General features: G+C 43.9%; 48 protein-coding genes, 1 pseudogene and 1 riboswitch. Of the genes and pseudogenes, 12 read left to right on the plus strand and 37 right to left on the minus strand.

Annotated elements, in window-relative coordinates; translation table 11 throughout:
- Positions 1-1,155: 1,155 nt before the first annotated feature.
- The 14 genes and pseudogenes from EIZ58_RS35270 to EIZ58_RS30865 all read right to left on the minus strand — a co-directional run bounded on the left by EIZ58_RS35270 (position 1,156) and on the right by EIZ58_RS30865 (position 23,563).
- Positions 1,156-1,314 carry an Rrf2 family transcriptional regulator gene (locus tag EIZ58_RS35270; RefSeq protein WP_134704904.1) on the minus strand — a complete coding sequence of 53 codons (159 nt, stop codon included), beginning with the start codon at positions 1,312-1,314 and terminating at the stop codon, positions 1,156-1,158.
- Between the two features lie 204 nt (positions 1,315-1,518).
- Positions 1,519-4,419, minus strand: coding sequence for a glycoside hydrolase family 32 protein (locus EIZ58_RS30810; RefSeq protein WP_370297857.1), 2,901 nt, complete (start codon positions 4,417-4,419; stop codon positions 1,519-1,521).
- Positions 4,420-4,488: 69 nt separating this feature from the next.
- Positions 4,489-5,115: pseudogene (locus EIZ58_RS35275) on the minus strand (glycoside hydrolase family 32 protein); the annotation flags it as partial.
- Between the two features lie 57 nt (positions 5,116-5,172).
- Entirely contained in the window at positions 5,173-6,147 is a 975-nt protein-coding gene (locus tag EIZ58_RS30815; RefSeq protein ID WP_134704845.1) for an ABC transporter permease, read from the minus strand.
- A 1-nt stretch (position 6,148) separates the two neighbouring features.
- Positions 6,149-7,693 (minus strand): sugar ABC transporter ATP-binding protein, encoded by a 1,545-nt coding sequence (locus EIZ58_RS30820; RefSeq protein ID WP_134704847.1) that lies wholly within the window; start codon positions 7,691-7,693, stop codon positions 6,149-6,151.
- Between the two features lie 28 nt (positions 7,694-7,721).
- Positions 7,722-8,690 (minus strand): substrate-binding domain-containing protein, encoded by a 969-nt coding sequence (locus EIZ58_RS30825; RefSeq protein ID WP_134704849.1) that lies wholly within the window; start codon positions 8,688-8,690, stop codon positions 7,722-7,724.
- Positions 8,691-8,944: 254 nt separating this feature from the next.
- Entirely contained in the window at positions 8,945-9,742 is a 798-nt protein-coding gene (locus tag EIZ58_RS30830) for a DeoR/GlpR family DNA-binding transcription regulator (RefSeq protein ID WP_134704851.1), read from the minus strand.
- A 109-nt stretch (positions 9,743-9,851) separates the two neighbouring features.
- A complete protein-coding gene (locus tag EIZ58_RS30835; protein ID WP_134704853.1) occupies positions 9,852-12,200 on the minus strand; it encodes a GH32 C-terminal domain-containing protein in 2,349 nt (782 codons plus the stop codon).
- Positions 12,197-13,039, minus strand: coding sequence for a BglG family transcription antiterminator LicT (licT, locus tag EIZ58_RS30840; RefSeq protein ID WP_134704855.1), 843 nt, complete (start codon positions 13,037-13,039; stop codon positions 12,197-12,199). Before licT ends, EIZ58_RS30835 begins: the two co-directional genes overlap by 4 nt.
- On the minus strand, positions 13,014-14,417 hold the full coding sequence (locus EIZ58_RS30845; RefSeq protein WP_134704905.1) for a sucrose-specific PTS transporter subunit IIBC: 1,404 nt from the start codon (positions 14,415-14,417) through the stop codon (positions 13,014-13,016). The genes licT and EIZ58_RS30845 overlap by 26 nt, the downstream gene beginning before the upstream one ends.
- A gap of 91 nt (positions 14,418-14,508) precedes the next feature.
- Positions 14,509-15,810, minus strand: coding sequence for a glycoside hydrolase family 68 protein (locus EIZ58_RS30850; RefSeq protein WP_134704857.1), 1,302 nt, complete (start codon positions 15,808-15,810; stop codon positions 14,509-14,511).
- Positions 15,811-15,876: 66 nt separating this feature from the next.
- Positions 15,877-17,241 carry a glycoside hydrolase family 68 protein gene (locus EIZ58_RS30855; RefSeq protein WP_240689468.1) on the minus strand — a complete coding sequence of 455 codons (1,365 nt, stop codon included), beginning with the start codon at positions 17,239-17,241 and terminating at the stop codon, positions 15,877-15,879.
- Positions 17,242-17,247: 6 nt separating this feature from the next.
- On the minus strand, positions 17,248-18,576 hold the full coding sequence (locus EIZ58_RS30860; RefSeq protein ID WP_134704861.1) for a glycoside hydrolase family 68 protein: 1,329 nt from the start codon (positions 18,574-18,576) through the stop codon (positions 17,248-17,250).
- Between the two features lie 418 nt (positions 18,577-18,994).
- Positions 18,995-23,563 (minus strand): bacterial Ig-like domain-containing protein, encoded by a 4,569-nt coding sequence (locus tag EIZ58_RS30865; protein WP_240689469.1) that lies wholly within the window; start codon positions 23,561-23,563, stop codon positions 18,995-18,997.
- A gap of 1,071 nt (positions 23,564-24,634) precedes the next feature.
- Here EIZ58_RS30865 and EIZ58_RS30870 point away from each other — a divergent pair.
- Positions 24,635-25,384 (plus strand): lipase family protein, encoded by a 750-nt coding sequence (locus tag EIZ58_RS30870; protein ID WP_134704863.1) that lies wholly within the window; start codon positions 24,635-24,637, stop codon positions 25,382-25,384.
- A 21-nt stretch (positions 25,385-25,405) separates the two neighbouring features.
- Here the strand turns inward: EIZ58_RS30870 and EIZ58_RS30875 are convergent, their stop codons facing one another.
- The gene (locus EIZ58_RS30875) at positions 25,406-25,960 is read right to left on the minus strand and encodes a GNAT family N-acetyltransferase (RefSeq protein WP_134704865.1); all 555 of its coding nucleotides are present in this window, start codon (positions 25,958-25,960) and stop codon (positions 25,406-25,408) included.
- Between the two features lie 153 nt (positions 25,961-26,113).
- Here EIZ58_RS30875 and EIZ58_RS33980 point away from each other — a divergent pair, with 153 nt between their 5' ends.
- Positions 26,114-26,263 carry a hypothetical protein gene (locus tag EIZ58_RS33980; protein ID WP_167578064.1) on the plus strand — a complete coding sequence of 50 codons (150 nt, stop codon included), beginning with the start codon at positions 26,114-26,116 and terminating at the stop codon, positions 26,261-26,263.
- A gap of 68 nt (positions 26,264-26,331) precedes the next feature.
- Here the strand turns inward: EIZ58_RS33980 and EIZ58_RS30880 are convergent, their stop codons facing one another.
- Genes EIZ58_RS30880 through EIZ58_RS30900 form a run of 5 tightly spaced genes read right to left on the minus strand, consistent with a single transcriptional unit; the run spans position 26,332 to position 31,644 of the window.
- Positions 26,332-27,447, minus strand: a complete 1,116-nt coding sequence (locus EIZ58_RS30880; protein WP_134704867.1) for a GerAB/ArcD/ProY family transporter — start codon at positions 27,445-27,447, stop codon at positions 26,332-26,334.
- Between the two features lie 32 nt (positions 27,448-27,479).
- Entirely contained in the window at positions 27,480-28,577 is a 1,098-nt protein-coding gene (locus EIZ58_RS30885; protein WP_134704869.1) for a GerAB/ArcD/ProY family transporter, read from the minus strand.
- A gap of 29 nt (positions 28,578-28,606) precedes the next feature.
- On the minus strand, positions 28,607-28,840 hold the full coding sequence (locus EIZ58_RS30890; RefSeq protein WP_134704871.1) for a hypothetical protein: 234 nt from the start codon (positions 28,838-28,840) through the stop codon (positions 28,607-28,609).
- 6 nt (positions 28,841-28,846) lie between these two features.
- Complete coding sequence (locus EIZ58_RS30895) at positions 28,847-30,052, minus strand: Ger(x)C family spore germination protein (RefSeq protein WP_240689470.1); 1,206 nt, start codon at positions 30,050-30,052, stop codon at positions 28,847-28,849.
- Positions 30,049-31,644 carry a spore germination protein gene (locus EIZ58_RS30900; protein ID WP_134704873.1) on the minus strand — a complete coding sequence of 532 codons (1,596 nt, stop codon included), beginning with the start codon at positions 31,642-31,644 and terminating at the stop codon, positions 30,049-30,051. The genes EIZ58_RS30895 and EIZ58_RS30900 overlap by 4 nt, the downstream gene beginning before the upstream one ends.
- A gap of 400 nt (positions 31,645-32,044) precedes the next feature.
- Here EIZ58_RS30900 and EIZ58_RS33985 point away from each other — a divergent pair, with 400 nt between their 5' ends.
- Both EIZ58_RS33985 and EIZ58_RS30905 read left to right on the plus strand, forming a co-directional pair.
- Positions 32,045-32,194: a hypothetical protein gene (locus EIZ58_RS33985; protein WP_167578065.1), complete on the plus strand. Its 150-nt coding sequence runs from the start codon at positions 32,045-32,047 to the stop codon at positions 32,192-32,194.
- A 436-nt stretch (positions 32,195-32,630) separates the two neighbouring features.
- Complete coding sequence (locus EIZ58_RS30905) at positions 32,631-33,647, plus strand: DUF3231 family protein (RefSeq protein ID WP_134704875.1); 1,017 nt, start codon at positions 32,631-32,633, stop codon at positions 33,645-33,647.
- A gap of 62 nt (positions 33,648-33,709) precedes the next feature.
- Here the strand turns inward: EIZ58_RS30905 and EIZ58_RS30910 are convergent, their stop codons facing one another.
- Positions 33,710-34,681 carry a M28 family metallopeptidase gene (locus tag EIZ58_RS30910; RefSeq protein ID WP_134704877.1) on the minus strand — a complete coding sequence of 324 codons (972 nt, stop codon included), beginning with the start codon at positions 34,679-34,681 and terminating at the stop codon, positions 33,710-33,712.
- A gap of 122 nt (positions 34,682-34,803) precedes the next feature.
- On the opposite strand from EIZ58_RS30910, the gene EIZ58_RS35280 reads away from it, so the two are divergent.
- Entirely contained in the window at positions 34,804-35,061 is a 258-nt protein-coding gene (locus EIZ58_RS35280) for a sunset domain-containing protein (protein WP_205672430.1), read from the plus strand.
- A 238-nt stretch (positions 35,062-35,299) separates the two neighbouring features.
- Positions 35,300-35,845, plus strand: a complete 546-nt coding sequence (locus tag EIZ58_RS30920; protein WP_134704879.1) for a hypothetical protein — start codon at positions 35,300-35,302, stop codon at positions 35,843-35,845.
- Between the two features lie 146 nt (positions 35,846-35,991).
- Here EIZ58_RS30920 and EIZ58_RS33990 read toward each other — a convergent pair whose 3' ends face one another.
- From EIZ58_RS33990 to EIZ58_RS30945, 6 genes are read right to left on the minus strand one after another with little or no spacing between them, the layout of a single operon-like run.
- Positions 35,992-36,228 carry a hypothetical protein gene (locus EIZ58_RS33990; protein WP_167578066.1) on the minus strand — a complete coding sequence of 79 codons (237 nt, stop codon included), beginning with the start codon at positions 36,226-36,228 and terminating at the stop codon, positions 35,992-35,994.
- A 28-nt stretch (positions 36,229-36,256) separates the two neighbouring features.
- On the minus strand, positions 36,257-37,492 hold the full coding sequence (locus EIZ58_RS30925; RefSeq protein ID WP_167578067.1) for an MFS transporter: 1,236 nt from the start codon (positions 37,490-37,492) through the stop codon (positions 36,257-36,259).
- 2 nt (positions 37,493-37,494) lie between these two features.
- Positions 37,495-38,226: an IucA/IucC family C-terminal-domain containing protein gene (locus tag EIZ58_RS30930; RefSeq protein WP_134704908.1), complete on the minus strand. Its 732-nt coding sequence runs from the start codon at positions 38,224-38,226 to the stop codon at positions 37,495-37,497.
- A complete protein-coding gene (locus EIZ58_RS30935; RefSeq protein ID WP_134704883.1) occupies positions 38,201-39,028 on the minus strand; it encodes an ABC transporter ATP-binding protein in 828 nt (275 codons plus the stop codon). The genes EIZ58_RS30930 and EIZ58_RS30935 overlap by 26 nt, the downstream gene beginning before the upstream one ends.
- 23 nt (positions 39,029-39,051) lie before the next feature.
- Complete coding sequence (locus EIZ58_RS30940) at positions 39,052-40,110, minus strand: FecCD family ABC transporter permease (RefSeq protein ID WP_134704885.1); 1,059 nt, start codon at positions 40,108-40,110, stop codon at positions 39,052-39,054.
- A complete protein-coding gene (locus EIZ58_RS30945) occupies positions 40,107-41,117 on the minus strand; it encodes a FecCD family ABC transporter permease (protein WP_134704887.1) in 1,011 nt (336 codons plus the stop codon). Before EIZ58_RS30945 ends, EIZ58_RS30940 begins: the two co-directional genes overlap by 4 nt.
- Before the next feature lie 140 nt (positions 41,118-41,257).
- Here EIZ58_RS30945 and EIZ58_RS30950 point away from each other — a divergent pair, with 140 nt between their 5' ends.
- On the plus strand, positions 41,258-42,256 hold the full coding sequence (locus tag EIZ58_RS30950; RefSeq protein ID WP_134704909.1) for an ABC transporter substrate-binding protein: 999 nt from the start codon (positions 41,258-41,260) through the stop codon (positions 42,254-42,256).
- A 94-nt stretch (positions 42,257-42,350) separates the two neighbouring features.
- Here EIZ58_RS30950 and EIZ58_RS30955 read toward each other — a convergent pair whose 3' ends face one another.
- The 4 genes from EIZ58_RS30955 to EIZ58_RS30970 form a co-directional block, all read right to left on the minus strand.
- Entirely contained in the window at positions 42,351-42,920 is a 570-nt protein-coding gene (locus tag EIZ58_RS30955; RefSeq protein ID WP_134704889.1) for a Uma2 family endonuclease, read from the minus strand.
- 94 nt (positions 42,921-43,014) lie between these two features.
- Positions 43,015-43,485, minus strand: a complete 471-nt coding sequence (locus tag EIZ58_RS30960) for a CBO0543 family protein (RefSeq protein WP_134704891.1) — start codon at positions 43,483-43,485, stop codon at positions 43,015-43,017.
- A 5-nt stretch (positions 43,486-43,490) separates the two neighbouring features.
- Positions 43,491-43,940, minus strand: coding sequence for a CBO0543 family protein (locus tag EIZ58_RS30965; protein WP_134704893.1), 450 nt, complete (start codon positions 43,938-43,940; stop codon positions 43,491-43,493).
- Between the two features lie 208 nt (positions 43,941-44,148).
- On the minus strand, positions 44,149-45,450 hold the full coding sequence (locus EIZ58_RS30970; RefSeq protein ID WP_167578068.1) for a DUF5050 domain-containing protein: 1,302 nt from the start codon (positions 45,448-45,450) through the stop codon (positions 44,149-44,151).
- A 336-nt stretch (positions 45,451-45,786) separates the two neighbouring features.
- Here EIZ58_RS30970 and EIZ58_RS30975 point away from each other — a divergent pair, with 336 nt between their 5' ends.
- Positions 45,787-46,959 (plus strand): M14 family zinc carboxypeptidase, encoded by a 1,173-nt coding sequence (locus tag EIZ58_RS30975; protein WP_240689472.1) that lies wholly within the window; start codon positions 45,787-45,789, stop codon positions 46,957-46,959.
- A gap of 236 nt (positions 46,960-47,195) precedes the next feature.
- On the opposite strand, the gene EIZ58_RS30980 is transcribed toward EIZ58_RS30975, so the two are convergent.
- From EIZ58_RS30980 to EIZ58_RS30990, 3 genes are all read right to left on the minus strand, one after another.
- Complete coding sequence (locus EIZ58_RS30980) at positions 47,196-48,077, minus strand: DNA-primase RepB domain-containing protein (RefSeq protein ID WP_134704897.1); 882 nt, start codon at positions 48,075-48,077, stop codon at positions 47,196-47,198.
- A gap of 231 nt (positions 48,078-48,308) precedes the next feature.
- Positions 48,309-50,138: a PAS domain S-box protein gene (locus tag EIZ58_RS30985; RefSeq protein ID WP_134704898.1), complete on the minus strand. Its 1,830-nt coding sequence runs from the start codon at positions 50,136-50,138 to the stop codon at positions 48,309-48,311.
- Positions 50,139-50,266: 128 nt separating this feature from the next.
- Positions 50,267-51,520: an ATP-binding protein gene (locus EIZ58_RS30990; RefSeq protein ID WP_134704899.1), complete on the minus strand. Its 1,254-nt coding sequence runs from the start codon at positions 51,518-51,520 to the stop codon at positions 50,267-50,269.
- 252 nt (positions 51,521-51,772) lie between these two features.
- Here EIZ58_RS30990 and EIZ58_RS30995 point away from each other — a divergent pair, with 252 nt between their 5' ends.
- The 3 genes from EIZ58_RS30995 to EIZ58_RS33995 all read left to right on the plus strand — a co-directional run bounded on the left by EIZ58_RS30995 (position 51,773) and on the right by EIZ58_RS33995 (position 53,561).
- A complete protein-coding gene (locus EIZ58_RS30995; RefSeq protein ID WP_167578069.1) occupies positions 51,773-52,885 on the plus strand; it encodes a sensor domain-containing diguanylate cyclase in 1,113 nt (370 codons plus the stop codon).
- A 124-nt stretch (positions 52,886-53,009) separates the two neighbouring features.
- Positions 53,010-53,195 (plus strand): acyltransferase, encoded by a 186-nt coding sequence (locus tag EIZ58_RS31000; RefSeq protein WP_134704901.1) that lies wholly within the window; start codon positions 53,010-53,012, stop codon positions 53,193-53,195.
- Positions 53,196-53,264: 69 nt separating this feature from the next.
- A riboswitch (cyclic di-GMP riboswitch) is annotated at positions 53,265-53,352 on the plus strand.
- A 47-nt stretch (positions 53,353-53,399) separates the two neighbouring features.
- Complete coding sequence (locus EIZ58_RS33995) at positions 53,400-53,561, plus strand: hypothetical protein (protein ID WP_167578070.1); 162 nt, start codon at positions 53,400-53,402, stop codon at positions 53,559-53,561.
- A 299-nt stretch (positions 53,562-53,860) separates the two neighbouring features.
- Here EIZ58_RS33995 and EIZ58_RS34000 read toward each other — a convergent pair whose 3' ends face one another.
- Positions 53,861-54,013, minus strand: coding sequence for a hypothetical protein (locus EIZ58_RS34000; protein ID WP_167578071.1), 153 nt, complete (start codon positions 54,011-54,013; stop codon positions 53,861-53,863).
- Positions 54,014-54,684: 671 nt separating this feature from the next.
- Between EIZ58_RS34000 and EIZ58_RS34005 the strand changes: the two genes are divergently transcribed.
- Entirely contained in the window at positions 54,685-54,861 is a 177-nt protein-coding gene (locus EIZ58_RS34005) for a hypothetical protein (protein WP_167578072.1), read from the plus strand.
- Between the two features lie 230 nt (positions 54,862-55,091).
- On the opposite strand, the gene EIZ58_RS31005 is transcribed toward EIZ58_RS34005, so the two are convergent.
- Complete coding sequence (locus EIZ58_RS31005; RefSeq protein ID WP_167578074.1) at positions 55,092-56,336, minus strand: ATP-binding protein; 1,245 nt, start codon at positions 56,334-56,336, stop codon at positions 55,092-55,094.
- 205 nt (positions 56,337-56,541) lie between these two features.
- A complete protein-coding gene (locus tag EIZ58_RS31010) occupies positions 56,542-56,742 on the minus strand; it encodes a hypothetical protein (protein WP_134704903.1) in 201 nt (66 codons plus the stop codon).
- Positions 56,743-56,872 lie beyond the last annotated feature (130 nt).

Consider the following 56,872-nt stretch of genomic DNA (forward strand, 5'->3'; position numbering starts at 1 on the left):
TCTACTCGCGTTGGCATAAGATACTTAAAAGGCGTGGAGAACATGTTGATTGACTTCCTTTCCCTTTACATTATTTATAGGTTTATACTCCCGTTATTTGAATTCTCTTAATGGTCTGTTTTTTCCTCCCTATGGAAATCAATATCCTTCGTTTTGTGTGGGTCACAACGAAGCGTTGAAAAAGTAAAGCCAGTTAGCCCATCTTAATTGAAACCATTACGGGTTCGAGAGCAATTCATTGAGTTTTGTGACCAAACCTCCGAGATTATCTGGAATGGTTCCAGGTACGTGAGCAAACAGTACCTACTCGTGAGCATCCGTCACTTTTCCGTGAGCAAATCAGGAATTTCGTGACCATCCGACCACGGGCAAGGGGAATTGGGGCTGAAAACAGGGATAGATGAAAAATAAAAGCCTAATTACTTAGAAAATNTAGCACCGCGGACAAAGGGGATTTTCATTGGAGACGGTGGCCAGGAGGGCAAGCCCTCCTGGCCTGGGGGGGATACCCCCTCAGGTAGGGGACTGTCCCTCGTCACACAGTAAAGTGCGGAGCACTTTACTGTTGAGCGATTATTATTGCGACCTTTCCTTTCAATCCTAATTCTATCTATGCTGTCTCCTTTTTTATCGAATATTGATATAGAATAGTTTTTGCCGCAAGCTTGCATCCGACTGACTCAATTCCCGATAGCGGATAATAGCCAAACCAAGCATACCCCCTACCGGGTATTTTCAAGGACATTAATCAGTATAAGTTCACTCATGGTAGACATGTAATAAAAATCAGGATGAATAGATGGAAATTGTACACCTATTGATTAAAATTGAATGTGATCTCGTCTTCTAGGTGGAAAAACTCCACCTATTAGCTCGGAAAGCCCTATTCATAAGCTATTTTCATGCTTTAGTTGTCTTTTCTCCACCTATTTTACTTTTTACTCCTCTATTTTTTTTCGATAAGTGGACTTTCTCCACCTAACAATCGACCTCTATGATTCCACCATCTTTTTCTCGCAAAAGATATTTGATTACATGGCTTTTTTCAACTAAGTCTTTTATTGTGTAACTGACTAAAATTGACTGAAATTCTTCCTCAGCTTTTGAGATGATGAGAGAAATAAATAATTCTGAACCCGTTGTCGCAGGAACAGTTCAATGAGGTGTTGGTGTAGTACCGCTGAGCGCTCTATATACAGCTCCTACCGTGATCTGAAAGGGATCTTTTTTTAAAGCATAACCCCCATAACGCCCTCCCTGACTAACTACAAGATCCGTTTTAGAAAAATATAATCTACTGGGATGGAAATAAATTTAAGAGATAACTAAACCAGTCATCGAGCAATTCTCCAGCCAAATGGAAATGGTCTGGTAAAAGAATTAGAAAAAACTCGCGACCACATCGACATCTGTTTCATCGGTTGCTCTTCAAAACCATGCAAAGCATCCCAAATCTTGTTACAAAAAATCCCCTAGTTATTAAAACTAAGGGATATCCTGATTGATAGTTTCTTTATTTTATTGTTTTTTAGAACGATATTTAATATTATTGAACACAGTCGTTGAGTGCCATACATTCAATCCGGCATAGCCGTCTTTAAATGTATGATCTGCTGCTTCAATGACAAGCTTGTCACCAAGATAAACTTTGATATTTTCACCTTCTGTAACCACTTTCAGATGGTAATCCGTGTTTGCTTTTAATTGCAGTTTTCCGTCGGCATCGTAAACGGCAAGATCGTTGCCTCTTCCATCGGCAAACTTAATTAATTTTACTTTATTGTTGAGAATATCTACATTTGCAGCATAGGAATTTTTCCCATCTGCATCTGAACGGAATACTAATGCGCCCGCTCCGATTGGATTTCCAACTGTATCTTTTGATGGGGCGCTTGGGTGTGAATCGGTATCAAGCACTTTAATATTCGCTTCATACGAAAAATCACTGCCCTTTTCATTTGAAAGAATGAACCCATCCTCTTGGCTTTGGCCTTGCTTCCCAGCAATCGTATCGGTCCAAAGACCATTAACTATTGTCCACCCTGACATTTTTTTATGGACAGGGCTCTTTCCCCAAATGGATTTCAATGGGTAAATATTCAGCGATTTTAATGTGATATTTCCGCCCTTACTGTAAAGTTCCATCATGTTACTTGACGGCAACGAGAATAGTTGATCCGTAATAACGCTTACCCCATCGTTTCCAAATACCTCCAATGAGGAACGATCTAAGAAAATATGCATTTTTACTATTCCATCACCTGATGTCAGAGGAGCCGTGTGCTTTCCTTTAACATTTGGCCCAAAATTAAAGCTCCCAGAATGGTTCCTGTCTACAAATAGTTTCTGGTTAAGTACATCATAACCAATAGTTGTATTCTCGGTTTCACCCTTACGAACTTTAAATCCAAACTCTGTTGCTGTTGTGTGGGAAACATCAAATTCTGCAATCATTTCATACGTATCTCCGACTATTCCTGATAATAGGTTACTGTTTCCGGAAATGACCTCATCCTTAAACGATGTACGTTCATTGTTATTGCGGATGGATCTTAAAGAAATGGGTGTTTGTTTTAAGCGCAATCCCTCTTTTGTTTTGGTTAGCTCTAATTTCCTTGGCAGGGACATCGAGCTTCTCCAAGTTGTAGTAGGTGTATGGTTTGCATACTGCCAATTACTCATCCACCCAAGCCAGTATTTCTCTCCATTTTCCCCTTCAATCCCACTCCACTCTACCCCTGCATAAAAATCTGAACCATAGTCAGACCATAAGACTTTATCAGGCGAGTGATCACTGGTGAATTTTTTTCCATCAAAATGGCCGACAAAGTATTGCATCCCTGATCCGCCAGCTGTTGCACCGTCACCTATACTTACTTGTAAAACCCATTTTTTGTGGTTTGGATCTCCATCAACAGGCAATTGAAATAAGGCAGGGCATTCCCAAACCCCATTGTTGCTGCCGTAAGTGGAGGCTGTCCAATTACCTGTAACGGTAACCCAGTCCGTTAAATTTCCGCGATCTCTTTGTTCTGGTTCTTTAAGCTCCTGTGCTACCTTGTCTACTTCAGAAGGAATTTCTCCTGTATTGAAAACGTTTACTTTATCAAGATTAATATGGCCCCAGCCACCCGTAGCGTTATCGACTACCTTAATATAGACTACTTCTCCCAAAAACTTGGACGCGTCCCACACATAACGGCGATATTGTTCATTTGCAAATTTTGTATTTGACTGGCGAATTAATTCTTTGTCATCAGTTGCTCTTACTAAGGAGACATAAAGGTTTGTACTATCATTTCCTCCGCCAATCAATAGATTGATCTCACCGGAACCGCTTAGCTTAAAGGAAGAAGAATGCATTTCTCCTGTCGCATCGTCTCCTTTATGCTTATCGGAAAATCCCCAATAATGGTATGTTCCTTGTTGATCAAAGGAACCGCCCCAATATTGTGTCGTGTCGGTCACATGATCGTTTGTAAAGGCATCCCCCCTTACCACTTCCCAGCCAGTCAAATCTCCTGTTTCAAAATCGTGATTTTCAATTTCCTTTGCGTCCGTTACCATGTATTTGCCCTTCTTGACATTTTGGAACAAAACAGACGAGTTCCCAACATGGAGTCCAAATAACCCCTTAGAAAAAGTCGCATCATGGACTTCAAAAATAAGATGATCGTCTAAATATACGTTGATCTCGTCGCCGACTGCCGTTACTTTAAGTCGATACATGTGATTGGTTTCGATCTCGGTATTTTTCTCCTCAATCAAAGTTGCCATTCCATTTTCATGCTTGGCCAACTTGATTGTATCCGTTGAGGCATCAATGCTGGCAACATATCCATTCTCTCCATTCTCATCTGCGCGGAATACGAGTGAACCTGAGCCTTTTTCGCCCTCTTCACCTGAAATCGTGATTTCAGCCTCATAGCTGAATTGGTCTCCCTGATCTCCACTCATATGGTAGGCATCATCCTGGAAGTTGCCCTGTTTACCACCATTTGTATCGTTCCATGTACCATTTACTGATTTCCATCCTGACAGGTTGGTGATAAAGTTCGTTTTATTGTTAAATTCCACATTGCGAAACACAGCAGTTGAATTCCATGCAGCTAATCCAAACTGTCCATTTTCAAATGATATGTCTGTTACTTCAACAACCTTTTGATCATTCAGGTAGACTTCTAATTGACTTGTATCTGCCTCCACTTTTACACGATAGGTTTCGGAAGTTTCAATAGGTATTGATTTTGAAGCAAGATCAATCACTTTCCCCTGATCCATTTTACTTAATGTAACGACATCTTTTTCGGCATCTACTTTGGCCATATACGCATGAGATGCATCTTTATCCGAACGGAAAACCAGCCCTCCTGCACCTTCTCGGCCGTTCTTTTCAACAAGAGTGATATCCCCTTCCATTGTAAAGGATCCGCCTCTTTGAGGTGACAGGGTATAGGAGTATGCACCTGTTTGTCCGTTTGCTTGAATACCGCCGTCTGGGCCAAATTCACTTGCATATTCCCAATTTTTCAAATCTGGGGAAGTATAAAACATGATTTTATCTTTTGCAGCTAAAGACATGACCCATTGATGTGTTTCATCATGCCAAAATACTTTTGGGTCCCGCCAATCAGGAATCGGGGGATTTGGCATAACCGGATTCCCCTTATATTTTGTCCATGTTCTTCCTTTATCGTTGCTGTATGCAAGACTTTGAACTTGTCCCTTCTCGCCGGAATGAGTAAAGATGGCTACCATGGACTCTTTACCAAATCCTGCTGTATTGTTCCAATCAATCACCGCACTTCCTGAAAAAATATCCCCGTTTTCATCAGGAGATAAGGCAATCGGAAGATGCTCCCAATGTACTAAATCAGTACTGACAGCATGTCCCCAATGCATCGGCCCCCACGTTGTTCCATAAGGATAATGCTGGTAAAAAAGATGATATTCCCCATCATAATAAACCATTCCATTTGGATCATTCATCCAGTTTGTTTCAGGGGAAAAATGAAATTGGTTACGATATTCTTCTTGGTAATATCCCGGATCCGCCGCAAATGCCGGAACCACTAATGATAAACTTAGGGTACATGCAGCCCCTGCTGTCAACAGCTTTTTCACTGTTTTTTTCAATCGCTTCACTCCTTCTATTTTTGAGAATTCGTTTTCCTATTTAGAACGTAACCGGTCTAATAGAACGGCAAGAATAATGACTCCCCCTTTGATGACAAGCTGCCAATAATAATTCACATCCATTAAGGTAAGGCCGTTGCTGAGCACTCCCATGATCAGCGCCCCGATAATCGTACCCTGAATGGTACCAATCCCTCCGGCAAAGCTTGTGCCGCCAAGGATAACGGCAGCGATCGCATCCAATTCGAATCCGACACCGGCCGTAGGCTGACCGGAATACAATCGGCCAGCGAGAACCACTCCAGCAAGCCCAGCCAATAAGCCGCTTATGATATAGACCTTGATTAAGGTCGCTCCGACCTTGATCCCGGTAAGACTGGCTGCTTCTTCATTTCCTCCGATTGCATAGACATGCCTGCCAAACATGGTATATTTCAAAATAAAGAAGGCTATCGCGTAAACCAGTGCCATGATAAAAACAGGGGTAGGAATAGCCAGCACCGTGCCGGAACCGAAGAATTTAAACAGCGGATCCGTTAGTACAATCGGATACCCCGCACTTAATACATAAGCGATTCCCCGGATGTACGTAAAGCTTCCCAACGTAACGATAAAGGCCGGAAGCTTAGCCTTAGCCGTTAAGTAGCCGTTGATAAACCCAGCCAGGATCCCTGCCATCACTCCGACCGACATGGCAGGGATCGCATGGACCCCTTGCTGGGAGAGCATCACGGAGATAACCCCTGATAAGGCAACAGTAGACCCTACAGATAAGTCGATGCCCCCAGTCAGGATAACAAACGTCATCCCGGCCGCTAAGATCGAAATGATCGAAATTTGTTTCAATACGTTCAGAAGATTGTTAACCTCCAAGAAATTGGGTGTAAGTACCGAGAGGACGACACACATCAGCAAAAGGATCATCATCGTGCTATATCGGTTCCATAATTCCTTGAGGTTCGCCTTTTCCTTCAGATGTTTTACCTGTAAGGCATATCCTTCTATTTTCATGCTATCCCCCCGTCGCATAATACATGATCCTTTCCTGACTGGCTTCGTCCCTTGGTAAGTCTGCCCTTAACTTTCCTTCGTGCATGACGAGAACCCGGTCACAGACGCTCAATATTTCTGGAAGCTCGGAAGAAATCATGAGAATCGCCATTCCTGCTTTGGCTAGCTCATCAATGATTTTATAAATTTCCGCTTTTGCGCCTATGTCCACTCCTCGGGTCGGCTCATCCAAAAGCAAGATCTTGGGTTGTATCAGCAGCCATTTGGCCAGAACAACCTTTTGCTGATTCCCGCCGCTCAGGTTCACTACCTTCTGTTCAGGCGAGGAAACCTTAATCCCCATTTTTTTAATATAGTCTTCTGCATCCTGATGGATAGCGCTCCAATTCAAAACGCCTGACTTTTGATACTTTTGCAGCATCGTCATCGCAATGTTCTCTTTGACGGACAAGTGAAGAAACAAGCCTTGCTCTTTTCTGCTTTCGGGTACAAGGGAAATTCCGTTTTTAATCGCATCCCGATGAGAAGATATGTCCACTTTCTCTCCGTGTATCCACACCTCGCCGGATTTTTGGCGTGAGGACCCGAAAATGGTGCGCACCAGCTCCGTTCTTCCTGCACCCACTAAGCCGGCAAGCCCGACTACTTCGCCGGGATATACCTGCAACGTTACGCCTTTCACGGTCTTATGGTCGGATAATTCCTTGACTTCCAGTGCAGGAACGTTTCTTTTTAAAGATAAATTCATATTCGGCTTTCTTTGAAAGATATCTTTCGGTTCACGCCCCACCATTAATTTGACCAGATGATCCGGGTTGGTTTGGTCAATCGGCAAGCTGCTAACCCACTTTCCATCTCGAAATACCGTGCAGCGATCGGAAATCTTAAAAATTTCATCCATCCTGTGCGAAATATACACGATGGCAACCCCTTGTTTCTTCAACTCCTCAATCAGAATAAACAGCTTATCGATCTCTTTATCCGTAAGCGTAGCTGTCGGTTCATCCATGATTAAGATTTCCGCCTTAAAGGACAAGGCACGGGCGATTTCAACCATTTGCTGCTCGGCTACGCTTAAAGAAGAGACGAGCGTTTTCGAACGCAAATGGGAGCCGATAGATTCCAGAACTTCTGATGCATTCTCATGCACTTCCCGCCACTTGACCATGCCGAGCCTGTTACGGGGTAATGCCGTACCCATGTAAATGTTTTCAGCAATCGTCAAATTAGGGGAAAGCTTCAATTCCTGATGGACGACACTGATCCCATTCATTTTCGCTTCTAAGGGGCTTTTCCACACTACAGGCTTATTCTTGTATTCGATCGTTCCGGCATCCGGCTTATACACACCGGATAATATTTTCATTAGCGTTGATTTGCCCGCGCCATTTTCCCCCATCAAGGCATGAACTTCCCCTTGATAAAGTTCAAGCTGCACCTGATCGAGGGCCTTCACTCCTGGAAACTCTTTGCTTATCCCCGCCATTTTAAGAATAGGAGTATTTTTAGGCTGCGGATCTTTCCTGCTTAAAGGATAATGCACCATACTCCCCCCTTTTCCCTTCATGACATTTTTACCAGCCTTTATAGCTGTCTACCGAATCTTGCGTCACAAGCTCTACAGGAACTTTATTTTCAGGATCCACTTTCTCACCGTTGATGATCTTCAGGCCAATGTCAACCGCCTGCTTTACAATCATGTCCGGATGTTGAGCTGAGGTCGCCACAAAACTCTTGTTCTTTTTGAGCTCTTCTATGGCTTCCGGAGCGCCGTCAACTCCCAGGATAAAGAATTCTTTATCTCGGTTTGCCTGTTCTGCGGCGATTTGCACGCCAAGCGCTTCTGGATCATTAATCGCAAATACGGCGTCGATCTTCCCTGATGGATTCGCTTGTAAAATATTTTCCATGACCGTTAAGGCTTTTTCTCTGTTTCCTTCCCCGTTTTGCTTCGCTACCACCTTAACCTCCGAGCCTTTAATGGCATCTTCGAAACCTTTGATGCGATCCGTTACGGCAGTCACGGGCGGACCGTCGATGATCACAATGTTCCCCTTATTTTGCAAACGCTCCAAAAGGTATTCACCAGCCAGTTTTCCTGCTAAATAATTATCAGAAGATACGGTAGCATCCACTCCGCCCTCAGCTCCTACGTCAACGGCAATCACGGGAATTCCGGCCGCTTTCGCCTGGGCTACAGCAGCTGCAATACCTTTGGAGTCAACGGCATTCAAAAGGATCATATCCACCTTCTTCGTGATAAAATCCTCCACTTGAGCCATTTGCTTCGCTAAATCATAGTCAGCGCTTACAACAATGACTTCTCCTCCCAGTTCTTTTGCAGCTGCTTCAGCTCCCTTGGCCATCGAGACAAAGAACGGATTGCTAAGCGTACCCACGGTTAAGCCAATTTTTATCTTCTTTTCTTTAGAATCGGGTTCGGATGTTCCAGCCGTAGGGCTTCCTCCATTGCTGCAAGCTGTTGTTGTAAGCATCAGTAAAGCTATAAAAAGTGCAACTGCCATATGTAATGCTTTTTTCATTTTTGTTCCTCCCTTATTTGTTTGTTTGTCTTTTTGACCGCCCTTCCGAATTCCTTTTGGCTACCACCTTCCCCGTTTGTGCGTGTTTGCATGATTTGATCAAAAATAACCATAATTCATCACAACTTCTACTTACCATTGATTAATTATGATTATTTTTGATTATATATGACCATTCAGAAAATAACAACAATTTTTTTGTATAAATCTCCCATGTTTTTTCGCCAAAAAAAAACCACATGAAAGATCATCTCTCATGTGGTGATATCCGCAAGATACACATCGACCCCTGCTTCCTCCAGTTTTCTCACAAACGCTTGAGGAGTATTGGCATCCATAATGCACTTGTCAATCTTATTCAATTCAGCAAAGTTAGCAAAGGCGGTTTTTTCCGCTTTGCTGTGGTCTGCCAGCAAGATCACTTCCTTTGACCTCTCAATCATCTTCCTTTTCGTTGCCGCTTCCAGGAGGTTCGGCGTCGTCAGCCCTCCTTCAACCTCGATCCCGTTTGTCGCAATAAAAGCTTTATCCACTCTGATCATCGACAGCGTAGCCTCTGCAATCGGACCGACCAGCGCACACGTTTCTTTTCGCACATTCCCCCCCACGATCACGACCTCAATTCCCGGTACATCCGTTAGCTCTTGGGCAAGAACGGGTGAATTGGTTACGACAGTCAGCCTGGAAAAAGCATGCAGCTCCTTTGCCAGTTGAAAGGTGGTCGTTCCGGAATCAAGGATAATGGTATCTCCCTCTTTAATAAATTCCATTGCTTTTTTCGCGATGGCTCTCTTCTCTTCCTGAAATGTATCTTCCTTCTCATTAAAGCTAGGCTCAAAGTTGACAAAGCTAGGTTCAAAGTTGACGTTTTGGAGAGAGACCGCTCCCCCATGCGTCCTTCGCAGCCATTTTTCTTCCTCTAATTCTTTTAAGTCTCTTCGTATGGTAGACCCGGATACGTTGAGATAGTCGATTAATTCCGGAACGGAAGCTCTCCTATGGTCTCGAATGTACTCCATGATTTTCTTTTTCCTCTCTTCGGCATATAACATGAAATGCTGCACCTCTATATCCTATATTTTCATTCCACCGAATCCGGTGAAAATGTTTTCAATGCACACATTTCAAGTATAATGCATAATTGAAAATCTCAGCAAACGATTATCTCTCTAGTTCATCTTCTTCTCCTTTAATAGCTGTACCCAGGCTCCATACTCTCATGGAGCGTACCCATGGCTCTCCATCCATTCCGAATACCTCAAGGCCTTTTGATTGCTCTAACATGGGAAATACGCGTGAGGAAATACTTTTTTCATGATTTGCGTATACTTCCACGATGGATTTGTCTACAAATACATGTAACGTTAAGATACCGTCTTCAAGATGTAGTTCTCCACCTTGAATCCCTTTTTCAATATGGGGATTTTTACTTGAACGGTCTCTGTTAATATTCATTGTTTTATTTTCATTATTATAAAAAATGATCGTTTCTTCCTCGCCATTTGGATCTTTTAATAGTTTTAAGCCCGCTTCTTTTGCATCAAAAATATCCAGTTCCAGCTCAATTTCGACTTGATCGCTTTGAATGCCCTCAAGCTGTTTATTCGCTTCTGCCATGGTCACATTCTCGGCAACTGCCAGCTCCTCGAGGCGGAGGGAGTGGACCTCTTCAATCGGGCGAAGGCCAAGACCTTGCTTATCATTCAAGTAAATTTCAAGAGGCAATCCGGCTCCATGCGCCCACCCTGATTGATATTTATCTTTTTCTGAACGACGGTCTTGCAAAATGCTTGTAAGGATCGTACGGCCTTTTTCATCTACAAATCCTTGCGCACCTGTAAAATGTTCTCCGTAATCAAACAGGCTGGGTTCCTCGTTTTCCGGAGTAAACTCCATCCTATGGGGATCCCAGGTTCCGATCCAATAAAACGTATAGCGAGAGGCATATGGACTGCTGGACATAAAATAAGGGCTCACCATAAACACATATTTTAGTTGACCTGTTCCTTCATTTTTAATCGGTACCAAAAACGGCATTTCCCATACCTCTCCGGTACGCGGGAATCTATTTTTATTGCCGATCATAAATGGCTTTTCATACTTCCAATGCTCCATGTCATCTGAAGTATAAAGTAAAGCGGTTCCTCCTGATCCCTCTACGCCTGAACCAACCAACTGGTACCACTTGTCCCCATCTTTCCATACATAGGGATCGCGGAATTGCCCAAACATCACTTTTCCTTCTGGCGTATCCCTATGTTCTTCTTGAATCGTTACAGGATCAGGCTTCATGATCCACTGATCTAAGTGGACATCATTGGCATCAGCTGGACGTGCCATGCCTGTCATTTGATTCGGGATCATTTCATCGTGCCCTGCTGTGTAGAACAGCACGGGTACGCCGTTTTGATCGTGTGCTGCACTCCCCGACCACACCCCGTCGCGTGCAGCTGTTCCTTCTGTCGGGCTTAATGCCATCGGCCGGTCTTCCCAATGAATCAGATCATCACTCGTCGCGTGTCCCCAATGAATCTGATGCCAAAAAGGACCGGCCGGGTTGAACTGATAAAATAAATGGTATTTGCCTTTATAGTAAATAGGGGCATGAGGTTCATTCATCCAATGCTGAGGAGCGGTAAAATGGTAATTCGGGCGATAGCGGTCGCCTTTATAAACCGTTCTGTCAAACGACGTATCCGGTTTTGGAAACTCATCCTTAAAGGTTTCACTCCCCTTTTCGTATTGCTGCTTCACCTGTTCATCGCTGAATGCTCGATTGTACAGGGAGACATTGTCCATTAATCCATTAAACATATTCACTTGAAACACATCGGAAACGGAAACGGCCTGATTATGTTTACCCACCAGCAAGGGTTGGCTTTCAGCGGGCGTAAGCTCACTGTTTTCAGGCACTTCCTTTTCTTGTACGAGCTCGCCGTTTAAATACAGGGAAATTTTATGCTGTTCTTGATGGAATTGCGCAACAAGGTAAGACCATTGATCTTTCGGCAGGATGTTTCCCTGCGGTGACCATATTTCGTGCCATTCGCCGTTAAGAGCCAACTGAAAGGTCACATAACCATGTCGTCCCATGCCTACAAGGAATCCTTGCTTATCTTCTTTATGATGTTGATTGATAATGACCGATGGTTGTCCGTTATCTCCCCATTCATAAGCTCTCGGCGCAACCCATGCTTCGATGGCAAAAGACCCTGTTGGCTGGTGAACCTTCTCAGGGGCCAGTTCAAGCCAAGTCGAATACCCGTCAAACAATAAGGACGTGCCGCTAATGCCGCCTTTCCATTCGGGATCTGATTCCAATGCATAATGAATCATTGACGGCGCATGTTGAGCGTGATCATAAGTGACCTTTCCGTTTCCTTCATCAAATCCCCATTGGTGGAGAGCTAGATCGCTCGGTTTATTCATGGGCTTATCCATAACAGCTTCTATGATCATGACGATGGCGAGTCCCATTAGTCCTATCCATACCATCCTTTGCTTACTCATCTTAAAACCAATCTGTTATAAATTCGTTGAATTTGCATCGCAATGTATACCAATTCCATTTCCGGGAGTTCAAAGTCATATTCCTCCCTTACGAAATGGCCTACTTGTTGCGCGCAGGAAAAAGCTTCTTTATACTTTTCTTTCACCATTTCCGACATTTCCGGGTCTAAATCAAACAACGATTCGCCTGTTTCCGAACGTTGTACGGCATAGCGCAAATGCGTGATCAATCGCTCATAAGAAACCGAACCTTCATCCATCTTGATATTTAGGCTGCTTTCAATGATGTCTACCATATCCCGGATCATGGACGTGATGTCCAATGTTTTTTCCATATCTCCGGCATTCATCTTCGCCGTGTGGATATGCAGGGCAATATACCCCACCTCATCTTCCGGGATTTCAATCTCCAACTTCTCGAGAATCAATGATTTTGCCCAGCATCCAATTTGAAATTCTTTCGGGTACAAGATTTTGACTTCATTAAGTAAGGTGTTTTTGATCACCATTCCCTTGGTTAATCGTTCAAGGGCAAATGACAAGTGGTCGGTAAGGGCGATGTGAATATGGTCATTTAAGGAAACGCCCAGCTCTTTTTCCGTATAGGATATGATTTTCTCTGCGACTTGGATATGCTCCTCAGGCAGCGTGGTTACGATTTCTTCAAATTTTTCGTACTCTGACCTATCTTTCATGACAAAGATTTTTTCAATTTTCGATTGAACGACGGGATCGTTCTTTTTTTTCTGGAAACCGACCCCTAACCCCATGACAATTTTTTCTTCTCCTTTATCGCTCACCAGTACGGTATTGTTATTTAATATTTTTTTGATTTTCATGGTGTTCCTCCTTTATTCCCATGATCCAAGTCGCCAAAAACGCAGAAACAACCGAAACGGCTAAGCCGATGAGATAGTGGATGAGGTTCGGCAACCCAAGCGGCGCGGTGATCGCAATCATGGGAATTCCCGTCAATCCGTAGGCATTGGCTGCGACATGCATATAGGCAACATACGCTCCGCCTAGTGCCCCTCCAATCGCCGCCCCCATAAACGGCTTCACTAACCGAAGGTTAATTCCGAAAATCACAGGCTCAATGATGCCTAAAAATGATGAGAAGGCAGCAGGTATGGCGATCTCCTTCAGTTTCTTATTTTTCGTTTTGAAAAATACGGCTAAAGCGGCCCCGCCTTGGGCAACATTCGCCATCGACCAAATCGGCAGTAGAAAATTGACTCCAACCTTCGGATCAGCGAGCAGACCTGCCTCTATCGCGTGTATGCTATGATGCAATCCGCTAATCACAATGAATGTATAGATCCCCCCCAAAAGGAATCCGGCCATGAGTCCGCCGAACTGAAAGAGATGGACCAGACTTTCTGTAATCAAGTGGCCTATCCACATGCCCAATGGCCCCATCACAAACAGGGAGATGAAGCCCGTAAAGGCGACGGTCAAGAAAGGGATCACCAATAAATCCAAATGCTCAGGAACCCATTTCCTCAAGCCTTTTTCTATCTTGCTCATCACGTAGACCGATAGCAAAATCGGGATGACCGTCCCTTGATAGCCGATCAATGCGATGTTTAAGCCAAGCACATCGATATATTCCGGGACCCTGGTTCCGAGTTCCGAAGGATTCAATAATGCAGGGTGGGTCAAGATGCCGCCTATGACAGCTCCCAGGAATGGATGGCTCCCGAATTCTTTAGCGGAACTGAATCCGATAAGGATAGGCAAGATAATAAAGGCGGAACTCGATAAAATATGAAGGATCGTCATCCAAGAACTATCCGGAGCAATCCAATCAAAGGCCTTCACCATTCCGATAAAACCCATTAATAAGCCGCTCGCCACAATGGCGGGGATAATGGGGACAAAGATGCCGGATAAGGTCTTTACAAATCGGGTGATCAGACTTGGCTCCGTCCGATTTTCTTCGATGCGGGGCTTAGGATGGTCCGATACAGTCCCCTCCACTTCCATCAGCACCTTATAAATTCTGTTTACTTTGCCTGCCCCAAAAATAATTTGAATTTGCCCGTGTCTCGTATACACCCCTTCTACACTATCCACCTTTTCGATGGCCTCCAGATCAGCAAGAGCTTCGTCTTGAAGGGTTAAGCGGAGACGGGAAGCGCAATGCGTGGCTCCCGTAATATTTTCGTTTCCTCCTACCAACGGCAAAAGCTTTTTTACAATTTCCTTGGAATTGATCCTAGCGATGTTCCATTCCCCCTCGGCCTTGCATGGTATAGTAAAGAGCAAAGACGCCCAGTGACTTACTGAACGTCAAAAAGCCTCATCTTTATTTGAATACACCCTGTTTCTTTTCATGGACAATTTTCGTTTGGTCACCGGTAATCGAAAGCTTTAATGAGGGAGCCAGCATACCGCCGAAATGCTCCTTTTCATAGTCCGGCCCTTGTTCGCCAATCTCGTAGATGTTTTTCCCTTCCACATTCACATAGTTTACAAAGCTTATGACCGTGCCGTTAGGCATAACCATCCAAGAATAGGCTTGATAGGGATTGTCTTTGGGGTTGGCGATCACCAGTCCGCTGCCATTAAGCGGCTTATAGCCTCCAATCAAAGATGGGGAGGTAAAACCATATAACCCTTCCGGTGCATCTAGACCGGGTGCAAACTTTTCCGGGTGGGTCTTGGTAAAAAGATAATAGCGATTTCCTTTCACCATCATGCTCGGTCGCTCGAGCTCTTCATTGACACAGTTTGCTTCCAGCAGCGGAGGCAGCACTTCAAATTCAGTGAGACGATCATTGACAGCTTTAGCCATCCCTATACTTCCATTAAAGGACTTGGAACCGGGATGCTCCTTCTGACAAGTCCTTTCCGCTAAAGATCCGGCGGAATTGGCTTCAAATAAGATGTACTCTTCTCCCGTCTTGGGATCTTGGAAGAAGTATGGATCGCGGAAGGCGTAAGAAGAAAACTCCCCTTGGCTGGCTTGATCCTGTGTTTGATAGTATTGGCCATCTGGCTCAAGGATAATTTTATGATCAGACCAATTGGTAAAAGTAACAGAAGAGTTAGTAGTCACGATATTTGCCGTTGCTGTAGCTAAACGCTGTTCATAAGTCAGACGTTCCTCGTTTTTTCGTCCTGTTGCCGTGTAGAAGATATGGAATTTTCCATCTTTATTCACAATTGCCGAACCTGCCCATTGCCTGGAACCTAACCCTTGACCATCGTTAAATAAAAGCCCGCCGAGCTTCCAGCTCTTTCCGTCTTTGGAATGAAAATATCGGATTTCAGCCGTATCGTGCCGCTTCCCCGGCGTGACATCACTCGGCACCGTGAGCGCAAAGATGATTTTATGCCCGTTGACAACCGCGGGATGCCCGTTGCGGTCCTGCAGCGGCCAGGTATCCCAAATATGGTACTCCGGCGTTAATTCTTCAAGGTCTTCGATAGGAATGAGAGGCGCCGTATTGCTTTCATTCATAGTGATTTGACTTACGGCTTCACGGGACCAGTTAAATACGGTTGACGTTTCTTTCGCGGAAACGCCTGAACTGACCGTGACCATCGCAGAAAGTCCAATAACGGCTGCCGAAAAGCATTTTAAGGCTGTTTTCCATTTTTTCATCGTTTAGTCTCCTATCTTTCGGAAAAGGGCATGGCCAATCAGCCCCTGCCGATTGACCATGTCTATTTACTGTTTAATCGTTCCTGGTTCCAGTTCGTTTTGCACTTTCGTGCGGTCACCTTTAATGGAAAGCTTCACGGTAGGCGCCAAGGTGCCTCCAAAATGACTCATCTGGTACTCCGGAGTCTGGTTTCCGACGTCACCGATGGACAAGTTTCCCAGATCTCCGAAATGGGCGAAACCGACGACATTCAAATTAGGGAGAACCAGCCAAGAATAGGCTTGGTATGGATTATCCGAAGGATTGGCCAGAACCAGTCCGCTTCCGTTCAAGGGTTTATATCCGCCGAACAGGGAGTCGGAAACGAAACCATATAAGCCTTCCGGCCCGTTCAGACCCTCCGCGTATTTGTTGATGTGGCTGTCCGTAAACAGGTAGTACTTTTTATCTTTCATCACGATATGCGGACGCTCCAGTTCTTCGTTTACGAAATTCGCTTCCAGAAGAGGAGGGAGAAGCTTGATTTTCGAGAAATCTCCGCCTTCCACTTCGGCGATGCCGATGTTTCCGTTAGCATGAGCGGCCCCTTCCGGCACGTGATGCTGCGCGGCGAATTCAGAGCTTCCGACATATTCCGGCTTCAGCTTGCGTTCGGTAACAGCGCCACCGGAATTCCCTTCGAACAACAGATATTCTTTGCCCGTTTTCGGGTCTTTGAACCACATCGGATCACGGAAGGCGTAACCTCCCCCTTCACCCTGCCGAGCTTGTTCTACGGTCTGATAGTATTTTCCGTCCGGCTCCAATAGAATGCGGTGATCGCCCCAATTTACGAAGCGTACCCCTTGGCTGTCGGCGACGATATCACCCGTGGCCATGGCCAAACGCTGCTCGTAGGTCAGTCGCTCTTCGCCCTTATGTCCCGTTGCGGTATAGAACGCATGAATCTTGCCATTGTCCGTCATGGCCGAACCTGCCCACTGGCGGGAACCTAACGCGGATCCAGCTGGGAACAATTCTCCGCCCAAGGTCCAGTCTTTGCCGTTTTTCGAATAAAAGTAACGGATGGTGGCAATGTCGTGAACTTTGCCCGGCAACACGTCGTCCGGAGCGGAAAGCGCAAAAATCACTTTCCAGCCTTTGATCGAAGCGACGTTCCCATCACGGTCACTTAGCGGCCACGTATCCCAAATGTGATACCCAGGCGCTAATTTCTCCAGTTTGCTGATGTCGGTGTAAGGCAAGGTATTATCTTGATTGAGTTCAATTTTTGAAGCCTGTTCGCGTGTCCAATGAACGGTGTAATCCCCGTCCTGGGCTTGTACTGGCAGCGACGTGAAGCCGGAAGCTACAATGCTGGCTGCCAAGGCAAGGGCGGACCATGCTTTCTTGTTTTTGCGGATCATTTTATTGCTCCTTTCGATTCTCATGATTTATTAGCGGTTTGGACCAAATGGTTTAATTTCCCCATTTTTTTGCTCTTTGATAATGGCCGATTTATCGCCATCCAAGGATATTTTCAGCGTTGCCGCGAAAGTGCCGCCGAATTGTACTTGGCCGTTTTCATCTTTCGGTTCGTTAATGAAGCTGATCACCTGCTGGTTCGGAAGCACCATCCAAGAATACGCTTGATAAGGGTTTTCCTTTGGATTACCGATAACCAGACCGCTTTCGTTCATCGGCTTGTACTCGCTGCGCAGACCCTTTCCTACAAAACCGTACACACCGTCAGGACCCGTCAAGCCAGGAGCATAGGTAAAGGTATGGCTGATCGTGAACAGGTTATAGTCATCGCCATTTACGACTACGTGCGGCCGCTCCAACTGATGGTTGGCACCTACGGATTCAAGAAGCGGCGGAAGGAGCTTCAGCTTGGTGACGTCCTTATCAAGCACTTCTGCGATCCCGATATTACCGTTGTACAAATGCGCACCTTCTGGAACACTATGGGTCTTGCGATATTCTTCATCGCCGATATTTTCCGGTTTCAAGTGGCTTCTATCGCTGCCGGCTTGACCTTCAAAAATGATGTACTCTTTACCGGTATTCGGATCCTGGAAGAAGAACGGATCGCGGAATGCCGTGATGATGTTGCCATTCCAGCTTTCCATCGTTTCGTAATATTTACCGTCCGCCTCAAGGATAATTTGGTGTGGACCTTCGTTGGTCAAGCTTACGCCGTTTTTATCCGCTTTGATGTCGAAGGTCGTCTTAGCGAGTCGCTGCTCAGCCCTTCTAACCCACTCGTGATTATCCCAGTTGCTTTTATCGCCGGTTGCCGTATAGAACAAATGAACTTTGCCCTTCTCATCCATCATCGCTGTTCCGGCCCACTGCATATGGCCTAATGCTTTATCATAGTTATATGGAATGCCGGCGTAAGTCCAATCTTTTCCGTTTTTCGAATAGAACATGCCGATTCTGGCTTCTGTATGGCGGTCATTCCAACCGAGAGAGCGCGGAGCGACCAAGGCGAATGCAATTTTGTACCCATTAACGATCGTAAGGGAACCATCTCTATTCTGAAGCGGCCAAGTGTCCCAAACCCACTGATCCGGTGCAACCAGCTTGAAGTCCATCTCAACCATTGGAGCCGTGGTCTCTTTGGTGAGAGTCACCTTTTCCGCTTGCTGACGGGACCAGATGGCGGTGTAATCATCAGCCACATTCGCTGCAAGCGCCGGAAAGGCAGCAAGGCAGTTGGCCGCCAAGACTGTAGTGATCGCCAATCTTTTAAACTTGGATTTACTAGTTTTACTCATCATTTGTGAAGCCTCCTTGTAATGTTTGCAGGAAGTTGACTCAACCGGTGATTGGAAAAATAGAAATAAAAAAGACCTAAAATGCATAAGGAGGTGTACAGAAAAAAGTACACTTTTCCCCTTAAAGCATTTTAGGTCTTGCCTGCTCAAAACCAGTCACAATCCCTACAATATTTTCTTTTCACCATCATTCTAGTTTTTTCGACTAAAAACTTCAATAGGAGTATATTCCTTTAATTCAGTTGAAAGAAGAGGTCTTTTTACCCAGACATATTACGTGTTTCCGTTCCGAATAAGCCGGTGGATGTTCGGCTAATAGATGTTGTCGGGCTCAAAGGAGGTCTCTACGGATTTCCGTGTCCTTAGGATTCAGCCCCCTTTCTCTCTCGTCGACAAAATTCGAGTCTTGACCAACCCTCTCTTAGGGCTTATTGCCACCACTGTTGCTCTTGCCGTTCTTGCCGTTGTTTCCGTTGTTGCCTTTGTTGCCATTATTATTGCCATTGTTACCCTTGTTGCCCTTATTACCCGTGCCGTCTCCATCGGCTGGATCTTCTTCCGTTTCATCCTCGGGCTGATCTGGTTCCTGAGTTACCTTCACTTTGAGGAAATCCCCCCAGATGATATTTCCTTGCTCATCTCTTGCGTAGATCGTCACCGGCTCTAAGCTGATAAAGTAATTATCAGTCAATACCACGCCCGATTTGTTGACTGAGACGGTACCATTAAACATATAGTTGCGGTCAGACTGCAAGGCTGCAGGATAGCTGTCTCTTGCCGTATAGTCTTTCTGATAGGAAACGAAGCCATCGATGGCAAAATCCGTTGGGATATGGCTATACGTCGTAAAGCTTAGGTTTCCTCCGGCATTGTTAAAGCCAATGTTGTCGATGGCGATGACGCCAGGGTTGCTGTTGCTGGTGAAGCCATACGCTCCGTTGCCGAAGGCTATACTGTTTTGGATGACGTGAGGCACATGGATGCCTTCGCCACCTAGTTTAAATCCATTTTTGTCTCCGCTGCCCACCGTTCCGTCGGTGAGGAAGCCGTTATTGTAAGCAATGCTATCCTCGATCAGAACCGCGCCAATGGCGCCTGTCCCCGCTTTGGTATACAGATCCCAACCGTCGTCGATATTGTTATGCGCAATACAGCCTCTAAAGATATTGCCCACCCCGGAGGTCAGCTTGGCTGCGAAACCATCGGCATTGTTATCAGAAGGATCGCGGTTATCAAAGGAGGTGCTGTTCAAAATCAGATTATGGGACGGCCATTCCGGCTTCGGTGCCAAATCGTCGGTGCGGCTAATCTGCAGCCCGGTGTCCCCATTCTCATAGAATCGACAATCCTCTACGATGTTGTAGCTTCCACCGATCGTAAAGCCCTTGGTATTGCCGGCTGTACGGGTAAAGTCGATGCCTTTTACATGCCAGTAGTTTCCGCTAAGCACCACACCCGTTGATTTCTTGTCAAAGTCGATGACAGGTCTTGCTCCCGGAGCGGCAACTAGGTACTTCTTGGCGTCAGGCAGCCCGTCGTTATATTTCTTAATATCGATCATGGAACTGCGGACATAACGGCCATCGAGCAGAATAATCTTTTGCCCAGGTTGCACGTAGTCAATCGCCGTATCCAAATTCAGGGGCAGCTCAACCGTACCGATTCCCGTGCCGGTTCCTGTCGGGGAAACATAGATATCTCCATTTTCCATAAAGGTTTTCATCGTTACGGTAAAGTTGGACACGATTTTATCGTAAGACGTTAGATACTGGGTGTCATCAGGTAAAAAGGTGACACTAAAGTTGGTTTGGCTATTTTTCGCAAGCACCGCCGGAATCGCGAGTCTTTGTCCTGCCTGGACATCGACATTCTCGACAAGCAGCTGTTGGCCCTGCTTGACGGATACGGTTCCGTTCACATTAGGCTTGACGAGCAAATCATAATGAGTGTTCGAGGTTTTGGATAAGGACACCACTTCGATTTGCGGAGCAACCGCAGCCTGAGGCGGGTCTACTCTTGGCGAATCGGTAGCCGCTTCGGTGACCGAAAGCTGAATGTTACTCACTTCGATCGTCGCCAGACGAGCCACAAAGAATCCAAGGTAAAGCTTTCCATCCTGTACCTGCAAGAGCTCAGGCTCATAGAAAATGGCTTCTTCGCCATTATTCAGCTTGGCGGTATAGCCGCTGTTCGTTTTAGCCAGGGTGAGCTTATAATTCGCAGCGGGATGGGTATTGGAAAGGGCAGGCTTTTCCTTTTTCAGGATGATATTTTGTACCCCTTGGCTGCCTGCTCCATCCGAGGACTCTACCCCTGTTCGGATAAAGAACTGCGTACCGTTTGCCTCAAAGGTTTTTCCGCTGAAGCCGCCTACGGCTGCGATATTCGAAGCAAAGACGGCAGAGTTCCCATGTGTGCCTATCGCATCTCGGGCCATAATTCCAAATGCTTCTTGGCCATCATGCGGATCTTTGGCATAGGCTTTGACTTGAATGTCTGCGGATAAGACAAAGTTATCTTTTCTCGCATCTAGCTCCGTGTAGTAGAAAGTGATCCCGTCATGGTCGCCCGTCACCTTCCCGCCGCCTTCTAGGGCGACAAGCTCAACCGATCCGTCTGGTTTTACGCTTCCAAAATTTCTCGCTGTGGTGGTGGATTGACCAAATCGGATCATGTTCCACTGCGCTTCCGCTTGTTCTCTTACCGTGACCTTATACTCAATCGGGGCTAAAGCTGTGTCCACCGGGATGATCCGGATGGGATACGTTCCCGCGGCTGTTAAGTCAAAGGCAGAGGAATCCAGGGTGTACTGACTGGCAGCCAATGGCTGTCTTTCGCCATTATCATAGACCTTGGCTACGGCGAGGCCAGTCGTTTGGACGGCTTCACCGATGAGATAGGTGGTTTTCGGATAAGCCGTCACTTCGATTCTCACGGCTTCTTTAACTTTTACTATCAGCGGGAGCGCGACGGTTTTGCCTTGGTAAGAAATCGTCACGGTCTGTTCCCCTGGTACGGACGTATCCAGCGGGGAAACCGCGAAGTCCTCTCTCATCAACCGGGCTTCTGTCTGATCGCTGTATTTCGCATAGACGACCAGGCCGTCCAGGTCGATTTCTTCATCAATAAAGTAAAACGTTTTTTCCGGCATTCTCTTGATTTCCAAGGCGGTAATTTCCGCATCTTTTACTCGGACATCAAAGGTGGTAAACACCTCTGGCGCTGCCTTCGATCTGACGGTTACGGTTACCGTGCCTGGATCAAGGAACGGCTGCTGCTCCATCTCCAAGGTGTACTGATCACCCGCCAGCTCCCCTCTCTGGTAGCCGTTATTATACTCCGCGATCACGGTCAAGCCTTTGGGATCAAAGAAATCACCGGGATAGTACACGGTTTTGGCTGGGAAGTATTGAACCTCCAGGGAGGTAACCGCTAAGGAGCTAACCGTAAGCTCCACGTTTGTAGTCACCCCGTTATAGTGCAGGGTAATGGTGTTGTTTCCAGTTCGGCTGCTGTCAAATCCGGTTACGATATAATCCGTGCGGGAGAGCTCTTCCTCACGTCCATCGGAATACACCGCTTTCACACGAAGGCCGGTTAAATCGAGCGCTTCCCCTACAAGGTAAGTGGTTTTCATAGCGCTCGTATCCGCCTGTAAGGCTCTTACTTTTCTCGAGTCGACTTGGATATCAAAGTTGCTGAAGGTCACTTCAGCGTCGCGCGCGACATAGAAGCCGGCATAGATGGTTTCATTGAATAACGCATCTAAGATGACGGTCTCGCTTTGTCCATTTGCCGTGATGACATACGTGTTGCCTGACTTTTTGATTTTCAAGTCGTAAACTTCGTTTCCAGCAGGCGTATTGACCCCTTGGAAAGGATTCAGCTTGGTTTGCTGTCCATCTTGCTTGTAAAAGCCTTTCATAACGGTATCCAAAGCCCCCACGGCCACATACGAAGTGGTCTGGACGGTTGGATCGCCATGCTGGCCGACCTGATCCCTGAGCATGATACCAAAGGATTTTTGGCCTGGTGTGGTAATGGTGCTGTTGCTATTGAAGCTTTTTACGGTTGCGGTAGCCGCCCATTCAAAGTTGGCATCTGCAGGAACCTCACGATAGTAAAAGGACATGCCTTCGTCGTTGGCCGCAATCTTTCCTCCAGACGCGAACAAGGTTACCGATCCATCGTCCTGGATCGCAGGAGCTGGGTTTTTCAACTCGCTCGTATTTCCCCCGAAAGCGCTGAATTGCCAATCTCCAAGCTCAATGGGCGGTTCATCTTGCCCTTCAATTTGAAGGTGGATATCACGATAGATGACCGTTGTGTTTCTCGCGGTATAAAGTCCTGCATAGGAAAGGGCGCCGTTAAAGCCTTCAATGACTTTGACTTCATCCCCATTCTTGATAACGTACAAGCTGCCCGTCTTTTTGATACTCAATCTGTACTCTTGTCCAGCAGCAGGGGGAGCGGCTTCAAAGTCTAGCCCTTTCACTAGGGTGCCGCCTTGCTTGTAAAAGCCTTTCATCTGTTGGTCAAGGGCGCCGACAGCGATGTAATCACCGGTGTAAGTGCTTCCTAGATGAGTGTTGTCCAACACGTCGTTTCGCAGCATAATCCCAAAGGATACCTGATTATGCGGAGTCCAGCTGTACACCTGAGCGGTGACAGACAATTCAAAATCATTGTCGGTGGGAACCTCTTTAAAGTAATAGGCAATCCCTTCTGAAGTGGATGAGATTTTTCCTCTATCATTCGCACTTCTCAGGGTAACCGTTCCATCCCCATTTTCCTTGATGGTAAAGTTATCTTGCGAGATCTTGTCCTGCCCGCCTACATCGCCAAATACACTGCCCTTCCAATCACTAGCAATGTCAATCATCGGATCTGGCGCCTCTGCGGGTTCCTCGGCAAATGCTTGCCATGGCAAGCTTGAGAACACCAAAAGACATGACAAGACACAGGCAAGCATCCGATACAGTCTCTGCATTTCCCTTCCTCCTTTTGATATGTTTTGTTTTAGGTAACGCTTTCACTTCAAAGTAGTGAAATTTAAGTGAATTATATTTTATTTTGTATTGTAAAAACATACAAAATATTAAGGGAATTGTTTTGTTTTTTTCTATTTTTGCTAGGAGGGGGAGGGCTAGGGTGGTTTGGGCGATATTTTTTAAAGAAGATTGTGGATGAGGTGTGGGGAAGCATAATCTTGCAAGTTTACGGGATAATCTTGCAAGTCTGAGATAAAAACTTGCAAGTTCATCATAAAATTTTGCAAGTTGCAGCCCTAATCTTGCAAGCTCTCCCTAAAAGATAATTTAACTAGTCATTTAACTAACTCTTATAAATCGACGACCCCACCATTATACAGTCAATAAATGTAATAGATTCCAATATTTTTTATTGGGGTTCGACAAATTTTACGATACTTACTTGGATCTCCCATGTTACATTAACACTATAGTAACATTGTTAATGTTTTATTTAAAATTTGATTGGAGGTGACTTTCATGCCTTATTTTCACTTTAAAGAGATATGGACGCCTTTTAGTCTGTTAGGTATACGCTTATTTAAGGAAACAGACTCCGGTGCGTTATTCATTAAGGCCTGGAACAAGCCTAGAAAACAAATTACCAAATAAACCAAATGCTACTGAAAGGAGAGTTTGACAATGACCCGACTCATCATCAGTTGCCAACATTGTGCCAAACAATTTCCCTCTCCCCTCCAAATGGATTTAGACACGTTCCATGCTCTGCTTGGCGGTAATTCAGTCAGGTGTCCATATTGTGAGGAACGCACCAAGTGCAGCAAAGAGAATATGATGTTAACTTGCATATCAAAGGAATCAGCTTGATAGATAAAAAACACAAAGGACGTACCATGGACGAATTAGAATTATCTTAACCCCCAATGGTTTCAAGGCCAACCATCGGGGGTTTCGTATTGGTTTAACTATCGCTTACCCACCCTCCCTTTTCCCGAAAAGGGCAAATCCCTACAGCCGCTCATCCCGACATCTCATACAATATTCTGACAGTATAAGGTGGAGGTGCATTCATGTTCATCGGTCAACGCTCGATTCGGCGGGCTATTTTTCTCGCAGCGATGTGCTATCAAGCGATTCAACAATTTACGAATCCGGATCGCTTTTGCCTTCCTAAGGGTTTTACCTTGGTGAAAACCTTACAGTTCGGCCGTTTTTTTCCCAATATAGGGTATATCGCCGAATCCGATGAGGAGATTATTGTGGCTTTTCGGGGCACGGAAACGAACTGGGATAGACTAACAGATCTTAGTACCCGACCTGTCAGCTTTCCATTTGTTCCGCAAGGAGGGGAGGTTGCGAGAGGGTTCCTTATCCTCTATCGGTTGATTAGATTTCAGTTAGGGAACACCCTAGGGAAGCTGTCTTCTCAAAAGCGCCTTTTTGTTACGGGCCACTCTTTAGGGGGCGCACTAGCAACCATGGCAGCCTTGGATATTGCCGTAAACACAAAATTCAAGCGGCCAATCGTCTATACATTTGCTTCCCCTCGCGTAGGAACAAGCACCTTTGCGGATACGTACAACCGAATAGTGAAATGCAGTTTTCGGATTTACAATGTCAATGATTTGATTCCCAGACTTCCTCTCAACTTTACCCACGTCCAAAAGCCATTCCTTATCAATTTCCGAACATCCAGTATAGTTGGAAACCATAGAATGACCAATTACTTCGCAGCGATTTGCCGCTTAGATCTCCCTTTTTGTAAGGGTGCCTGTCACTCCCCGAATATGCTCGAAGTTTGTCGAAGGTTCTGTCCGTAATGAATTCATCTTGCAAGTGATTCACGAAAGATCAGGCCGCCGCTTCAGGTTCAACACTTCGTCCGGATCAGCCACCACTCGTCCGTAATACCTTTGGGAACGGAAGTTATGGATCTCCCGACAGGCTTTAGCCATTTTTTCTAATACCACCTCTTGAGGCAAGGTTTCTTTCGGCGTCCAATAGTAAATCTTCATTTCGTATGGCTCCCCGCTTTGATCCTCTCGCTCATATAGGATCCGGTCAGCTTTTGCAAAGCCGTTTTTGGTGTAAAAGTTAGCCCTCCTCAAGGTGTCCTCATCATCCCGGTCGATGGGTTCGACTTCTAGAATAATGTCCTTACCCTTTTGTTTTAATTGATTTAATACCTTCGAACCTACACCCTTGCCTCGCCTTTCCGGTTTGATTAGAAAATAATCAATAAAAATAAACGTCGGAAATTCAGCGTATAAAAGAATGTATTCATCCGTTTCTTCCTTGTGATACACATCCTTATCCTCAATCAACGCTTGCAATTGACGCGGATCTTTCATTTCATGTTCAGGAAAATATTCATTTAGCCGCTCATACCACTCCATGCATTAGCACCCCCGAAATAGGTTTAGGATTCCTCTGCTTAATGTTGCCGATAATGGACTTGTCCAATCGTTACTCTTCTAATGAAAGCGTTAACAAATCTACAGATCCATGTTATAATAATAAAGCAGTGAAATCTTGAAGGAGGGACTCCAATGTCAAAATGGAAAATTCAAAGTACAAATCCAACCCTGCCATCAGACCTTGAAGAACTACTTCAGCAGTTTGAATGCATTAAAATTGAAGACTTTGCTAAGGATCTTCTCAGAGGCCACTACGAGGAACAATGGGAAGAAGCTATTTAATAGAGGAAATTTTAAAAAGACTGCACCGGATGTTTAAACGGTGTAGTCTTTTCTTGCCTTAGAGCTTGTTACCCAGAGTAAGGTCTATCATTGGTTCCTTTGGAAAACCTTCTCATCGCCGCCACCCCGAACAACAGTAAGGGGAGTAAAATTCCGTAGGTAAAATCATAAAACGGCCAGATGGGTGACATGTTGCCTATGTAGACAATATTAGGCGAAATCATCAGGGACAAATTCACCAAGATGACCCCCATGGGCAAGGTAAGAGATCTATACTCTTTCAACCTTAACGTCTGCGCCAATCCCAATACAGCGGAATAGAAGTAAAACGTAATTCGAAAAAAGAGAGTAATGAACCATATTCCTGCTAAGATGGCTTCTATTCGTTGAAGGAAGTTGCCTATATTTATTTTTTTAGCCAACATATAGCTTGGAAACTGATATCTCGCTGTAAGATCCGGTCCAAGAACCAAAAGGCATAAAGTGATCATGATAGCAAGCGCCAAGCCTCCTATCCCCGCCCCTATCAGAAGGCTTTTGTTAATTTTATTGCTTTGATTCACAAAGGGAAAAATCATCATCAGTACGACTAGTTCAACGAAAGGATAAGTGATGAAGGTAAGCGAACCTCGCAAAATAGGCTTAAAACCTTCTTCAAGGACCGGCTGAACTTTTTCAACCTTCACTTCGGGAAGCAGGAAGATAATCAAGATAAATAAAAGGATAATCACCCAAGGAAATAAAATCTCCGCGCTCCTGGCGATGGTTTCCAAGCCCAAACGAGTGGCCATCAGGATGATCATGACAAAAACAATATGGATCGCCTCGATGGGAGTATCTGGCATGATATGGGTAGTCATAAAGTCCCCGATTTCCCTCAAGGCAACCGCTGCATACAAAAAACAATAGGATAAAAATAAGAGGGAAGCGATGATTCCTAGCCACTTGCCAAAGATTTTTTCATTTAACTGAACCAAGGTTAAGTCAGGGTGGAGTCTACCGACAGCGGAATACAAAGGTAGGACCATCAATCCCACCGCAATGCTTAAAATGGCCACAATCCAAGCGTCTTGTTTCGCTTCCCCAGCCGTAATGGCCGGCAGAATCAAGATCGCATCCCCAATGGTATATAATACAACCAGTATGGTAAATTGACGCACCCCGATTTTCCCGTTCTCCACCATGTTCTTCACCTCCTTTGCTTCTCTATGTTCTCTTAAATATGATGATACCGTTTGCGGATTCCTGTCACGATAAGCAGCAGCAATGGGATGCCTACTTGAAACGGGAGATGCAGATAAATAGGGACCTTTTCCAACCCAATCTCAAGATGTTCCGGCAGATTACCTGCAATCTGGATGGAAGCGATCAGAATGACAATCCCAATCGAAAAGATCATCGGATCCCGCTTCCTAACCTTAAACAGATCCGCAACCCCTGCTGCTGCCGCGTAAAAAAAGACCGCAATCTTAAAGAAACCTCCGATAATTAAGGTCGAGATCACAATCGGATCCAGACGCTGGATAAAACCTCCGACATTGATCTTTTGAGCAGCATGCAGCAAAGGAAACGTCGAAGTGGTGGCGAAGTACGTACCGAGGACAGCAATATCTATAGCGACAGTCACCGTGAGCACCAATCCGCTCAACGTCATGGCAGACAGCCCAATCTTCATTCCCCTTTTCGGTTGATTCAAATAAGGAAGCAACATCGCAAACACCACCATCTCCCCAAAAGGAAAGGTCAAGGTCAAGGGAAAAGCCGTGGTCAACACAGGCTTCCAGCCATTCTCCAGAATAGGGAGAAGGTTTTCGGACCGGACCGCATCCGAAAGAAAAAGGAAAGAGATGCCCAACACCCCATAAGTAATGATCACAACCACCAAGATTTCGCCCGTTCTGGCAATGGTTTCGATCCCTTTGCAGACAGCATAGATAATGAGAGCAATCATGATCAGATGGATCATGAACATAGGGGTTTCCGGATACGCAAAGGTTAAAAGCAGATCCGTAAAATCTCGCAAGACTCTGGATGCGATATAGATGAAATAAAGGATATAGAGCAAAGCCAACGGATATCCAACGTACTTGCCGAGAACTTTCGGAATATAGCTAGTCAAAGGGAGATTCGGAAATTGATAGAAAAGATAGATGTAAATTAAAAAGAGAACCAATCCCCCCAGCATGCCAAGGAGGATCGCCAACCATGCATCCTGTTTCGCTTGCAGCCCTAATCCTACAACAATCGCACTTCCCAATTCAAAGAGAAAGATTAAGATAAACAATTGGGATGAACTGATTTTCGCCTTCTCCATTTCATTTTTATCCTTCCTTCCATTATTGGTTACGTTAAGAGTCGGAAGATCCAATCACTTATGGGCTTATAAATGAAGGAAACCCAATCTAGGGGATTAGGAAGATCCACTCCCTTTGCTACGGCCACGCTTAAGCCCACCCCCAAGACAAGGAGTATCGAAAAAAAGCATAATTCCTTTTTCAGCTTTTTTTCCAGGAGATGAGGAACCTCAATCAGCGCGATCACCATCGCTACCCCTAAAAAAGCCATGCTAGCCACCATATCTACCTACTCCTTCAATTCGCTGAGGAAGGTCTCCCCCACCGTCCCGACACGTCTGATTTTCACATCCACTTTTACCGTTACGGGAAGGTCCTGAAATGCTTGATCCCAATCTCCCTTTAGCTCTTTCCAAGCCTGGGGATCTGATCGGCGAATCGCTTCACCAAATCCGAAAATGTCCGCTTTAACCCTTTCTTGCACCTTCTCTATCGACGCTTCAATCGAATCCTTGATGCTTTGATTGATTTCCGTTTCCAGTTCATCAATGGTCTCGGGTTTGGACAAATCAAGATTCCCGCACCCTACCTCCGCCACATTGCCTTCAGCCTGAATGTTTACATCGATTTGAGGTTTTCCATTCGTGACCCCACCCTTGAGATTGGTTTGGGAGCGCAGCAGCTCGACCACCGCTTTTCCCCCTTTAGAGCAAGGCACTTGATGAACCGTATTGTGCACGTTATTCTGAATGTAATTATAAGCGCCGCTTTCTTCCACGTTGAGCCAGCCTACCAGTCGGTCTTTTTTAAAGGCGGCTAACTGAACATATTGCAAATGGCCGGGGGACTCGATCTCTTCTGCATTGTCTTTGGTTTCCGCTGCTTTTTTATCGCCTTGCACTTGGAGTCCTGTTAATACGGGGTGTTTTCCTTCGCTTACGATGTCAGAAATCAACTGGTCCAAGGTGACCGTCGTCGTCATGGGAGCCCAGGTTTGCTCCGATGCCTGGAGTGAATAGAACAGGTGATTCGCTGGGATTTTTTCTAGAGGCGTGATTACCCTCAGCACGTCTTCCGCTTTGGTTGCCTTCGTTACCACGATGTAAAAGTCGGTTCGGAACTCGTGATCGCGAAAGATCATTTCCAACGATTTTCCAATTCCTTCCTTGGCTAATTCCTCGCCAATCACAAGGATACGAAGATGGGAGAAATAGCTCCTTCTTGGGGATATGGTGGTTATTTTTCGAATCGCCTCAAATAGGGTATCGGATTCCTCTTTATACATCACGACAGGAGCGCGGCCCGTAGCGCCTTGCTTGGCGGCCACTTCGCCAGGATCAACCACCTGAAACGAGACGAGATATTGATCTCCTGATTTATCGATCCCCATCCCTACCACGATGCCCAGTTCATTTAGCTCACGGCGGCTCCAACAACCCGTAATGAGGATCAGTAAAAGTATAAGGATACAGGCCATCCCAAGCCTTCGTTTCACGGTTTTTTCCTCCTTTCTCTCCCCTCTCTCTCACGGACCACATTTTTCTGACTGATTAAGCGCGGTCGAGTAAACATTGCCCATTGTGGTACTCGGATAATCGAATCCTTTTGATCGGCAACAATGAGAGGCGCAAATGGACTCATATAAGGAACGCCGAACGATCGCAAGCTAGATAAGTGCAGAACAAGGGCAATCAAGCCCACGGTGATCCCGAATAACCCAAAGGATGCGGCAAGCCCCATCAAACCAAAACGCAAAATCCGAATCGAAATAGACATATTAAAGGAAGGAACCACAAAACTTGCAATCGCTGTGATGGACACCACGATGACCATGGCAGGGGCGATAAAGCCCGCCTCTACTGCGGCTTGGCCAATAACCAAAGCTCCTACGATGGATACGGCTTGTCCAACCGCCCTCGGCATTCTCACTCCCGCTTCCCTCAGGATTTCAAAGGTGATCTCCATGATGAGAGCTTCCACGAAAGCAGGAAAAGGGACACCCTCCCGTTGAGCCGCCAAACTGATCAGCAGGGGTGTCGGAATCATCTCCTGATGAAAGGTGACGATGGCGACATACAAGGAAGGAGCAATTAATGCTAGAAAGAAGCATAGGAATCGAAGCAAGCGAAGCAATGTTCCGATATCGGCCCGTTGGTAGTAGTCCTCCGCAGATTGATAGAATTGGGTGAACAAAGCCGGCACGAGCAAAACGAACGGAGTTCCATCTATTAAAATCGCAATTCGACCTTCCAAAAGCCCGGCAGCGATAACATCCGGACGTTCGGAATTAAACACCGTCGGAAAGGGGGTATACGTTTCATCCTGAATCAGTTCCTCAATATTGCCGCTTTCCAGAATCCCATCAATATCAATGCGTTCTAAGCGAATGCGCACTTCTTCGATGACCTTGTCATTGGCAATGCCTTTAATGTACATGATAGCGACATCGGTTTTCGTAACTCTTCCTATCTTTCGACTCTCTAGCCATAGATGAGGGTCTTTGATTTTCCGGCGAATCAACGCGGTGTTCGTCCGCAAACTTTCCGAAAAACCTTCCTTTGGTCCCCTGATTACCGTTTGGGTAGAAGGCTCCGTTACCCCCCGGTCTTCCCAACCGCTCATGCCGATGGAAAAGCCTTGTGCATATCCGTCTAGCAGAAAGATCGTTCTCCCAGACAATAACCAATCCAACAGCGTTTCAAAATCGAAAACATCCTGGATATCCCCTACGGCAAGAATAGACTCTTTCAATAGAGCTAAAGGATGGGAGGCAGACGACATCTTTTGCACTAAATCCGTTCCCTGGACATTCAGCATCAGGGTTTCCATGATAAAGTCATGAATGGCATTCTTATTCGACAATCCGTCGGTATACAAAATGGCCGCTTTAAGCCTCTCGTCTTGTCCGATGCGAATTTCCCGAATGATAATATCCCCGCTGTTTCCTAGGGTTTCTTTCACCCTTTGAATATTTTCCTGAAGGCTGCATTTTAACGGCTCTTCTTCAACCGATCCCTCATCCTGATGCTTTCCGGAAGACGGCGGACGTTTAAGCATGTTTTGAATGGTTCGCTTGATAAAACCCATGATTTTACCTCTGAGCTTCAATTATTTATTCAATTTCTATTCTTGCCTTTCTAAATTTTTTATAAACCCGTGATGAGTTTAAATTTTCAGAAAAGGGTGCCTGTCACTCCCCGAAATTGCTCGAAATTTGTCGTCTTAGAAACAAGATTCCCCCTAACTAATGCTCCTGGGGACAACCATCCTGCCATGTAATAACATAAAAATCAAGCCGAGGGGAGCTTGTAAAACCCTACGGTTTGATTTTTTGATTTCAAAAAGCACCCAACCTGACTTTGGGTTCGGAATCAAGGATTGAATGCCCTTTTTACATTGTTATCCACATTTTTTAGATGAAAGCGTTAACAAAATTAAGAATCCATGTTATACTAATAAGGCAGTCAATTCTTGAGGAGGGACTCCAATGTCAAAATGGAAAATCCAAAGTACAAATCCAACTCTGCCATCAGACCTTGAAGAACTACTTCAAAAATTTGATTCCATTAAGATTGAAGAGTTTGCCAAGGATCTTCTCAGAGGCCACTATGAAGAACAATGGGAAGATGCTGTTTAATAGATCATTTGACCCTCTACTTAGGTGGAGGGTTTCTAATTTATTTTGCCAACCCAAATTCATCGCTTTTCGAAAGATGGTCACAAAAAACTAGCATAAAAAGTTAATCTCATTACACACCAAACCAGTTTGCGATGGAAAGTCTGTACGATACTGTCAGATGGGCCCGCGGTGAATAAACTTGGTGCATTCGGACAGGCTCAAGCATTCTTTACCTTGCCCTGTCCAAATTAACCGGATCCATACGGGTACACATAAAAACCCGAACTTGCTCTCAGGAGCAGTTCGGGTTTTCGTATTGATATAGCCTTTGAATCGGCACAAATCGCTGTCATCATGCCAGTCACGGTCCTTTCTGTTTCGACAAAATTCGGGGAGTGACAGGCACCTTTTATGTAAATAATATGTTCAACTTCAAGTGAAAGATGGGTTCTCAATGGAAATCAACACAAACATGACACATCATACTCCACTACATTCAGCAGAGATCGCACAACTTTGGAACACTTATATGATGGATACCTTGGCTATCTGTATGCTCACATATTTTGGGGAAAAAGTGGAAGATGCCGAGATTAAAGACTTTATCCAATATTCAATCACCGAGCCTAAACACCACATTTCTGTGATCAAAGAAATATTTCAGAAAGAGAACTTTCCGATTCCACAAGGCTTTACGGAGAAAGACATCAACCTAAGCGCTCCCAAATTATTTTCCGATGTTTTTGTCTTATATTATCTATGGAACGTGACTAAATTTGTTTTGAACGCCCACGGGATTGCTAAAACACTGTGTACACGCTCTGATGTCAATACATTATACAAAAATGCGATTGGGCATGCCTCAGAATTAGATGACCTCATAAAAACCATTGCCTTGCGAAAAGGGGTTTATGTGAAGCCTCCTTATATTCCCGTTCCCGAGAAGACCGATTTTATTAAAGAGCCAAGCTACTTGGCAGGTTTTCTAGGGGAACAACGGGCGCTTAACGCGATGGAAATAACCAATTTATATAATGCCATTGCTACGAACAACATAGGGAAAATGCTGATTATGGGCTTTAGCCAAGTTGCGCAATCCAAGAAAATACGCCATTATTTCCTAAAAGGTAAATCCATCGCTTCTAATCACATCAACCTATGCAGTGATTTATTAAGAAAAGAAGATATTCCCGCACCGGAAGGATGGGATGTTGGGGTGACGAATTCAACTGTCCCTCCCTTTTCAGATAAGCTGATGTTATTCCATATTACCACCTTGAATGCTTCTGGGATTACGAACTACGCGATGTCTATAGCTTCAAGTGCAAGACGGGATATCAGCCTATTATTTACCCGCCTTTCCGCCGAAATCGCTAAATTTGCTGAAGAAGGGGCAAACCTTATGATTCACAACGGATGGCTAGAAGAACCTCCGCAAGCCCCCAATCGAAAAGCATTAGTAAGACAGTAGATAATGGCCGCTCCGGAAACAACCGAAGCGGCTCGACAAAATTCGGGGAGTGACAGGCACCATTATAGATCCAAACGTTGATCTAACGGACAAAGATACATGGCATGCATTAAATGAAGAATGGTCGCTTCCGATTCCTCCGGTGTAACCGGGCGGCCTATAAACCGACTCAACTCCTCCGCCTCATCCTTAGCGTTAAACGTAGGGATCTGTAAATCCCCTACAGCTTCCTGGTCCAGCTTTAAGACGATTCTTCTTAGATAAGAAGCAATATGATTCATTTTTTCTAAGTTAAGTCGCTCAAACGTATCCTCTTTTTGATGATAATAGCTGCGCCTCGCACAGGTAAAAAACAGGTTAGGAATGCCGTTGATGTCAAAAATGTAATGATCGGAAAGGTAAAACATCGGCCGGTTCAAGAATCGGTAGATCTGCAAACCGGTATGGTCGGTCCCCTGCACCAACTCCGCAAGATCGGGGCGGGTATTCACATTTGTAATAAATAAAGAAGATTCCCTCCCTTGAATCGGCACATCATGGCCACACAAATCCAGAATCATGGCACATTCTAAGCGCTCGATGGGGATGATGGTTTTCGCCAGTTCAAAAAATTGAACACTCCCCATACTAGGCGTTCGAAAATAGGGCGGCTCCTCCATATCAAAGATAGCAATTAAGACGTTCGCTTCGGTATCCGTCTCTACCAGCTGATGAACCACTTCAAGCACAATTCCTACCGCAGCTGCATTATCATCCGCTCCAGGGGATTCCCGAATATGATCATAATGAGCTCCGATAAGCAGCCACCGATCCGAGCTTCCTTTTCGAACAGCCAGGAGATTGCTTCCTTCCACCCCATTGTGGGCAGTAAACGTTTGAATCCAACCTCCTTCCAAAAAAGGAGAAAGCCTTAGCGATTCAAATTGTTGAAGAATCCATTCTTTCGCGGTTTCGTGTCCCGGTGTGCCAGGCACTCTCCCCAGTAACGAAGGACAAGCAAGCTGTTGAGTAAATGAAGCAAGAGAAAATGTCATAGTCGAGACCCCTTTCCTCTTTACTATTTCACAAGGTGATTTGGGCTAATCCTCCGGCTTTCAGCGTACTCATAGTAGAGATAGGGAACCTAAATGTAGGTAAAAAGGAAAGGAAGGGAACAATGAAACATCGTTTAATAGCCCTCATTACTACGATCCTTTTGGCTTCATTCTATGGATTAGCTTTTGCCGACCATGGAAAAATCAACGCCCATCCGTACAGTTACTGCAACGGACAGATCAAAGGGAATATCAGCAACAGTGGGGAAAAGATCTATCATGTTCCGGGAGGTCAGTATTACAAACAAACGAAGGCGGAATATTGCTTTAAAACCATCGAACAGGCTAAAAAGGCTGGGTTTCGAGCTTCAAAAAGATAATAGGGATACTACGCTGAAAAATGGTTGCCAGCTTTCGCAACCATTTTTCTTATTTTTGAATGTCCCTCTCCCCAAGCATACTCCCGCGGAACCGTTCCGTTGATCACCATTAATGTATTCAGATATCTATTCAGGAGTGTAGACCCTAGCCCCCAGTGGAGAAAAAGGAGAAACTAGGGATATTTATATAAATTTGGTTCATCATAATAAAGTCGTACATCACTAGAGGAGGAAGAGGATGAATAAGCAAACGAGACAAGAAGTAGATAAAGAAGCAAAAAAGGTAGCTCAAGAAGAAATTGCACATGAAATGGGAGAGATTCGAGCCCAATTAAATAAAATCACGTCTTTCAACCCTAATGATCTCATGCAACAAATGCAGCATTATTTTGAAGAAACCCAACGTCAACTCCAAGAAATGAACCGGCAACTAACCCAACTAACAGAGTTTATTCAAAAAGCGACACCGCTCTTGAACCAAGACCAAAGCGCTCAACAGTACACGGCCACGCCTCAGCCATATAGCCAATTTGGCCAGGGACAAATGCAACAGATGAACAGTCCAATGAATCCCATGAATCCCATGTCGCGCCCAACGCCACAACAAGGCTACGGGCAACAACCATTTCCTACACCAAATCCACTAAGTCAATTTTCGCCTTACCGTAACTACGGCAACCAGGGGAATCAGGGTAACCACGGCCAGTTTCCTAGCCTTTATGGCAATGGACTAATGAACTATCAACAACAAACCATCCCTAGTAATCAAAACCGTCATTTTTAACAGGCCAACTTTTTGATGGCCGTTAGAACGAAACCGAAGAAGTCCTAGAGTTGGCCAATACCAATAGGCCTTCCCTAGGACTTCGACAAAATTCGGGGAGTGACAGGCACCTTCTAAATCGCGGGGAGCCACCAACTACCTCTGCATCAACTGGAGAGATGGCTATTCGACATCCATCCCCCTACAATAAATCCAACCACAACAAAAACAAACAACGAAATATTATAGATGCCATTGACCACCCAACTCTCCGTTAATCTCCACAAATAAATGGACAGGAATAACCCGGAAAGTGAGGTGGAAAGCGCGAATCCAAAATCGAGCCAAAGCAGCCATTTACTCTCAGGGGAAAGTCGACTCTTTTCATTTATGGCCTTAAACAAGGAATCACCGCCATTTCCCCTTTATTTTTTATCTAATATTTACGATCTGACGATTCATCGCAACGATCAAACAAGCTGCCACAATACATAGGGATCCCATGAAAAACAAGGCGAATACCGGTCCCCTCGTTTCACCCAAAAAACCAATCAACAAGCTTCCCAACGGAACGAATCCGGAATCCATCATCACAATGCTTAATATCCGTCCTCGAATCCGGTTCGGGATCATTTCTTGAATAATGACTCTTTGTATAACCGAATACCCTTGACTAACCACTCCAATCACAAACATCAACAGCAAAGATACCCAAAAGATATTGGAGACAGAGAAAAGAATAAGTCCTACACCAAAGCTACAAATGCAACCAAAAAAAAGCTTTCCTTTCATGAAAGGATATTTTCCCCATCCTAACATCATGGAACTTACTACAGACCCGATCGCAGCGAAAGACAACAGGAGACCAAATCCCTCCGGCCCGACCCCCAGAAGCTCTTCAGCAAAAACAGGAATCAATGTAGAATAGGGATATCCGAAAATCATAGGAATCAATCCCAGTATACATACACTCAGAATTAATGGATGTTCTTTCAAGTATCCTACAGCTTCCTTGATTCCTTTTTCGCTCTGTTTAGTTGTACCTTCCACTTTTCTTTTCTGATGGGTCTTAATCAGAATCAGCATACCTATGACAGCTATGAAGCTGAAAGCATTGATCAAAATCAGGACCGCAGGCGACCACACAGAGAGAAGCAGTCCAGCTATGGCAGGACCGATGATCCGTGCGATATTTAACGTTGCGCTAAAAAATGAAATGGCACTCACCATCGAATCCCTTGGCACAAGATCAGGAATAAAGGCATTGCGGGCAGGAATCTCAAATGCAAGAAAAACGCCTCTCAACAGGATAAGTAAAACAAGAAAAGGAAGAGTCGTGCCATAGAGCATACTCACGCCTAAAATGAAGGTAATAGCCATAGCGCCTGTCTGAATGACAATCAGCACTCTCCTCCTTTCCCATTTATCTGCCGCGATCCCTCCCAGGATACTGAAAAATAGAATAGGAATTAACCTGCAAAATTCAACAATCCCAACGGATAAGGGGGAATTGGTCAGGGTGAAGACAAACCAGTTTAAGGCTACCCGGTCAAACCAGTCTCCTGTTCTGGAAAGAAAACTACCTGCGATAAACCAATTATAATCCCTATAATGAAAAGCAAGTTGGCGGTTATTTTTAACCGCCTTAACTAAGTTTAAATTTTCCATTTTTAAAAAACCTTTTTCCTCACTTTTGGACATGTAGAACAATAATCATGATGAGAAGACAGTTGATAATAATAACAGCAAGTTTTGCGAGTACGATTTCCTGGATCGGAATAAAACTTTGCCAGCGGGTTCTCCTTTTCACCAAATAGGGAGGCTGGAGCTTCGTGAATCAAATATTGAAAATCTTCTTGAATACGTAAATTGACTTGCGGATTGCCCTCTTGCTCCATTCGTTTTTCATAGAACCAATAAACATAGATGGCTGTGTTTTCCCACAATATGGAATATGAAATACCGACGGTTTCAGAAAGGGAACGCCATACCTTCGACAGATTCTTGGCGAATAGGGTTTCCAATACTTCCTCTCTTTTAGGTTCATTCGCCACTTGTAAATGGGCAAAGCGAACCCGCGGCAACCAGTTCTGATCTTGATAGACCGATTCAATATGGATATTTTCAATCGATAGATCTAATCCTTTATTGAATACCGTCAAAGCATATAAACTCGGAATGACGGTCAAATAGCTATATCTTTTGGAAAACTGAGAGGCCGTTACCATTTTCGATGGAGACCCGATAAGAGACGAAACTTCATCTAAATAAGAGACACATCCCTGCCTCTCCAATAAACCCACCGCATCAATGGATCCTCTCCGCTCTGGCGAGAGGGTGGTCGTTAATCGAAAATGTTCGGAAAGATAATCGATCTCATCTTGCTCCAACGAGGGCTGCATGCGTTTTCGCCCCTTTCACCATTCTTCCTTTCCCATGCGGAATACATAATGGCGTTCCAAATAACGGATCCACCGTAATCTCACATTCCATGCCAAAGACGGAGCGGATCATCTCCTTACTCACAATCTCCTCTGGTTTCCCCTCAGCAAAAATGCCTTTATCCCGGACCGCCACGATATGATCCGCATAACGGCACGCCAAGTTCAAATCGTGAAGAACCATCACAATGGTCCGTTTTTCTTTCTCGTTAAGCTCAAAAAGCAAATCAAGAATTTCAATTTGATGCGTCATATCTAAATACGTGGTCGGCTCATCGAGGAGAATCGTATCCGTTCCTTGGGCCAGCGTCATGGCAATCCAGGCTCTTTGTCTCTGGCCGCCAGAAAGGGAATCCACGGGCCGCTCCGCCAAACTTTTCATTTGCGTAGCCTCCAACGCGCGATAAACCATTTGTTCGTCTTCTTCCGACCACTGTTTCAACCAGCTCTGATAAGGATATCTCCCCTGCTTTACCAGCTGAAGGACCGTTAGACCTTCTGGTGCGACCGGACCTTGAGGGAGAATAGCCAGCCTTTGGGCAATCTCCTTCGTAGAAAGCTGGGTCATGGCATAGCCATCCAAAATAATCGAACCGCTCTGAGGCTTCAAGAGTCTGGCAAGCGACCTGAGCAAAGTGGATTTCCCACAACCGTTGCTCCCTATAAAAACCGTAATCTTCGATTTGGGGATTTCCAAACCCAGCTGATCAATAATGATTTCATTTCCATATGACAAAGTCAGACCCTTTGTTTCCAATGCCATCGCTCTACCCTCTCCCTCTATCGTTACATATTTCGATTCTTATAAAGCAAATAGATAAAATAAGGAGCACCGATCGATGCGGTAAAAACCCCTGCCGGCACATCTAACGGAGAAAACGCCGTTCGAGCAACTAGGTCCGCCAACAGCACGATAAGCCCCCCAATGAGAGCGGATACCGGAAGCAAGGCCCCATAGGCGGAACCCACCAGTTGCCTGGCCATATGAGGAGCCATTAAACCAACAAATCCAATGCCTCCCGCAAAAGCAACCGCCCCACCAGCCAAAGCCGTACTCATCAGTAATAAAATAAACCGTTGACGCTGGACAGAAGTCCCCACCCCTTTAGCCAGATCATCCCCTAGCTCTTGGATGTTCAAATTTCTTGCGATCACAAAGATAAAGGGCAGAAAAAAACAAAACCAGGGTAATAAGGTCCTTACATTATCCCATGACGAACCGTAGACACTTCCCGTGAGCCAAATTTTCTCTTGAGTAGCCAGAATTAAGGGACCGAAAATCATCATGACGGTGATCACAGCATGCATCGCAGCATCCAAACCCACCCCGATCAAAACCAGGCGAACAGGGGTCACCCCCTTATTCCAAGCTAATCCATAAATCAAAAGCATAATGAGGGTAGCCCCGATAAAAGCCGCCAAAGGAAGCCAATGAATGCTGACGGTTAATGAATTATCCTTCGGATCCAAGAAAAACGTGAGAAAGGTGACCACCGCAGCCCCCGCCCCCGCCGTAATCCCGATAATATCCGGAGAAGCTAAGGGATTGCGTATCACCCCCTGCATAATGGCACCCGCTACCGCAAGAGATGCACCTACCAAAAAGCCGATAATGATTCTTGGAAGCCGGAAATTCTGGATGACGACGGCATGCAGCTCCTCCCCCTTCCCCACTAAAGCCCGGACGACATCCAAAGGATGAATGCTCATCTCTCCCATACCGATACTCACAATGATCACGATAAGCGTAAGAAGGGAGAAAATGGAGAAAATTATTAGTGCTTTTATATCCAAAAGGAAGGAAACCGGTATTTTCTTCAAACGTAACGGCCGATATTTGCTCATGACTTCGAAATCCCCTTGCGTGCAATATAGATGAAAAACGGTGTCCCAATGAGAGCGGTCATCACACCCACCGGAACTTCCTTCGGCATAATGATAAACCGGGCACCGATATCCGCGACGAGCAATAAAATGGCCCCCATTACTCCGCAATAAGGGATGATCCAACGATGATCAACCCCCACAATCGCGCGCACCACATGAGGAATCACGATCCCAATAAAGCCAATCGGCCCTGCTACCGCCACCGAACTTCCCGCAAGCAGAACGATAATCAACCAGGTAAAAGCCTTCACCCATACGGTCCGTTGGCCTAACCCTTTAGCCACGTCTTCGCCCATAGACAAGGTGTTGATCTGCTTAGCCATAAAAAAAGCAGCGACCCAAGCAAAGATCATATAAGGCAAAACAGGCAACAGCATCTCCAACTTGCGCCCTTCTACCGATCCCGCTAACCAAAACAGGACTTCCTCAAGCGCTCTTTCATTCAAGGTCAAGATCCCTTTAGATAAAGAGGAAAATAAAGCAGCCATCGAGGCCCCTGCTAACGTTAACTTCATCGGAGTCAGTCCATTTCTCCCCATAGACCCCAAAAAATAGATGATGAAAGCCGCTACCCCGGTACCGAGAAAAGCAATCCATATAAAACTGGATAAAGCGTTTATCGCAAAAAAGGCAACCGAAAAAACGATAAAAAAGGCTGCTCCAGCATTTAGCCCAAAGATGTCCGGCGCGGCTAACGGATTTCGGGTTAAAGCCTGCATCAATGCACCCGCAATCCCTGCACTTGCCCCCACGGCCATCGCAATCAGCGTGCGCGGCACTCTTGAGGACGTTATAATAATCTGCTCATTGGAGCCATTAAAGTCCGTATAGGCATTGACGACCATCTCCCAGCTAATATCCGTTAATCCAAATAGAATACTGGAAAATCCGCATAAAACGAGGAGAGCCATCCCCATAATTATTCCTATTGATCTTAACAATCTAGTTGAAAATAGATAGGTCATTGTACGAAGTCCCTTCTTCTTAGCCTCAATTCCAGTCTAACGGACAATGAGAATGAGTGTCAATATTGACAACAGCTCCGATTGACTTTATTATTGTTAACGAGAATCAATATCACTACAAAGGGGAGAGAAAAAACAATATGCTTTCTAGTCCAAAGGGATCGAAAAAAATCTTTAGCCTGCTGGCCATTCTACTTACGTTTACCCTTCTATTAGTAGGCTGCGGCGGTCAAGGGCAACCTGCTGCCGGGCAGCCATCTGCTGAGCAGCCAAAAGAGGAACCAAAAACAGAAGACGTTCGCGTGATTGAACATGCGATGGGAACAACAGAAATCAAGGGAACCCCTGAACGCGTGGTCATCCTGACCAATGAGGGTACCGAAGCTCTTCTTGCACTTGGCGTAAAGCCTGTGGGTGCTGTTCAATCGTGGACAGGAAGTCCTTGGTATGATCACATCAAATCGGAAATGGATGGAGTTCAAGACGTAGGAAAAGAAAGCCAAGTAAACCTTGAAGCGATTGCCGCTCTTAAACCAGACCTCATCATTGGAAACAAAATGCGCCAGGAAAAGGTTTACCAGCAATTATCTGCCATTGCTCCCACTGTATTTTCCGAAACCCTCCGGGGCGAATGGAAAACCAATTTTGAGCTCTATGCTAAAACGCTAGGCAAAGAAGCCGAAGGGCAAAAAGTCATTGCTGATTTTGACAATCGTATTGCAGCATTTAAGGAAAAACATGCGGATAAGCTAGATGTTAAGGTTTCTGTCGTCCGTTTCATGGCGGGAAAAACCCGTATCTATTACAACGATACATTCTCCGGAATCATCTTTAAGCAAATCGGTCTTGCTCGACCTGAATCCCAAAATAAAGAAGAGTTTGCCGATGAAATTACGAGGGAACGAATTCCAGAGATGGAAGGGGACATTATGTTCTACTTCACCTATGAAACAGGAGATGGTGGAGCAACAAAAACCGAGGAAGAATGGACTAACGACCCTCTATACCAAAACCTAAACGTAGTCAAAAATAATAAAGCCTTCAAAGTTAACGACGTGACTTGGAATACAGCTGGTGGAGTAAAAGCCGCTAATCTACTGCTTGATGATTTAGACCAATTTTATTCGGAATTGAAGTAGTAAAGTGAAATAATCCTCCTAAGAATTTACTTAGGAGGATTTTTTATGCTAGTTGTGCCATTCTTCCAATGGGTTAACCGGGGTTGACTTCTTTTTATCTAAAGACATGACTTAAATCAATATCTAAATCTTGAAATATCCCAACACGAATGTGATCGCCCTTTGAATACACTTCTCTTTCTCCATACTTGCCTTGCTCATTCAACTTATAGACTTCGATCACCTGCTCCACTGGCTGAACCATCCAATATTCTTTAACTCCAGCCCGCTGGTAAAGGTTAAATTTTTCGAAGCGGTCTTTTTTAGCTGTGGAGGGAGAAATGATTTCTACAATGAGATCAGGGCTTCCATCACAACCCTTCTTATTAATCTTGGACGAGTCACAGATGATAACAAGATCTGGTTGAACGACAGTATCATCGTCTTGCTTTTCATTGGGGAACAATCGCACGTCAAAGGGAGCCGGGTATACCTCACATGTTTTCCCCCGAAGATAATAATTGAACTCAGTTAATAGTTCTCGTAATATTCTCTGATGATCAGGAGTAGGCGCAGGGGTCATGTTAAAAGGAATACCACCAATTAATTCCCAGCGTTCTTCATCCGGCCATTCTAGATAATCTTTATACGTATACCTTCGATTCGGATCAGGTGCAAAAACCACGAAACTCCCCTCCTTTCCTTCTTATTTTATCATTATTTATGGATAGATCGGAAAGTCCCTTCACTTTTTCATCCCCTACTGCCCAAACCTCCCCTTAACTACGATCCGTATACCACCCTGTCCGTAAGAACAGCTTGTACTGCAAATAAATAATGATCACCGTTGCCAAAGCCAGAAGATACGACAGCATGAAATTCCAATATCGATGGTGTTCTAAATGTCCCGCCCCTAGCATCGTGCATTCGACGAATAGGATGGCCGTTGCCCAAATCAAATGACTTTTCACCGTGTTGCTAAACTTACGATACGAGTAGTGAATCATCAGATACCCTAACATGGGGAAAAGAGTCACATCAAGCAAAATGGGTACGCCAATGATTTGAGCAAGAGGGGTAGGCAAGTCCTTATATTCCCAGACTTTCAAGATGTAAACGAGTATGTATTGTTCTAAAAACCGCAAGTAACTTATACACAATAAACTGGAATAATACTCACGCAACTTTGACCGCTTCGCCCAGAACAAGAAAAAACAAACGGATATAATCGCATATAAGATACTAAGCATTCGGATCACTGCCTGACTTTTTCTTTTGCGTAAAATTGATATTGCAGAATGATCAAACCGAAAATGATCCAATCAGAAAGATAAGACATCCATAAATTCCACCATAGATGGTGCCGTATGATCCCGAATTGAAGGTAGATATACTCTAGTAGGATTGCTCCAAGTGACCAAAAAAACGTCCAGATGATTCGTTTTTTTATCGTTAAGGGAAGACCTTGTATGAATAAATACGAAACAACAGGGTAAATTCCGAAATCGAGCACCAGGGGAACAGCAAGACCGCTTAATGGTTTATCCACATAAGACCAAAGTCTATATTCCTCCATGATCAAGTCGGTTAACAGCCCAAGAAAAGCTGAAAACAAAGCAGTGGGAAATAGCTCTGGAATCCGCTTCTTATCTGCTAGTAACCCAAACATCAGCCATGAAAAAATAAAAACTAAAATCGTTACCATGAGTGCGGCATACAGGCCCAGTTCATTGCGCTAAATATGATGTTTTTCTCATCCATTTTTATCACCCTCTACCCGTTATACTACAATTATTAACAAAGTTGTACGGTATAAAACTAAACTAAACATTCAAGGCCTAGTTTTCTGTGTTCTGTACGCAAATCATAAAAAACCCTAACCGAAAGGTTAAGGTTTTCTCATCCTTACCATTTTACCCTACGATTTCTGCCTGTGTTCCATCCGTTTTCATGCGAAGCAATTTCTCACCATTGTATTGCACTCTAAAGAATAGCCATTCCCCAACAACGTTAATGAGACCGGCGAATCCGTATACAGGAGTGAGCTTGATCTGCTCCGGCGAATCCAGCCTCGTCTTGTATAGGTCAGAATATCCATAATAAATCCAGTCCCCATGTACATTTAGGGAAGTAGGATTGCTATATTCTGCAGCAAAGGAGGTTTTTCCTGTGCCATCCCATTTCACACGGAAGATACCTGGGAGCGTTTGGTTCACAAAATAAATCCAATCTCCTACAACATTGAGCTGTCTTGCGGAATCCTGGGTTACCTGAGCTCGGTTGGTGCCATCCGTTTTGATCTTGTAGATTCGCAGGTTTTGCGGCTGTGCGGTATAAAAGATCCAGTCCGCTGAGACATACATTTCCTCCACGCCATAATCCTCACCCATTCTTGTTTTTCCCGTTCCATTAACGTTCATCTTATAAATCCGATACTGTTCGCTTTGAGTAACATAATAAATCCAGTCTCCAACCACCACCATCACAGTGGCTGAGTGCTGATCATCGATTTTGGTTCGTTGGGTTCCATCAGTCCGGATCTTATACATTTTCATCTGATCATTCCGATTAATATAGTAAACCCAATCTCCCATTACGTTGATATAAAGAGCATTATCATCGTTCAATTTCTGCTTTGCCGTGCCATCCAGTCTCATCTTGTAGAGCCTATTGCCATTCGTTATGTTGCTGAAGTACACCCAATCGCCTTGCTGTGCGGCAATTCCCCAATTCGAAATGTTCCCGGATGTATTCCCCTGCTGAGGGATCGGGCCATACGCAGCCAATTGGGCCCGAAGCCGCTCATTTTCTTGCTTTAATTGGTAATAATCAGTCTCCACCACGATAAGCTGCTCCTGCTCTTTCCATGTAACTCTGGCCCCTACTCGCCGAAATTCAGCAATGGGTACATAAATGTACGGGTACTCAGCATTTTCAGGCTGATAATTGAGCACTGGATATAAGCCTGTATTAATATCCACCCCGTTGACAAGGATAGGCCTCGTGGCAGTATAAGCCGTAACCGGCCGGTACGCTTGCTGTCTTGTCTGCGAATGGTTCCCTGCGCTTCTTGAATCTTGCGATTTCAGATATGGAATATACAACTGCTGCCCCCAGGCCAAGTGATAATGAGAAAGGTTATTCATTCTCGCAATCTGCTCCGGTGTCGTGTGGAATCGGCTTGCAATGGTGAAAAGAGTATCCCCATATTGCACTTGGTATGGGACCATGGACGGAGTGTTCACTATCATCCCCTGCTTTCACTAGTTTATAGTAGCCTATTCCTGTCAACCTTGTTCGGTGTAGCAACCTCAATTAAGTGCAATCCTGGAAAGATTGACTCTTCTTTTTTCCTCCTGTAAATCCCCATAACTATTTTCTTTGTACAATCTTCAGGATTAAAGCCCTACTTCCATTACAGTCCTTTGGTTCTTTTTAACCAATAACTGAAAAGTTTTAACTATACAAAAAGTCCGATATACAGATATGCAATATTCCACCTATAATATATCTTGTGCATTTACATTTATTAGCAAAGGGGCCATCCTTCTATGAAACTACGAAGATTATCAAAACTTGTAGGAATGGGTATTCTATCTGCAACGTTATTAGCATCCTCTGCCTTTGCGGCCAATACGATTCCCGGCGGTCCATCCACCAACGGAAATGTTTCCTATGAAAGCATGCTTACATACGATGAGATGATTAAAAAGCTAGAAGACATCCAAAAAACGAGCAAAGTACAATTAGAGGTCTTTACTCTGGCCGATATCCTGGGAGAGGATAAGGGTAAGAGTGAGAGCGACAGAGATCTTTACGTAGCGAAAATGGGAGAAGAAGGCGCAGGAAAGAAAAAGATTTGGGTACAAGCCCAGATTCACGGCAATGAGAAGTTAGGTACGGAAGCCGTGTTTGAAGTCATGAAAAATTTAAGTACGGATAAAAACAATAAACAAATCCAAACGATCCTGGAAAATTCCGTGATCTACTTTATCCCTATGTACAATCCGGATGGAGCGGAAGCCAATACGAGAGGGACTAATATCCTTGGCACGTCGAGTACGAACTTTGACTTGAATCGCGATTGGACAGAGAATGGCTTTAAGGCGAAGGAATCAAGGGCTTTCTATACGTTCTGGGCACAAGTAAAGCCTGATTTCATGATTGATATCCATCATCAGGGGTTAAAAACGGTTCCAGGAACCAATGAGTCCACTTCGATGTCTCTAGGAATCTCGTTAGCACCAAACGGTCCTACGATGACGACTTCAGGTCTAGTCACGGGGGAATTTGAGAACATGTCCTATCGAGATGCTACTCGCGCGGTACAAGGTTATGTCTATAACAACATCATCAAATATGGCTATACCCATATTGATCGTTATACCACAGGCAACCGCGGACAAAATGAAATCGACATCCGTGGAGGCGTAGCCTCAGCCGTGATGCTGGGTCTAAACTGGAATGGATTGAATCCTGAAGGGCATTCCCACCCTGCTATTTTCTTCGAGACCAAAGGAAATACCAACAGCAACAGCATCGGACAAAAAGCCAATGGCCACTTAACGAAGCAAAACACACTAGGACTGCAAGCAGCCCTCTATGGAATTGCTAGCGGGGACGCCCTAAAGGAAGAATATGTGAATGTGTGGGAGAATACGATCCCTATTGGTAAGATTGAATTCTATCAAACCGATTACGATGGTATGGTTCCGAAGGAATAGGATTAAACCAACTCCTGCAGATGGTTTTCCATTTGTGGGGGTTTTGACTTTGACAAAAGCCGACTTGAGAGTCGGCTTTTTTGCTGTTCAGTATGGATGAAGCCATTTTATTCGATAATTTTACACCTCCGCAGCGCTTTGCCGAACTCAAGCAGGTCAGAGATTATGCAGTTTAGCATACCCCTGCGTAGTCCCCCCTAAGGGGGGGAATGTTCCATCCTCTTCTCCCCCAACTTTCAGGAGACTCCCTGCATAATATAAGATTTCAAACCCATTGTATTGATTAGTTCATTTTGCGTGAACGGAGTTTTTCGTCCCCAATGAATGACCCGTACCAAAAAAGGCCTTCTAGGATTTTTCATATGATAGAAGCCGGGTATACGCATGTCTCTTGTTAGATTAGTAATCATGGGATCGGATCCGAATTTTTTCACCAAGGCTTCTTGAATAGGAACGAATTTGCTAAGGGATCCACCTTGAACGGGCCAATAAATATGATATCCGTTGCTCGTTTCGATGATCATCGCGTTCCTTATATGTTTCCAATATTTTTTAAGAAACTCTTTTTTCAATTGTGTGACTCTCTGTTCGGTTCGAAGGGCTAAAAGTTGGTATTGTCCTTGCTTATTTCTCTTGACCGTAACCGATTCGATCTGCTCTACTGGGTTAGATCTTATGGATATCATTTTCTGTTTAACTTGTTCTCTTGTGTTTAAGCATGCCGAAATTTTGTTTAAATCTACATCGATAAACTGCGCTTTGATTTCTTTAATCTTGCTATCTTTTTTTTCTCCGTAGTTAATTTGCATAAAAACAGCATAACCTCTCGCATTTTGACTGAGTACATGCACGGGTTTGTTGTTTTTCGTAAAGAGTTTGATTTCAGGCACTCGTTTTTCCATCAGCTTTAGAGGCTTTTGCAGTAGGATTGCATGCCTATTATTTGAAGTATTACTGTTACTAGAAGTGCTATTGCTAGAAGTGCTGCGTTTAGCGTCTTGGACTAAGACAAATTGCAGCCGTTCATTCTCCTTGTAGCCCAGTTTTCTAATAAAATAATATAGTTGGCTTGAACTCGTTTTAATAAGGTTGGAATATTGGGTTACACCCGGTTTCAAGAAAACCACATCCCTCTAGTAGGCTAGCATACACTTTAATATCTCTTCTAAACAATCATATTCTAAAAAGATAAAACTAGTGAAAACCGGCGAACCTATTTTTCAGGATACAAGGAAACCTCCCTCCTTGCTTTTTACTGGATGTTCCGCGCAGCCTCTACCCGATAGAATTTCACACATGAAAAAGGCCTGATCTACACCCATCTGTGATGATGTAGATCAGGCCTTTCTTTAATCGACAAAAATCGGGGAGTGACAGGCACCACTATGTGATAAAGGCAAAATAATCTCCACAGCCGTACCTCTTCCCACCTCACTCTCGATTCTCATCATCCCTCTATGATGTTGGATAATACGATGGCTTACCATTAACCCCAGGCCTGTTCCGGACTCTTTGGTCGTATAAAAAGGCTGGCCGATTTTTGATAATTGATGACTCGGAATCCCGCACCCCTGATCTATAATTTGAATACATATTTTTTCGCCCTGTCTTTCACTCCGAATCCAAATTTCACCGCCTGTTGACATCGATTCGATGGAGTTCTTTAAGAGATTAATGAACACTTGTTTTAAAGACCTCTGACACTGAATTAAGGGCAAATCATCATCAAAATCGTTTCGGATCACGACATTACGAAGGTTCGCTTCGCCTTCAAGCAATTTGACAACCTCGTTTAATTTATCCGGAATACTACCGAGAGCCATCGTTTCATTTGAAGGCTTAGCTAGTACCAACAATTCACTAACAATCTCGTTGATTCGATCGATTTCCGACAACATCACATCATAAAACAGCTTCTTCGTATGGGTAGTATCTTCCGACCGGAAAAGTTGAACGAAACCACGAAGGCTGGTTAAAGGATTCCGGATCTCATGGGCGATGCCAGCAGCTAATTCTCCTACAACAGCTAACTTTTCTGATCTTCGGATTAATTCCTCGTTCTGCTTTTGTTCGGTAATATCGGTGACGATGAACGAGACCCCTACCTTCTCACCGTTGATAATAATCGGGGACATGGTCGTCCTGATCTCCACTCTTTTTCCACTTTTATGCTTCATAAAGGTTTCAAAATCAATGTATTCACTGTCTAACAAAGCACTGAGCTTGTTCTCCGCATTCGGAAGCTGTTCTGGAAAAAGCAATTCTTTATAATTCATCTGAGTTAATTCCATCAAACGATAACCGATAATGCCCTCATACGCGGGATTGGCTTCGATAAATCGCCCTTCCATATTGATGGCACAAACCCCCACATGAGTACATTCGAGTAAGGATTCATGGCGCTTTTGAATTTGTTGGATTTCTAACTCCATATTCCTGCGTTCCGTTACATCACGGCATACTCCGATCACATGCTGGATATGTCCCGCATCATTACGTATTTTTTTGGCTAAGGATTCTTGCCAAACGTAATGTCCCTCTTTATGGCGAATACGAAAAATGGCTTTTCTGCTTTCTTCAGAACCTTGCTCCAACCAATTATCTCGATCCTCCGGATGCCAATAGTCGTAGCCGTTTTTTCCGATCATCTCTTCTGGCTCATAGCCCAGCAACTTACGGACCGCAGGTGAGACATAGGTTAGAACCCCCTCTGATGTAAAACGGATAATCATATCTTGAGAATGTTCAGCTATCAGATGGTGTAGCTCCTCGATCCTCTTCAATTCGTCTTCCTTCATCTTTTGTTCGGTGATATCCACCACTTGAGATATAAAGAAGGAAGGTTTTCCAACCTCGTCACGAACTAAAGAAACACTTAAAATCGCTGTCAAAATTTCACCAGATCTATGGATATACCTTTTTTCATGTTGGTAGCTTTCGAATTCCCCATGTAATAATCTTCGAAAGGCCGATTGGCAGAGTTCTAAATCATCCGGATGGGTTATCGCTTGAAACGATAAGCTTAGCAATTCCTCTTTGCTGTATCCCATCATGTTACAGAAGGAGGAATTGACTTTGCTAAACTCCCCATTAGGTGATCCTATAATCATCCCAATAGGGGCTTGCTCAAATACACGAACAAAAAGGTGTTGGTCCTCTAAATGGGATTCGCTGAACATGGGATCCTCCGCAGTGTTGGGTATTAATACCTACCATTTTAACCAATTCCCCCTTACAAATATCGGCTTCCCCTTTCTTAAAAGCAAAAAGGAACAGCGATGCACACTGCTCCTAAACCATCAATTCCCTATGCGATTTGCGAAGGCAAAATGACATGAACGGTCGTTCCTTTGTTTAATTCACTATCGATCCCCATATACCCACCGTGATTTTTCAGGATCTGTTGCGTAACCATTATACCTAGTCCTGTTCCATCTTCCTTTGTTGTAAAAAACGGTTCTCCTAAACGATTGACCTGGTCTTGGGGAATGCCGCAGCCTTCGTCTCGGATGAGGACGGATATATGCTTTGGATTGATTTCATTCAATTCCATATGGATTTTTCCACCTTGTGGCATGGATTCTACTGCATTTTTTAGGAGATTGATAAAAACTTGTTTTAATTGGTTTTCCTCGCATCGGACTACGGCGGAATCAAACGTTTCGCTGTATAGGATCTGAACATTCCTTAGGTTAGTCAAGGGTTCTAAAAAGGTAATCACGCTTCTTACGATAGAATTTAAATGGTGAGGCTTAAGATCAACCTCGTGTGGCTTGGAGAGAATCAAAAACTCACTCACAATCAGATTGATTCGATCAATCTCCGATAACAAGATTTGGGAATGGCGTTGATTAAGGTTTGAATCTAATAACTGTATAAATCCTTTTATCGTGGTTAAGGGATTTCGAATTTCATGAGCAATTCCTGCCGCTAATTGACCCACAACGGATAATTTATCAGCTTGACGAATAAAGGTTTCCATTTTCTTTGACTCTGTCAAATCTCTAATAATCTCAAAGATACCAACCAATCGCTCGCCTATAAAAATAGGAACCATTTTTACATTGATTTCAACTTGGTGTCCCTTCTTGTGAAAGATCGTCAACTCATATTCCTGAGGTTCACCACCGACCGCTAGCATGGTATGTCTTAGCTTTTTTTCCATACATTCAGGGGCAACAATGGAAGCAGCTCCGATAATTTTCAAATCCTCAACCGTGTAACCACAAATTTTTTCAACGAAAGAATTGCCCTGAATTAAATTCCCGTTGAGATCGAACTCTAAAACACATTCTGTATTATGAGTAAAAAGAGACTGATATCGTTGCTTGCTTTCTGCCACAAGTGTTTCCATCAGCTCTTGATTTTCTCTTTCTTTCTCCTGCAACTGTTTGCGATAGTACTGTTCTTTGTCAAATTGACGACCTAAAAACCATGCCAAAATTAAGGCAATGACCTGATCCAACAGCTCACGGGATAGATCCTCATGAAAATATAGATATTGAATGAGGCCAAAGACTACGCAAATAGAAATGGTAACGATTCTGCCTTTATACGCCATATCAACCTCGATATAATAGTAATAGTTACAACTATTCTACTCCCTAATAAGTTTAGAATCTATAGTGCAAATTTGGAGCGCAACGAAAGCACGTAGTTGGAAAAAGCCATTAATACAAATCAGGTAACCATCTTTGATTACTTTGTCTATCCGTTAAACATTAACATGCCCATTCCCTTTTTTCATAATAAGAACTCAGCTTTCTATGGTAAACTTAAGTTTAAGAAATTTAGGATTAAACGGAGAAAAATGATGGATTTCTGGCGAAGAAAATACTTACGATGGTTTTTTAATACCGTCGTTGCCCTTATCGGTGTGGTTTTGCTTAAAGTATTCGAAATGGTTGTATTCCAAAGAATCATTCACTGGTATTGGGATGTTCCTATCCATGTTCAGGAAGAATTTATCGACGTGATGGTTTTAATTCTAATCATGATTCCCTTCACTTTTATTGTGATGAAGCAAAAGAAAACGTTGCAGGAATCCGAGGATAAATACAGAGCCCTAGCCGAAGATTCATTGGTTGGCATCTATACCTTTTTAAATGGAAAGATCACCTATGTTAATCGGCGAACGATGGAAATGACGGGTTACACCAAAGATGAAATCATGCACATGGATGTACTCGAAGAATTGGTCTATCCGGACGATAAGCCCATTATTATGGAATCTATACAGAAACAATTAAATCACGAAGAAACCTGTGAAAAGATAGAGGTTCGGCTGATTAAAAAAGATAAAGAGATCATCCATGTTGAAATCTACGGAACTGTAACGATTCAAGAAGGTAAACCTCTTATTATTGGAACCATCTTGGATATAACCGAACGAAAAAGAAACGAAAGCTTAATGCAGGATTTAGCTTTTAAGGATTCCCTTACAGGGCTGCCAAATCGCAGATTCTTTGAAGAAAATATGGAACGTTTATTATATACTTCAAATCCAAACAAAAATTATTCAGCGATGATGTTTATGGATTTAGATGGATTCAAACGAGTAAACGATTCCTACGGGCATGCAGTGGGAGATATGCTGTTAAAGGAAACAGCATATCGCCTCTTGTCATGTGTTCGAATCCATGACACGGTAGCCCGATTAGGCGGAGACGAATTTATCATTATTCTGCCGAATACGGATGAAGATGGCGCCACTAAAGTAGCCCAAAGAATCATCAAGGAGATTCATACTCCCTTTGTTATCCACTTCAATACCCTATCGGTTTCCACGAGTATTGGTATTGTTTTTTATCCCGTTCATGGCAACGAACTTGGCACGTTGATCAAACACGCGGATATGGCCATGTATCAAGCGAAAAAACAAGGAAAAAATACCTATCACATTTATACGACAACATTCGGGGAGTGACAGGCACCTTTTGGGAATATTTGGTGCCTCATGTCAAAAAATACTCTCCTCCCCTGACAAGCTTCGCCCTTCTTCACATGATAGCTCTGGTATAGTAATAGAAAACATCCCCGAGGTGATAGTGATGTATTTCAAGTACTTACTAGATGCCCTGTTTGGACCAAGAGAAATCCTATACGCGTTAGAATGTACAATCTGCGGTGATGATGAGGTTTACTTTCTTGATCCGAAGACTCAGAAGCAGATCGGGCGCGCCTGCCAAGGCTGCAATTATGTGCAAAAGTTTGACTTTTCCCCTTCTCAGGGATAGTGCTTAAGACTCATGTAAATTAACATGCGTTTATTGTACGATGACATTATTCGACAACGCATTCATAAATGACGATAAAGGCAAACCTATTGAAAAATAGGGACGCAAAACTAAAGGGGCCTCCTGGGAACATCCCAAAAGCCAGCCAGTTGCCGAAACCTGATCCTCCGTCAGTTTATGAATGGCACATTAGGAGGGAGGCATATGCCTATGATGAACCGAATCCATTACAGATGGCATCAATTCTGCTTTAACTTGCAAACGATTTTATTACAGGATTGCTTGGATGACCGAGAAAAACACCAAATCTTTAAGAAATTAATCTATCATAAAAGCCAAATGGAACTAAAAAGCACCCTAGCCTAGGGTGCTGTGTTTATTTTATGGGACCTTACCTATTACCTATTCTCTGTCATTTATCTCATACTAAAAGACCTATTGAAATATAAAACGCTTTCATAATATAATAGAAAAAATATTAAATTCAATCCTACCCTAAAACGGAGGGAACCCTGACGATGGCGATCATTACTATCATATCTCAGCACTGGCACCGTTTCTGTGTAAAATTGAATTTGGCTCTAAAGGATAGCTGTATGGATCCAAAAGAGAAATTAAAAATACAAAAGAAAATAGACTACCATAACTATCAGATGGTAAAAAACCTATAGTCTTACCGGATTCATGGCGATCTTTAATTGCTCCACCATGTCCTGAATCACTTCTTGTGAATGCAGGTCGCTATCCTTCTGACTTCTCTCATAAACTTGTAGCAACAAACTCTCGATAACCTTCTGATCTAAATGAATGAAAGACATGAGTAACTCCTTCTTAAACTTCTACAAAATCGATTATAATCTGCGCTTTAAACACTATCAATAGATTCCGTTCACCAATAATCGACATCGATCTTATCAGCCTCGGCAATTACCCTACATATCTAAAGAGCTATACACGTTATAAGTCCACTGTTGCTCAGAATCGCATGCAGGACAACCTTTTGAATCCGACTCCCTAACAAAATATTGAAATGTATCTGAAGGGACATAATAAATTTTTGTACAAGAACTTACCATCCAGTTTTCGCCACACAAGCAGCACGCTTCTTTTGTCATCTTTTCACCACATTCTCTCAAAATTCTACCTCATTATAGTGCCATTCTCCCTTTTTGTATAGGATCAAAGTGGACTAGCCTTAACGCAGAAACCTGCTTTCATTCGGAAGTAAGGTTTTTTCCTGCCTGGAATCTCTTCCTTTCTGATTCGTGACAAACTTCCCGTTGCACCCACAAAAAAGAGGCTATTCCCCCTCTCCTGTCATTTATAACTTCTTTCATCCACAACCTAAATTTATTTGCCCATAACAAAAAACACCCCCAAAAAGACTGCTTACTTGTATATACAATAAAAATTTCGACTTACTTCGACTAAATTTACCAATTATAGTGCAAAATGATACTAATCTTAACGAAAAGGAGGGTTTAAATTCATGAATGTTAACATGAGTGCTGATGAAGTTCTAACTCACATTAAGCAACTTCAGGGAAGCGGTACCACTTTGAACAAAAAGAAAGTAAAACAAACACACCCCGATCTCATGAGAAGTGCGTTGTTTTACTTTCCTAGCTGGGAGCATGCTATTCAGAATGCTGAAGTGCTAGAGTGATACTCCATGGAGCCTAATACTATGTATTACTGCCTAAGTTGTCAAAAACTCCATAAGGACCACTCTACCCTAATGGAAATTTTCAAAACGGGATACACGCTCAATGGTGAGCGCTATGTTCCATTAGGTTTGTGCGACAAATCCCGGAATGATTCGCCGTACATAATATGATTGCCAAACTAAACCCTTGTCATACATCATGATAGGGGTTCTTCCTTTTCTGATTTTAACTAAATCTCAACTGGCAGAATAATCTTCACACAAGTCCCGACATTTAACTTGCTGGTTATTTCTATAGTTCCTCTATGATTTTCTATAATTTTATGGCTTACCATCAACCCTAATCCCGTTCCCTTCTCTTTGGTGGTATAGAATGGTTCGCCTAATTTGGATAAAAGATCCTCGGGGATACCGGTTCCTTCATCAACAATACAAATAGAAACTTGGCTTTCACCATAATTTTCTAATTCTATTATGACTCGACCACCGTTTGGCATAGACTCAATGGCATTTTTTAAAACGTTTATAAATACTTGTTTTAATTGGTTTTCTTCCATCCAAATGAAAGGGATCTGCCCCTTAACCTCTAACACCATTTCAACCTTATTGATAATGGCATGGGTATTCACGATCTCAATCACATGGTGAAGGGTTTCAATAATATCCTTTTGCTGGTATTGCTTAGATTGAGGTTTTGAAAGTAATAAAAATTCACTTACAATAAAATTAATTCTATTGAGCTCTGACAGCATGAGATCATAGTAATATTCATTGTTCTTTTCGGTTTCTTTAAACAACGTGACAAAACCAATTAATGTAGTCAAAGGGTTTCGAATTTCATGAGCAATCCCGGCGGCCAATTGACCTAAAACAGCTAGCTTTTCCGATTTCACATAATATTCTTCGGATCGTTTCCTATCAGTGATATCATGGGATATTCCTAAGATATTGGTGCATTTTCCTTGCTCATCAAAAATAGGGATCAGGGTAGTCTCGACAAAAACGGTTTGGGATGGAAAAACCGTAGATTCTTCATACCGAACCGATTGTTGGCTATCAATGGCTTCCCTATACTTTTTGTAAATTATGAAAGCAGATTCTTCGTTAACAATTTCCCCTACTTTTTTACCAATGACCTGCTCCGCAGTTAATCCGCTAACCTTGAGATAAGCTGCATTAACCATCACGCATTGATAATCATTCGTATCTTTATTTTTGACTTCCATTAAAAAGATGAGATCAGAAACCGTATTGGAGATATGGGACAGGGTTTCTTCAATTTTATTTAATGACAGTTTTGCATTTTCGTTGGAGCGAATTTTAAAAAACAAAGGAATGCCTATGACAATAACAGAAGTTACACAAATCCATTCCAGCCATTCTCTATTGGGGAATTTTAGATCATCGGAGACCTCAAATACTAATGAAATCGATAGGATCACAAAAAAGATTCTGGATAACCATATGTTCCCCATTTTTTCAGATAGCCTCTTAAACATCAAAGGCATTGTTCCCCCTCTACTAACCCTATAAGATAGCCAAATTTTCTAAATCTATTATATATAAACACAAGTTTTCTATTTATACAAGATTCAAGATAAGTAAAATTGGAGTAAAAATTTCCACGCAAAAAGGAGCCCCAAGGACTCCTTTATTTAACTAGGGTGAACTTTATCTGGCTTATCGCTCTGCCAATTTTTCAGGACTTTCTTCTACAATCTTTTCGTACTGATTCCACGTACTAGACCAGTGCCCAATTAAATAGATGGGAAGGAATAGAAAAAAGTCATACGTATATGGCCATCCTTTGGGGTCATAAAACTCAATCAGGCTAAAGAAAGGCATCGCAACATAAGCCCCTAATGCCGAAAAAATAAGCATAGCCAGCTCATACGATTTTCATACGTTTAGGAAAAATAAAAAGACCCTACCGCAAACCGCGATAAGGTCACCACTCGACAAAATTCGGGGAGTGACAGTGGTCGGACCCCTTATAATGGACATATGAAGT

Source organism: Ammoniphilus sp. YIM 78166, from assembly GCF_004522215.1.
Taxonomy (GTDB): Bacteria; Bacillota; Bacilli; order Aneurinibacillales; family RAOX-1; genus YIM-78166.

Coding starts and splice junctions, on each gene's coding strand:
- EIZ58_RS30810 (WP_370297857.1), bottom strand. CDS start 4,419: ATGGAAGGGGATATCACTCTTGTTGAAAAGAACGGCCGAGAAGGTGCA.
- EIZ58_RS30815 (WP_134704845.1), bottom strand. CDS start 6,147: ATGAAAATAGAAGGATATGCCTTACAGGTAAAACATCTGAAGGAAAAG.
- EIZ58_RS30820 (WP_134704847.1), bottom strand. CDS start 7,693: ATGGTGCATTATCCTTTAAGCAGGAAAGATCCGCAGCCTAAAAATACT.
- EIZ58_RS30825 (WP_134704849.1), bottom strand. CDS start 8,690: ATGAAAAAAGCATTACATATGGCAGTTGCACTTTTTATAGCTTTACTG.
- EIZ58_RS30830 (WP_134704851.1), bottom strand. CDS start 9,742: ATGTTATATGCCGAAGAGAGGAAAAAGAAAATCATGGAGTACATTCGA.
- EIZ58_RS30835 (WP_134704853.1), bottom strand. CDS start 12,200: ATGAGTAAGCAAAGGATGGTATGGATAGGACTAATGGGACTCGCCATC.
- licT (WP_134704855.1), bottom strand. CDS start 13,039: ATGAAAATCAAAAAAATATTAAATAACAATACCGTACTGGTGAGCGAT.
- EIZ58_RS30850 (WP_134704857.1), bottom strand. CDS start 15,810: ATGAAAAAATGGAAAACAGCCTTAAAATGCTTTTCGGCAGCCGTTATT.
- EIZ58_RS30855 (WP_240689468.1), bottom strand. CDS start 17,241: ATGAGAATCGAAAGGAGCAATAAAATGATCCGCAAAAACAAGAAAGCA.
- EIZ58_RS30860 (WP_134704861.1), bottom strand. CDS start 18,576: ATGATGAGTAAAACTAGTAAATCCAAGTTTAAAAGATTGGCGATCACT.
- EIZ58_RS30865 (WP_240689469.1), bottom strand. CDS start 23,563: ATGCAGAGACTGTATCGGATGCTTGCCTGTGTCTTGTCATGTCTTTTG.
- EIZ58_RS30870 (WP_134704863.1), top strand. CDS start 24,635: ATGTTCATCGGTCAACGCTCGATTCGGCGGGCTATTTTTCTCGCAGCG.
- EIZ58_RS30875 (WP_134704865.1), bottom strand. CDS start 25,960: ATGGAGTGGTATGAGCGGCTAAATGAATATTTTCCTGAACATGAAATG.
- EIZ58_RS33980 (WP_167578064.1), top strand. CDS start 26,114: ATGTCAAAATGGAAAATTCAAAGTACAAATCCAACCCTGCCATCAGAC.
- EIZ58_RS30880 (WP_134704867.1), bottom strand. CDS start 27,447: ATGGTGGAGAACGGGAAAATCGGGGTGCGTCAATTTACCATACTGGTT.
- EIZ58_RS30885 (WP_134704869.1), bottom strand. CDS start 28,577: ATGGAGAAGGCGAAAATCAGTTCATCCCAATTGTTTATCTTAATCTTT.
- EIZ58_RS30890 (WP_134704871.1), bottom strand. CDS start 28,840: ATGGTGGCTAGCATGGCTTTTTTAGGGGTAGCGATGGTGATCGCGCTG.
- EIZ58_RS30900 (WP_134704873.1), bottom strand. CDS start 31,644: ATGGGTTTTATCAAGCGAACCATTCAAAACATGCTTAAACGTCCGCCG.
- EIZ58_RS33985 (WP_167578065.1), top strand. CDS start 32,045: ATGTCAAAATGGAAAATCCAAAGTACAAATCCAACTCTGCCATCAGAC.
- EIZ58_RS30905 (WP_134704875.1), top strand. CDS start 32,631: ATGGAAATCAACACAAACATGACACATCATACTCCACTACATTCAGCA.
- EIZ58_RS30910 (WP_134704877.1), bottom strand. CDS start 34,681: ATGACATTTTCTCTTGCTTCATTTACTCAACAGCTTGCTTGTCCTTCG.
- EIZ58_RS35280 (WP_205672430.1), top strand. CDS start 34,804: ATGAAACATCGTTTAATAGCCCTCATTACTACGATCCTTTTGGCTTCA.
- EIZ58_RS30920 (WP_134704879.1), top strand. CDS start 35,300: ATGAATAAGCAAACGAGACAAGAAGTAGATAAAGAAGCAAAAAAGGTA.
- EIZ58_RS30925 (WP_167578067.1), bottom strand. CDS start 37,492: ATGGAAAATTTAAACTTAGTTAAGGCGGTTAAAAATAACCGCCAACTT.
- EIZ58_RS30930 (WP_134704908.1), bottom strand. CDS start 38,226: ATGCAGCCCTCGTTGGAGCAAGATGAGATCGATTATCTTTCCGAACAT.
- EIZ58_RS30935 (WP_134704883.1), bottom strand. CDS start 39,028: ATGGCATTGGAAACAAAGGGTCTGACTTTGTCATATGGAAATGAAATC.
- EIZ58_RS30940 (WP_134704885.1), bottom strand. CDS start 40,110: ATGAGCAAATATCGGCCGTTACGTTTGAAGAAAATACCGGTTTCCTTC.
- EIZ58_RS30945 (WP_134704887.1), bottom strand. CDS start 41,117: ATGACCTATCTATTTTCAACTAGATTGTTAAGATCAATAGGAATAATT.
- EIZ58_RS30950 (WP_134704909.1), top strand. CDS start 41,258: ATGCTTTCTAGTCCAAAGGGATCGAAAAAAATCTTTAGCCTGCTGGCC.
- EIZ58_RS30960 (WP_134704891.1), bottom strand. CDS start 43,485: ATGCTTAGTATCTTATATGCGATTATATCCGTTTGTTTTTTCTTGTTC.
- EIZ58_RS30965 (WP_134704893.1), bottom strand. CDS start 43,940: ATGGTAACGATTTTAGTTTTTATTTTTTCATGGCTGATGTTTGGGTTA.
- EIZ58_RS30975 (WP_240689472.1), top strand. CDS start 45,787: ATGAAACTACGAAGATTATCAAAACTTGTAGGAATGGGTATTCTATCT.
- EIZ58_RS30985 (WP_134704898.1), bottom strand. CDS start 50,138: ATGTTCAGCGAATCCCATTTAGAGGACCAACACCTTTTTGTTCGTGTA.
- EIZ58_RS30990 (WP_134704899.1), bottom strand. CDS start 51,520: ATGGCGTATAAAGGCAGAATCGTTACCATTTCTATTTGCGTAGTCTTT.
- EIZ58_RS30995 (WP_167578069.1), top strand. CDS start 51,773: ATGGATTTCTGGCGAAGAAAATACTTACGATGGTTTTTTAATACCGTC.
- EIZ58_RS31000 (WP_134704901.1), top strand. CDS start 53,010: ATGTATTTCAAGTACTTACTAGATGCCCTGTTTGGACCAAGAGAAATC.
- EIZ58_RS33995 (WP_167578070.1), top strand. CDS start 53,400: ATGCCTATGATGAACCGAATCCATTACAGATGGCATCAATTCTGCTTT.
- EIZ58_RS34000 (WP_167578071.1), bottom strand. CDS start 54,013: ATGTCTTTCATTCATTTAGATCAGAAGGTTATCGAGAGTTTGTTGCTA.
- EIZ58_RS34005 (WP_167578072.1), top strand. CDS start 54,685: ATGAATGTTAACATGAGTGCTGATGAAGTTCTAACTCACATTAAGCAA.
- EIZ58_RS31005 (WP_167578074.1), bottom strand. CDS start 56,336: ATGGGGAACATATGGTTATCCAGAATCTTTTTTGTGATCCTATCGATT.
- EIZ58_RS31010 (WP_134704903.1), bottom strand. CDS start 56,742: ATGCTTATTTTTTCGGCATTAGGGGCTTATGTTGCGATGCCTTTCTTT.